Here is a 55,431-nt window from a genome sequence, read left to right on the forward strand (position 1 = left end):
GTCTACCTGATGGGCAGCCGCTATTGCGAGACGGACCGTCTCAGTCAAATTGCATGGGATATGTTCGGCACCGTGTCACCCGGCTGGGGCCGCGTTCAGGCGATCTGCGACTTCGTTCACGGCCATATCCAATTCGACTATATGCAGGCGCGATCGACGCGGACAGCCTTCGAGGCGTTTCACGAACGTGTCGGCGTCTGTCGCGACTTTGCGCATCTCGCGGTGGCGTTGTGCCGGTGCCTCAACATTCCTGCCCGATATATCAATGGTCATCTCGGCGACATCGGTATTCCCGTCGTCGATCCGATGGACTTCAGCGCCTGGATCGAGGTCTTCCTCGACGGTGCATGGCATGCATTCGATCCGCGCAACAACACGCCGCGGATCGGTCGCATCATCGTCGCACGCGGGCGCGATGCCGCCGACATACCGCTCATCAATTCCTTCGGACCGCATGTGCTGAAGGCGTTTCGAGTCTGGACCTATGAGGTGACCAACCTGGAACAGATGCAAAGCGTCGCCGAAGGCGCCGTTTAGAACGAGACCTGGGCGGATGCGGCAATCTCCAGCCTCAGGCTTTGCCGCAGGCTGTAGCTGCCATAGGACCGCCTGTCCGTTCCCGGTTCATAGCAGCCGCCCACAGCAGCGCTGAGACGAACTGCGCCCTCCCCCAAAATCACGTGACAGCGTCGCTCGCCTTGTCTTAACTGAGACATTGCCGGTTCGGGGCCGACTCGCGCCGGAAGCCGGCGTCGATGTCTTCGAGTGGAGGGCCGCTTCAGATGAAAAACCCTGTCATAGGCGCGGCCGGGATGGTCGGCCGCGAGTTGGTGGCTGCGCCGGGCAATTTCGATGCGAGCCGGGCGCAGGCGCTCGGTTTCAGCGCTGAAACATCCTTCGACGAGATCATTCGCGTGCATATCGAGGACGGGCTCGAAGGCCGCCTGCCGGAGCTTTCCTGACATGCTGCTTGGGGCGATTGCCGATGATTTCACCGGCGCCAGCGATCTTGCCAACACGCTTGCGAGAGGCGGCATGTCGACCGTGCAGTTCATCGGCACCGGCCGCGGCAAGACGGATTGCGAGGCCGGCGTCGTCGCGCTGAAGACGCGCTCGGCGCCGGTCGACGATGCGGTGCGCCAGTCGCTGGAGGCGGCGCGCTGGCTGCTCGAGCAGGGATGCGAGCAGATCGTCTTCAAATATTGCTCGACCTTCGATTCGACGCCTTCAGGCAATATCGGGCCGGTGGCCGAAGCGCTGCTGCGCCTCACCGGCACCGGCGTCGCCGTCGTCTGCCCGGCCTTTCCGGCGACCGGCCGGCGGCTTTTCATGGGACATCTCTTCGTCGGCGATCGGCTGCTCAGCGAATCCGGCATGCAGAACCATCCGTTGACGCCGATGACCGATCCCGACATCCGCCGCTGGCTGCGGCAGCAGACGAAGGGCGAGATCGGCAGCATTACGCTCGACGTGGTGCGCTCTGGCGCTGCGGCCTTGCGCAACGGCCTGCGCGCCGAACTCACCGCCGGCCACCGTCTCGTCGTCGTCGACGCCATCGAGGACGCCGACCTGGCGACGATCGCGGCCGCGGTCGCCGACCACAAGCTGGTGACCGGCGGATCGGGCATTGCGCAGGGCCTGCCACAGAATTTCCGCGACCAGGGCAAGCTCTCAGGCGCTGCGACCGAGGTGCCCCTGGTCGACGGTCCCGGTGTCGTGATCTGCGGCTCCTGCTCGACGACCTCGCAGAACCAGGTCGCCTGCCACCTGCAGAACCATCCGGGGCTTGCGATCGATCCGGCGGTGCTGATGCGCGGCTCGATGTCGGTGGAGCGCGCGGCACGCTGGGTGGAGGCGAATGCCGCCGAAAATCCGATCGTCTATTCGACAGCCGCTCCTGAAGTGGTGAGCTTCGTGCAGCAGCGTTTCGGGCGCGAGAACGTGGCTGGAAAAATCGAGACCTTCTTCGGTGGACTGGCGCGGCGGCTCGCCGATGCCGGCATGCGGCAGATCGTCGTCGGCGGCGGAGAAACCTCCGGCGCGGTGGTGGAAGCGCTCGGTCTCAAAAACATGATGATCGGGCCGGAGATCGATCCCGGCGTGCCCGTTCTCGTGGCCGATCGCTCCGGACCGCTCGGGCTTGCGCTGAAGAGCGGCAATTTCGGAGCCCCCGATTTCTTCGCCAAGGCGCTGGACGGGATCGCCGGCCATGAATGAACGCGCAGGCCGCTGACGATGCGCCCGTTCGCTGACTTAGGACGGCGGTTGAAAGATGTTGTCATCGTGCCATCTTGGGGGTGAGAGAGCTCACACCGGGTGATGAGAGAGCTCACACCGAGGATGAGCAGAGAAGGAGTTCGCAGTCCATGTTCGATCATATCTCCATCGGCGTAAAAGACCTGGAAAGAGCCCGTCGTTTCTACGATGCGGCGCTGGCGCCGCTCGGATATGAGCGCCAGTCCAATTCCGACACCACGATCGGTTACGGCCCGGACACGGTCGGGCTCTGGGTGATGCAGGTCGAGCAGCCTGTTGTTGCCGACATGCGATCCGGGCTGCATTTCTGCTTCGTCGCGCCTGATGAGGCGGCGGTCGATGCCTTTCACGCGGCGGCCGTCGCCTCCGGCGGCACGGATAATGGTGAACCAGGTGTGCGGCCGGATTACGGGCGCTTCTATTATGCCGCCTTCATCATCGACCCGGACGGCTACCGCCTCGAAGCGTATTTTCACAAAGGCGAGCTATAACGGACCGTCAGGCAGCGGCTCTCGGAATGGATACGCAGCAGCCGGAAGCTTCGAGCGCTTTATTGGTTACATCGATGAACAGGCGACGGAACCAGCGCGCCCGGCCGTCCGTCTGGTCGACTCGGCGATAAAGCATCGTCACGGGATCGGCCGGCAGCGAAAGCGGCGGCTCGCAAAGCATCAGCCCATGCAACTGCGCCATGCAGCGACCGATCGATTCCGGCACGGTGGCAATGGCAGGCATCGCCTTCAGCACCATCGGCAGAGCGGAAAAGCGCGGGACGGTCGCCACCACCTGTCTCACATCGCCGGTGCGGTTCAGCGCCATGTCGATACCGGTCGAGGTGTTGCCTTCAAACGAGACGGTGACATGCGCGACTTTGGCGAAATCCTTGAGGCTCAACGGCGCCTTCAGCCCGAGCTGAGCTTCATCGTAGATGCAGATCGAGACTTGGTCGAACAGCGGCGCGCGAATGTGCCAGGAGGCGGGATCGTCGTGCATCGCGACGCTGAAATCGAAGACGCCTTCATCCAGCCGGCGTGCGGCATCGCGCTTTTCGGAAGCGATACCGATCAGCCGGGCACCGGGTGAAAGCTTTAGAAGACGGGCGGCAAGCGGGCCGAAGAAGGCCGATTCGAGATTGTCGCACATGCCGATGCGGAACTCGCCCTGCCAGCTGGCCGGATCGAATTCGGCCTGCGGGCGGATGGCACGCTCGATGCCCGAGAGCGCATCCTCGATCGCCGGGGCGATGGAAAGGGCGCGCGGTGTCGGCTGCAGGCCGCGGCCGACACGCACGAATAATTCGTCGTCCAGCGCCTCGCGCAGGCGCCGCAAGGCGGCGGACAGGCCCGGCTGGCCGAGCAGCAGCCGCTCGGCGGCTCGGCTGACATTGCGCTCCTGCATCAGCACCGAAAAGGCCAACAGGAGATTGAGATCGATCTTGCGAAGAGTGGTATCATTCATCATCGTCAGTAATACCTGGCATGGCTACTATCAATTTGCAATAGGAAAGGAAGCTGTACATTTTCTCGTTCCCTGCCGCCCGGCAACCTCCCCGATGAGGCGGCAGCAAAGAAGGAACGATTTCGATGACTCTTTCCAAATCGCGAAGCGGGGCGGGGCTGGCATTGCTGCTGCTCTGCACCGCCAATTTCCTCGACGCCATGGACGTCTCCACCATCGGCGTTGCGCTTCCCGCCATCCAGGCCGAACTCGGCATGGAGGCGACATCGCTGCAATGGGCCGTCAGCGCCTATGTGCTCGGCTATGGCGGCTTCCTGCTGCTCGGCGGCCGGGTCGCCGACGTCTTCGGCCATCGCCGCGTCTTCCTCTGGTCGCTGGCGATCTTTGCCGCCGCCAGCATCGCCGGCGGCTTCGTCGATAGCGGGCCGACGCTGATCGCCGCCCGCTTGATCAAGGGCATTGCCGCCGCCTTCACCGCGCCTGCCGCCCTTGCGCTGCTGCTCTCCGTCTTCGGCGAGGGAACCGCACGGGCAAAGGCGCTCGGGGTCTTCGCCTCGACCGGCGCCACCGGCTTCGTGCTCGGCATGGTGCTCGGCGGTGCCGCGACGATCTTCAGCTGGCGGGCGACGCTTGTCATGGGCGCGCCCGTCGCCATCCTGACGCTCCTTCTTGCGCCGCTGGCGCTGCCGGCCGACCCGAAAAGGACGGGACCGCGGCCGAGCTTCGACTGGGCCGGTGCGCTGACGATCACCCCCGGGCTGCTGCTCTTCGTCTTCGGCATCACCAATGCTGCGGCCGCCGGCTGGCAGGCTTTTGCGACCTGGGGTTCGCTCGTCGCGTCGCTGGTGCTGATCCTGCTCTTCCTCGTGGTCGAAGCGCGCCATGCCGATCCGATGGTGCCGCTCGGCATGTTCCGCCGGGCCAAGCTCCGGCATGCAAATGCGATCGCCGCCCTCTTCCAGGGCGCCTATGTCGGCTTCCAGTTCCTGGCGACGCTCTATTATCAGAACGTCATCGGCTGGTCGGCCTTCACCACCGGCTTCTGCTTTGCGCTTGGCGGCGTCTTCGTGATGTTCCTGGCGCCACGTTTTGCGACGCTCGCGCAAAATCGCGGCGCCACCGGGCTGATGGCAGCGGGTGTCGGCCTGCAGGCGTTCAGCTATATCTTCTGGGTGACCGCACTCGGACATGTCGACCCGATCCTGCTCGTGCTGTTCTCGCAGATCCCGCTCGGCCTCGGCTACGCCATGACCTACCCCTCGGTGCAGGTCGCGGCCCTTTCCGACGTGGAGGACGACAAGTCGGGGCTCGCCTCCGGGCTGCTCTTCGCCTCCTTCCAGATCGGCGGCGGCATCGTGCTTGCGGCGGCCTCGGCAGTCTTCGGCGCCGCACCGCATTTCGGCTGGAACCCCTATGTCGCCGGCATCGCTTTCGTGGCGCTGCTTGCGGTGGCGATTACCCTGCTTGCAGCCACCGGGCCGCGGACATCGGCCGCCCGGAGACCCAGCTACCAGGCGGCGGAATGACCTCCATCGGCCCGCACCCTGACCGGTGCGGGCTGCTCATGAACCGGAGCGACAGCTGCAAAGAATCCCGTTGCGTTGCCTGGGTGAAAGGCGCATGGTCGCAACTTCGGCAGCCAGTGTAAGGGCGCTGCCGACTGAGGGTTTTTATACCCTTGCCCCGATGAAAGGAGGACCGATGTCTTCCACTTTCGAAAAGTCGCATCTGACTTCGTCCGATCTCGACATGCTGCAAGGCGTGCTCGACGACGCCGGCTACGACGCCAAAATCCTGATCGGTAACGAACGTGTCTTTAACGTCGCCGCCATGCTGTTGATCAGGCTGTTCGAAGAGGGCGTCACCTCGCCGGCCATGCTCTCACAAGCGCTCGAACACCATTTCGGCAAGCTGAAAACGCCGCCGAAACCGGTAACCCCCGTCTTTAACCGATATGCGATACAGGGATTGCCCCGCGAAAGACGCGCCGCCGTCTAGAGCATGATGCCGAAAAGTGTGAGCGGTTTTCGGACGACATCATGCTCTCACTGATTTCTAGCGGCAAGCGAGCCGCCCGGCTCCGAAGGAATATTGTGCGAAAAGCCCTCTTGCTTTGTATCTGCGTCGCAGCGGCCGGTTATTTCGGATGGGTACAATTCGGGGCTTACCAACAACGCGAGCAGGCTAGAGATCTTGCCGACATCGACAGGGAGCGCCGGGTGGCGCTCCTGGAAATCGATGGCTGCCGGGCGAAAGTGGATCTGCTTCTGTCGATGACAGACCGTCTGCTCAAGGCCGGCGGCATGCTGGTACCGCTCGATATCGGACGGGACATAGAACTCTGTTTGGCCCGCGGCATCATGTCTGCATCAGGCCGTGCGGAGATGGAAAGAACGAAGCTGATCCGCCTGTTTCCCGTGAATGACTAAGCGCGTCGGAAGATTTATCCCTCGCGCTTTAGCCCTATTGTTTCGCATGCTGTTATCGCAAAACCGCTGCCCAGTTTTGCGCGGCACGTTTTATCCCCTGTGGAAATATGGCTTTCCTGCGGCGGTGGCCTTAATGGCACCTCAATTTTACTCTATAAGGAGGGCTCGCTGATTTGGCCGATGCGGCATTTGCGGTGACCGGATTTCCGGCCCCGCCATTTTCCCGATCGCGAAAGCATGGTGACGTCCCGTCTCAACGTCGGGTTTGGCTTTCGGTGACCTCTCCGGTCATCCGCCTCCAGACTGCGATGCGGTTTCAGCAGGCATCATTTTCATTCCATCCCTGCGGCCCGGTGTTGTCGGGTTGCCCCTCATGACGATCCCGCGATCTCCGATCGCGACCGACAAGCGGGGCGAATACCACGCAGGCTGCGGCTTTCAATTTCGATCTAAAGGGAGATTTTATCGATGGCAAAAGGACAAGTAAGAAGCAATCGCGAGGTCCGGAAGCCGAAGAAGGACAAGCAGGCAGCGAAGGTGGAAAGCACATTCGCCAATCAGATGAAGACGGCGACCAAAACCGCCCCGCAGGGCAGTGCTCCAAAGAAATAGAACCTCTTATCGAGCCCCCGCTCCGCCCCGTGCGCATAACAGCGCAAGTGATAGCGCGTCTTGTCGAACGCGCCGCGCTCCGGCGTGACACCATCACCCATTGACATGTTTTCAGAAAAACAGGAATTGCTGTAACCATGACCACTCTTCATACGATGTACCACTTCGACTATCCGCTCTTCCTCATTCGTTCGGCCGTGGTGATTGCACTCGGCTTTTCGGCGATCGCCGCCTTTCACGGCGTCACTCTGTGATCGAATCTACGCGCCGCAGCGAGTGCGAGGAAATCCAAGTGGCCCCTATGGGTGAGCCCGACGACAACCCGGAGCGATCCGAAAACCCGGAGCGATCCGCGGAGCAAGCGGCGCTTTTCGCTGAAAAGCGCTGGCTGAAGATCCTTGCCGGATATCGCCAGCCGCGGGCCGGACGCAGCGCCTTCGAGCTTGCCGTCACCGTCGTCCCCTTCGCGCTGTTCTGGGCTGCAGCATGGGCAGCGGTTCATTACAGCTTCTGGCCCGGCCTGATCCTCGTCCTTCCCGCCGCCGCTTTCCTGCTCCGGCTGTTCATGATCCAGCATGATTGCGGCCACGGCTCGTTTTTCGCTCGTCGCCGCGTCGACGACTGGGTTGGACGCACGATCGGCATCCTGACGCTGACGCCTTACGACTATTGGCGCCGGGCGCATGCGGAACACCACGCCTCGGCCGGGAACCTGGACGAACGCGGCGTTGGCGACATCGAAACGCTGACGATCGCCGAATATAACGCGCTGTCGCACTGGGGCCGGCTCGGCTACCGGCTCTACCGGCACCCGATCGTGATGTTCGGGATCGGACCGGCATGGCTGTTCCTCTTCAAGCAGCGCCTGCCTTTCGGCATGATGCGCTCCGGCGCCCTGCCCTGGATCTCGACCATGGCGACCAACCTTGCCATCGCAGTGGTCGCCGCGCTGCTGATCTGGGCGGTCGGGATCGTCCCCTTTTTACTGGTGCATCTGCCGACCGTACTTCTCGCAGGTGCTGCCGGCGTCTGGTTGTTCTACGTCCAGCATCAATTCGAGGAAACACATTGGTCGAAGGAGCCGGACTGGCAGTTCCAGCATGCGGCCCTGCACGGCGCCTCGCATTACGACCTGCCGCCGGTGCTGCGTTGGATCACCGGCAATATCGGCATCCACCACGTACATCATCTGTCGAGCCGGGTGCCGTATTACCGGCTGCCGGAGGTGCTACGAGATCATCCTGAGCTTGCCGATCTGGGCCGCATCACGCTCATGGAAAGCCTGCGTTGCGTCAAGCTGGTGCTGTGGGACGAACAGACGAAACGACTGGTCTCGTTTCGCGAGGCGGCGCGGCTTGCCGCAGCATGATGACGGGGCGTTAGAGCGGTTTAGCTTTCACGGAAGCGCAGAGCCGCTCTGACCTTTTGCCTGCATCCAATTCCAGGGAAAGCCCCTCTTTCCCTGGAATTGTTTAGCGATAACCCGTCACGTCAGCCGGCCTGCCCGGATCCTGCACTTCCACCATGTAGCGCCAGCAATCCGGCCGCGAACCGTCGATATCGTCGAAGCCATAGGTCTTGGCCACTCCGCCGCTCGACAGCGACTGGCCGTTCCAGCGGGCGCGGTCGGCATCGGCAGCGATCGCCGCAACGGCCCGGCCGACGAAGCGCGGGGTTTCGGAAATGGCGAAATGCGGCTGCGCCTTCGTCGCCTCGCGCCAGTTCTCCTCGCCAACACCATAAGCATCCAGCATCATTTCGGAGCGCAGCCAGCCGGGCGTGATGGAAACGGCGGTGGCGCCGTGTTTTTCCAAATCTTGCGCATGCGCCCAGGCCATGCGGGTGACACCCGTTTTGACGAGGTCGTAAAAGGGCGACAGCCGGTAATGGGTGGCATTGTATTCGGCCGTGCCGTCGGTCATCTCCACCAGCAGCCCGCCGGGCCGCTCGATCATCAGCGGCAGAGCGTAATGGGCGGTGATCAGATGCGTCTCGATGCCGAGTTGCAGCATGCGCAGGCCCTTGTCCAGCGAATGCTCCCAGACGGCCTTGTCCCATTCGAACAGCTTCTCGCAGCCCCAGATGTCGTTGACGAGAATATCGAGCCGGCCGGCTTCGCCGCGGATGCGGGCGACCAGCGCCTCGACCTGTTGCTGGACGAGATGGTCCACCTGCACGGCGATACCCTTGCCGCCGGCTGACGTCACCAACTCGGCCGTCTCCTCGATCGTCTCCGGTCGGGCATACTCGGATTGCTGGGCGCGCGTCGTGCGCCCGGTCACATAGACGGTGGCGCCGGCGGCACCAAGTTCCACCGCGATGCCTCGGCCGGCGCCGCGCGTAGCACCCGCCACCAAGGCCACTTTCTCCCGCAAGTTCGCTGTCACTTCTCCATCCTCCACGCTACTGCAAAGTGTTACAGCGTCCTTTGCGCCTCTAAAGAGGCGCGGCGCTGTAGAACGCCTCATGCCGTCATGGAAGCGCCAGGAATTGGCTCTTTGTTTTTACGCAATCCCGGACGGAAAACCGCTTCACACTTTTCCTGGAATTGCTCCAGCTGGCGCTCCTTGTTTATAAACGAATGATCGTTTATATATAACGTGAATGCAAGAGGAATTTCATGCCGCGCCGCCGTACACTGTCCGACGAACAGCTTCTCGCCATGGTGCTGGCGCTGATTCATGCCGAGGGGCCGGATGCAGCGACCTTTGCGGCGGTGGCGAAAGCCAGCGGGCTTTCCGGCTCGACGCTGGTGCAGCGTTTCGCCACGAAAGCGGCGATGCTGCGCGCCGCGCTGCTTTATGCCTGGGACCGGCTGGATGCGGAAACGGCGCGGCTTGCCGAGACCGTCCCGAAAACGCCGGAAGGCGCCGTCGCGCTGCTCGTCGGCCTGTCGCAGGATTACGGCGACAATGCCGCCGCCTATGGCGAGGGACTGCTGGTGCTTCGCGAGGATTTTCGCGATCCGGTGCTGCGCGCCCGAGGGGCGGCCTGGGGAACGGCACTGACGGCGGCGATCGCTCGATGTTTCGGATCGGCGAAGGCGCCGGAAACGATCGCCCGGCTGATGCTGTCGCAATGGCAGGGTTCGCTCATCTGGTGGGGTTTTGGCGCCGAGGGGCCGGTGGCCGCCTATGTGGAGACGGAGCTTCGGCGCTTCCTCGCCGCGGTACCTGTCCACTCAGCCTAGGAGACTGTGAAGATCATCGCCTTGATAAAATAAAGCAAAGCGGCGGTCGCGACGATGGTCGCCAATGTGAGCAGCAGTCCGATCAGGGTGACGAGACCATCCCGCTCCATCAGGGCGACGGCGAGCACCACCAGCGAGAACACCGGCAGAATATTGCCGAAAGGGATCGGCAGCGCGATCACCACGGCGAGCAGGAAGACAGGAATGCCGAGAAGCGCCTGCACCGTCGGGCCGGTGAGGGCCTCCAGCCGACCGGCGCGCACGACCTTCTCCACCCGGGCGATCACCGGGACCGCGTGCCCCACGACGAGATCGAGCGCCGCGGACGAAACCCGGCGATCCCTGACGATGGCGGGCAGCCAGACCTTCCGGCCGCCCGCAACGATCTGGAGGGAAACCAGCGCGAGCGCGGTACCGAAAACCATTCCGAACGGCCCGGGAATCGGGGTCAGCGCCGGGATTGCCAGGAACAGGATGGTGAAGGCGATGCTCGTCGAGCCCATCGCCTCCAGAGCCTCACCGATGGAGAGGCCGCCCTTCACCCGGGCGAGTTCCAGCATCTCCCGGAGCCGCGCGGTGGCCACACCGCGCGGCCGCCGTCTATTTCCGTCTTGATAAGACATCACGCAGTCCATTTTTCAGCTGGCAGCCGTCACGCACCCTCGTCGGCTCCCTTCAGGGCGCCGACGAGGGCTGCGCATTGTGGGTCGCTGCCGTTGAGAAGTTCGGCCGGCGCGGTATGGCCGATCGCTATGCTGACGACTGTGGCCGCCGCCCAGCCGTAGTCGCCGGCGGCGCGCTCTATGAGCTTCGGCCCCTGGGATGTCAGGCAGGCCTGGGACTGGCGGACGATCTCCACGGGAAGCCGGGCGCGCTCAGCCTGTTGCTGTATCTCAGCCTGCAACGGATCGACGACGAGCAGGGCAAAAATCCAGCCGATGAAATTCGAAATCATATCTGTTTCCTTCGTTTGTTAACGTGTTCTGTGTGCAGAGCCCGCTCAGGCGGGCTGCTGCGGATCCCGCGTCTTGAGGAGGCTCCAGACCACGCCGGCAGCGATGATCGCGAAGGTGATGCTGAGCGAGAGCGCGGCGGGGAATTTCTCAAGGCCCAGCAGATCGGCGAGGAAGATCTTCGAGCCGATGAAGATCAGCACGATGGCAAGCGCCGGCTTCAGGTAACGGAAGCGATGAATCATCGCCGCAAGCGCGAAGTAAAGGGCGCGAAGGCCGAGGATCGCGAAGATGTTCGAGGTGTAGACGATGAACGGATCGGTGGTGATCGCGAAGATCGCGGGGACCGAATCCACGGCGAAGATGACGTCGGCCACTTCGACCATCACCAGCGCCATGAAGAGCGGCGTGATGAACCAGGTCACCCTCCCCGTCCTGGGATTTGCCTTTCTGACGAAAAACCGTTCGCCGTGGTGGTCCTCGGTGACGTTGAAGCGGCTGCGCATGAAGCGCACGAGGATGTTCTTCGAGACATCAGGCTCGGCCTCCTTGATGACCAGCATCTTGATGCCTGTGACGACCAGGAAGGCGGCGAAGATATAGAGAAGCCAGGCGAATTCGGCGACCAGCGTCGCGCCAACGCCGATCATGATGGCGCGCAGCAGGATGACGCCGAGAATGCCCCAGAAGAGCACCCGGTGCTGGTAAATGCGCGGCACGGCAAAGAAGGAGAAGATCAGGGCGATGACGAAGACGTTGTCGAGGGCCAGCGTCTTTTCGACGACGAATCCCGTCATATAGGCAAGGCCGGCCTCGGAGCCGAGGTACCACCATACCCAACCACCGAAGGTAAGGCCGAGCGCGATATAGAGAGCGGAAAGCCTGACGCTTTCGCCGACACCGATTTCCTTGTTCTGCTTATGAAGAATACCGAGGTCGAACGATAGAATGGCGATGACGAGGGCGAAAAAGCTCGACCACATCCAGAGCGGCGTTCCCAGCCACTCGACGAACAAAAAAGAGAGATTCAAGGATAGTCCCCTGCGGCACTGGTTGTCGGAGAAGGGTCCGACATCGCAAGAGTGCCGAAGCTCTCGCCAGAGGGGCCCGGACCAGCGGGTCGCACCGCAAGTAGGGTCTCACTTTTCAATAATCAAGCAGCGGCCAGTGCCAATTTTATATGTCGCGCCGGAGATAAGGCGTGCGCTGTGCGAATGCGTCATTCGCACCGCAAGAGAAAGCCTTCGCCAGCCGTCTCACGCGTCCTCATCGTCCTTCTCCTCGCCCACGGTCAGCGGCCAGTCGACGACGTAATCTTCGAGATCGTCGAGATCGATCTCATTTTCGTTGATCGCGCGGCCTCGCGCGGAAATGCCGGCGGCATGGACGGTCTCCGGATCGCCGGAGACGAGCGGGTGCCACCAGTAGAGGTCGCGGCCTTCATTGACCAGCCGGTAGCCGCAGGTGGGCGGCAGCCAGGCGATATCGGGCACATTCTCCTTGGTCAGCTGCACGCAGTCCGGCACGAAATCCCAGCGGTTCTCATAGCTGGAGCAGCGACAGCTTTCGCCATCGAGCAGCTTGCAGCTGACCGAGGTGAAATAGATATCGCCGCTATCCCATTCCTCGATCTTGTTGAGACAACAGAGGCCGCAGCCGTCGCAGAGGCTTTCCCACTCGGCGACGGTCATTTCGGCAAGCGTCTTGCTCTTCCAGAAGGGCAGATCGTTCATCGTTCGTTTCTTGCAACAGCGACCCGCAAATTCGCGTGACCCTGATGCATCTCTCTTGTTATCAGCCGCAAAATCAATCAATCCTTCAGTATACTCCTGGTACTCGGAGAATTCTCTCCCGGTATCGGAGAGCTTTGCGGCCATATGCGGGCCTCGCGCTTTCGTCGGATATGACCGAAGCGCAATCAGGCGGGAATACAGGACGTGCAGGATCCGGACAACCCAGGAAATGGGCCAGGAAATGGGCCAGAAAACGGGCCAGAAAAAAGGCCCGGAAAAGCGGCGAACGAGGCGGCGGAAAAGCGGCCGGCGAAGAGCCGTCACATTCTGCTGCGCATCGATTCCTGGATCGATTCGACCGTCTGGAACGCCGGCTTCCGCGCCGCCGAGATCTGGGAAGACATCACTATTTTCTTCCGCCGCTTCCGCGTGCGCGGCTGGAAGCGCATGGTCTTCGAACTTGCCGGCGAAGGACTGACGCTCGGAGCGGCCGGCTCGGTCTTGATGCTGCTGCTTGCCCAGCCCGCCTTCGAGGCGACCAAGGAAGACTGGCGCAACCGCGGCGATTTCGCCGTCACCTTCACCGACCGCTACGGCAATGTCATCGGCCATCGCGGCGTCATCCACCAGAATTCCGTACCGATCGACGAATTGCCGGATTCGCTGATCAAATCGGTAATCGCCACCGAGGATCGGCGCTTCTTCGACCATTTCGGTATCGATTTCATCGGCCTCTTCCGCGCCATGAGCGAGAATGCGCGCGCCGGCGAAGTCGTCCAGGGCGGCTCGACGCTGACGCAGCAGCTCGCCAAGAACCTGTTCCTGTCGAACGAACGCTCGATCGACCGCAAGGTCACCGAGGCGTTCCTGGCGCTTTGGCTCGAGGCGAACCTTTCCAAGAAGGAAATCCTCTCCACCTATCTCGACCGCGCCTATATGGGCGGCGGCACTTTTGGCGCAGCGGCGGCGGCGCAGTTCTATTTCGGCAAGAACATCACCGATGTGAACCTCGCCGAATCCGCCATGCTTGCCGGCCTGTTCAAGGCGCCGGCGAAATACGCGCCGCATGTCAACCTGCCGGCGGCGCGTGCCCGCGCCAACGAAGTGCTGACCAATCTGGTGCAGAGCGGGCTGATGACCGAGGGCCAGGTGATCGCCGCCAGGCGCAATCCGGCCACCGTCGTCGACCGCAACGAGGTGGAATCGCCCGATTTCTTCCTCGACTGGGCTTTCGACGAGGTGCAGCGGCTGTCGTCGCGCTTCCACCAGCATTCGCTGATCGTGCGCACGACGATCGACATGGGCATTCAGCAGGCGGCGGAGGATTCGGTCGAGACGTCGCTGCGCGAATATGGCGAGGCCTATCACGCCAAGCAGGGCGCGATGGTGATGATCGAAAATGGCGGCGCCGTGCGCGCCATGGTCGGCGGCCGGGATTACGGCGAGAGCCAGTTCAACCGCGCCAGCAGGGCGCTGCGCCAGCCAGGCTCGTCCTTCAAGGTCTACACCTATGCGGTGGCGATGGAGAGCGGCATGACGCCGCAGACGACGATCGTCGATGCGCCGATCTACTGGGGCAACTGGAGCCCGCACAATTACGCAAACCGCTATGCCGGCCGCATCACGCTTGAGACCGCGATCGCCCAGTCGATCAACACCGTGCCGGTGCGGCTCGCCAAGGAAAAACTCGGTATTCAGCCGATCCGGGCGATGGCGAAGAACCTCGGCGTCGAAACGCCGATCCGTGACGACGTCACCATCCCGATCGGTACCTCCGAGGTGACGGTGCTCGACCAGGCGACGGCCTATGCCACCTTCCCGGCCGGCGGCTATCAGTCGCGCCGCCACGGCATCACCCAGATCCTCGATTACGACGGCGACGTGCTCTACGATTTCGACCGTGACGAACCGGCGCCGAAACGCGTGCTGTCCGAACAGGCCGACGCCTATATGAACCAGATGCTGTCGCGCGTTCCCTATGTCGGCACGGCGCGTAAGGCGGCCCTCGACAATGGCATTCTGACGGCCGGCAAGACCGGCACGACCCAGGCCTATCGCGACGCCTGGTTCGTCGGCTTCACCGGCAACTACACCTGCGCCGTCTGGTTCGGCAATGACGACTACACCTCGACCAACGAGATGACCGGCGGTTCGCTGCCGGCGATGACCTTCAAGCGCGCCATGGACTACGCCCATCAGGGTGTGACGCTGCGCGCCATCCCCGGCGTCGAAAACCCCCTGCCCTCGGAAAAGGACCTCGCCAAGACCGCCGCCGCCAAGCCGCAGGACGGATTGCCGCAGCTCATCCGGCCGCGCATGCTCTCGGTTCAATCGACTGGCATCCTCAAGAAGCTCGGCGAAAAGCTGAAGGATGCCGCCCCGCTCGCGCCGGCGAAGGTGGCGAGCGCGGAGTAGTTGGCCCAGGAGATTGCCGGACTGCCCCTCATCCGGCTGCCGCCACCAGCCGGGGTCGAGCCACAGGTCTCGACCCGTCCTTCGGACCCCCGTAAACGGGGCGAAGGGACCATGTCGCCACCTCTCCGTTCCCCGCACACCTCTCGTAGGGCACGTCCCCTCGCCCCGTTTACGGGGAGAGGGTTAGGGTGAGGGGCAGCCATTCGCGCAAACCGGACAGCCCTGTTGCCGCACTTTGCATAACGTGGATCAATCGGTCTCTATGTCACGGCTCGGCATTCCACCCTGCCAGAATCAGTGGTAACCCTTTCATCCGATATGGTTTCCAAGGTCATAACGTGTTTCGATTCCCCCTCTTTATCGCGATCACGCTGATCGTCGCCTTCGGCGGCGGGATCATGATTTCGCTTTATGCGCTGGATGCGACACAGGGTTTCGGGGCGATCAAGCTCGGCGCCTGGGAGGCGTTTCCGGCGTTGCAGACAGTCGAGGCCGATCCTTACGCCAAGTCGCATCGGGCGCGCGCCGGCAAGCTGCTCTATGGCAGCGCCGAGGGCCTGACCTTCACGGCGAGCGTCGACGACGAGGGCGCGCGGCTGAATGCCGGCTGCCGCTACCGCATCAGCGGGCAGACGCCGCCTGCCCGGCTCTGGACCCTCTTTACCGCCGACAATGGCGGCAATCCGGCAGCGGTGAAGACCGGGCATCCCTCAGCGCTCAATTCCTGGACGGTGCTGCGCAATCAAGACAGCAGTTTCTCGGTTGAGATCTCCGCCGTCGCGCAACCGGGCAACTGGCTGGCCTTGCCGGAGGCCGGCACCTTCCGGCTGGTGCTGACGCTGTTCGACACACCGACAGCCGGCAGTTCCGGCGTGATCGACCTCGCCATGCCGAAGCTCACCAAGACCGGATGCGGCAATGCTTAGGATATTCTTCGCCGTCCTGACCGGTCTTTTCGGCGCAGCCCTGCTGCATCTCGTCATCATCCTGTCGCTGCCGCATTTCACCGGAAGGGATGCGGCGACCCGCGTGGAGGCGGAGGGCGACCTCAATAATTTCTACCTGCTCGGCGACCAGTATGACGAGGCCGGCCTTGCCAATGGCGACCCCTTCCTGCGCACCGCCGTCTGCTCCTTCGACGTCGAGGATGCGCCGGTACATTTCACCGCCAAGGGCAATGTGCCCTTCTGGTCGATCGCGATCTACGACAGCGCCTCCAACGAGGTCTTCAGCATGAACGACAGAACATCGGTCGGCGGCGCGCTCGATGTGCTGGCCGGCAGTCCGATCCAGCTGACCGACCTGCGCAAGAACTTGCCGCAGGAACTGCAGCAGGCGATCCTGGTGGAAATGGCACGGCCGGACGGCTATGCCGTGCTGCGGACGCTGGCGCCGCAGGCGAGCTTCGATGAGGCTGCGCGCAACTTCCTGACGGAATCCGGCTGCGAGCAATTCTCCGCTCGCTGAGGTTGAAGAGCGGTTACTTCTTGTTGACGCGCGGCGCGGGCGCCGGACGATGTTTCGGGCTCTCGGCCAGCCGCTCGTAGCGGACGCCGGTGAACCAAAGGATCTTGGCTTCGCGGGGCTCTTTGTCCGGGCGACGCGGCGCCCGCGGGCGCCGATCCGCCAATGCGACTACTATTGCCATTCTCGTCTCCATGCACTGCCCGAGACGGATGAAGTTGCGATGGATTTCACCCTGCCCGCCAATGTGCGGGCCGGCGCGTCCTGCAGTACCGGGATGACCGGACCGAGGGCATTCGCGCCTTTCCCACGGCACCTGATTGAAATACCGTGATGCGGAGTTTCAACGATCCAAATACTCAAATCGCGTCGTTCCTATCCGAATTGAGACAGATGACAGTTAACAGTTTACTAATATTCGGCCGATGCCAAACGCAGTTCACGTTACTTCCCCTTTAACGCTCGAAGAGTTGATTTGGTTTCACCCCGCCTGCGCAAATGGCCGGCTGGAGATCAACGGATAAAATTAGAAACAATTCATATAGTTGGCAACGGCGCTGGAATCGATCGGCCGAGAAAAGGGCGATGTTGCAAAAATACATCATGAAAATATTTAATTGCGAGGCGCTCAGATGCGCGTATGTTCGCTCATGTCGATCACACGTTTCCGGGCTCCGATCGATCGGGGATTTTCCACGTTCTTGCCGGAATGCGGAGGGCAAGCGATGTCTTTGCTGGTGAATTCATCTTTCTCGCCTGAAGATCTCGACGTGCTGCGCGGTGCGCTTGATGCCTGGTGCACAGAGCGGCGCATCGACATCAAAAGCGTCGACGCGCAATTCGCGGCATCCGCAGCACTCGACCTTTATCAGGCCGGTTACGACAGCCGCGAAAAACTGCTGCACGCACTGCGCGATCACAGGGCCGCCTGAGTTTTTCCACCATCACGGCAGCGATGCGCAATCGTCGCAGCACGCCTTCCAAACCACGCATTTTATATTGCCGGCTAACCATGTCGCAACACGTTTCGCGTGTATATTTCTGTTGCATTTTAATAAAATCTTCAGCATGCATTAACCGTACCGATGTAGGATTTGTTCATAACCGTATGGCCTGACATGCGTTCCGCCAGCGCATATCGGCCTTGGTCCCCTTATTCTGCGTTTTCGGGGTGTTTTTGTGCGTGACCGGTTTCGAGACCTAGAAAGCCCCTTGGCCGTCAGGAAAAAGGACGTGGTGTTAATGGCGACTGTCAGCAGTTTCGAGAACCTGTCTCATCCGACACGGTCCGAACTGCGCCAATTCGCCGAACTTTTCATGCCGCTGTTCCAGGCCTCCTCCGACGAGGCCAAGCGCCAGGCGGTCGCCGCGCTGTCCCAATGCGAGAACATGCCGGCCGCCGTGGCGCTGTTCATCGGCAACCAGCCGATCGAGATCGCAGCCCCTTTTCTTGCCGCCTCAAAGGCAATCGCCGACGATACGCTGATCACCATCGCGCGCATGCAGGGTGCAACGCATGTCAAGGCGATCGTCAGCCGCGATTCACTCTCGCCGAAGGTCATCGATGCTTTGGTAGCGCTGCGCCAGAGCCAGCCGCGGTCGGCGGCCTCATCGGCGCCGGTCATGGAATCGCCGGCGGTGCCGCTTTCGCCGGCGCCTACCGAGACCAACGAGGCAGATGCGCTGGAGGAACAGCGGGTTGCCAATGAAGAAGCGCTGCGCGAGCGTATCCTCGGGCTTGCCGGCCATCTCGGCCGGGCCGACGAGGACAGGCTCGGTCTGCGCACGCTCACCGACATTCAGGAGGCGCTGCTGGTGCGCTTTGCCCGCTCGCGCGAGGCGACGCATTTCGCAACCGCCCTTGCCGATGCACTTTCCGCCAGCCGCTGGCTTGCCGAGCGCATCATGCTCGATCTTTCCGGCCAGCAGCTCGCCACGACGCTGACGAGCCTCGGCATGGGTTTTCTCGACGCCGTCTTCGTACTCGAAAGGCTCTATCCTCACCTTGCCGAACAGCAGCACAACGTCACGCGCGGCTGGATGGTGCTCGATGCTCTCGACCCGGAAGAATGCCACGAACGCGTCGAAGCCTGGCGGCGCGCCGATCGCTACACCTATAAGCCGGAAGCGACCGATACGCCCGCGCCGGCGCCAACGCCCGACTATCGCTTCATCCGTCAGGCGCCGCCGCAGCGCGACATGCGCGTCATGGGGCGGCGGTCTCGCTGAACCGCGGTTGATGACCTTGCCACCTACAGAGGTTCAAAATGACGCTGAGCTGACGAGCGCCTTGGGTCAGCCGCCCTTCGCAAGCGGGATCATGTCCCCCAGTTCATCCGCCTCCAGCTCGACGATCCAGAGATCGGGATCGAATTTGCGTTCGCGCTCCAGCATCGCGCGCACCGCTTCCGGTTCGCTGCGCAACAGGCGGATCTCGAACAGGCGGTCGCCGGCCTGGCCTTCGTCGAAAGCGGTCTGCGGCGCCGGCGCATAGAGCGTTTCCAGGCCGTTGCGGAAGTGCTGACGGATGAAGATCGCACCCGCTTCCTCCGCACCCTTCTTCTCGACGGCGGCGAAATCGCCGCTGGCGAAGACGCGGCGCAGGAGGGCGGAAACGAAGATGTCGGCGCGTAATCTCATCGATGCGGTATAGACCGGCGCGCCGGTGGCGGCAATGCGGGGCCAGAGTTTGACCTCAGGGGTCAGACCTTGACCGCCAGCCGCAATCCGCCCCAATGCCGTCCGCGGACGGTGATCGGAGCGGAGATATCCTTCATCATCACGAAATTGCCGCCCCCCATGTCGCGCCGATAGGTCTGAACGAGGAAGGGCGCGGTGCTGCGGCCGGCGGCAAGGCCGACGCGATCGGCAAAGATGCGGCGATTGCGGCAATTGGCGGTGTTCCAGACGGTGTCGCCAGGCCGCTGGGCTTGCGAGAATTTCCGGTTGTGGGTCGGCAGATAGCCGTTCTCGTCGATCGCCGCGCAGAAGGCAATGCGCTCGTCCAAGGCTGTGACGGGTTCCTGGATCGGCGGCAGCAAGCGGTCGGCGAGTTCGGTGAAGACTGCCATCACCTGTGCCGGATCGGTGCCCGGTATCGGCCGATACCGTCGGTCGAAGAGAGCATCGAGCCCGATCTGCCCTTCAGCGACGGCGCGCTCGAAGGCGCCGGAAATCTGTCTTGCCACCGACTGCGCTTCCTCGATCCAACGGCTGTCGGCGGTCTTGACGCCGGCGCTCGCCGTCAGCTGGATCAGGGTTTCCGAGAGGCCGACGACGCTGTCGACGCGTTTTGCCGCCTGCTGCAGCCTGATGTTCGAGCCGGCGACCTCGGCCGACATCTCGCCGAGTTTCTCGACGAAGCCGGCGCATTGCTGGTCGACCGCCTCGGTGGTGTTGGCCATGACAGTCGAACTGTCGAGGATGCGGGTGATGACATGTTCCATGTTTTCGAAGGCGCCGCGCATAGCTTCCGACTTGTCACGCACGCCGGCGGCGCTGTCGCGCGCATCGCTGCCGACGGCCGACAGCCGGTCGATCTTCATGCGCAGTTCGTCCAGCGTCTGCTGGATGGAGCCGGTCGCCTTCGAGGTCTGCAGCGAAAGCGCCCGGACCTCGGCGGCGACGACCGCAAAACCCTTGCCCGCATCGCCGGCGCGTGCCGCCTCGATCGCGGCGTTCAGCGCCAGCAGGTTGGTCTGGCGGGCGATGGTGCTGATCTCCTCGGCGATATTGTCGACATCGGCAAGCGACTTGGAGAAGCCGGCGATCTCAGCGCCAATCTCGTTGGAGGACTGAACCATGTGGCCGATCTCGGCGACGGAGCCCGTCAGGCGGTCGGCCGATTCCTTCAGCATGTGACGGGCCTCGGCCGCCGTTCGGTCGGTCTCGCGCAGCGACACGGCGACCGAGCGGTTGGTCTCGGCGATCGAAAGCGCGGTGCGGGTGACATGATCGAAGGCGGATGCATGCCGGGCCGACATTCCCGCCATGTCCTGGATGGCGCCGGCGATATCGACGAGATCGATGCCAAGGGTGGAGGCTTCGTCGGCAAGACGCAGCAGGATGTGGCGCAGCGCCTCGGGATCGGGGCCTCCCGCTTCGACCGCCGGTTCTCCGGCCAGATCGTCTATCGCCTTCAGCGCATGCATGACCGACGCTCCCCCGCCCCAATCAGAAAAGCTTCAGGCAACATGGTTAATAAGTTGCAAACAGCCGCAGCACCTTAGACTTAGGTTGTAGGGAAATCGAACTCCGTAACTGTGGGGCGGCCGTGTGGCGCCCGATCAGCTGGCGATGAAGCCCGTCAGCCGCTCGCTCAGCTGCCAGAGGCGTTCGGCAAATTCCGGATCGGTTGCCCAAGGACGGACACCCAGCATCTCGGTCGAATCGCCGGGGACGGCGGCGGCGATATCGCAGTTCTCGCAATAGACGCCGCCGAGACCCTCGAGCTTCTCGCTGACGGCGCACCAGATGGCGGTCGAAGCCCCCTGCTCTATCGTCTTCTTGTTGTTTTCCGGATCGATAACCGGCTTGCCGTCCTCGTCGACATAGCCGCTCGCCTTGAGGAAGTCGCTCGACTGATGGCGGACCAGATTGGTGGTGACGATACCGCCGGGATGCAGCGAGAAGGCTCTGACACCGTGCTTCGCACCCAAAGCGTCCAGTGAGATTGCAAAGAGAGCATTTGCCGTCTTCGACTGGCCGTAGGCGAGATAAGGCGCGTATTCGCGGTTCTCGAAATTCGGATCGTCGAAATCGACGCCGGAGAAGACGTGGCCGCGCGAGGAGACGGCGACGACGCGTGCACCCTCGGCTTTCACCAGCGCCGGCCAAAGGCGGGCAGTGAGCTGGAAATGGCCGAGATGATTGGTGGAGAACTGCGATTCGTAACCGCGGGCATCACGCGTCAGCGGATTTGCCATGACGGCAGCATTGTTGATGAGAAGATGCAGGGGCTCGCCGCTGTCGAGGAAGCGATCGGCGAAGTCGTCGATCGAGCCGGGGTCCATCAGGTCGAGCATCTCCAGCGCAAGGCCAGGAATGCTTTCCACGGCCGCCTTGGCTTTCCCGAGATTGCGGGCGGGGACGACAACCCTGGCGCCGGCTTCGGCGAGCACACGAGCCGTCTCGAGGCCAAGACCGGAATAACCGCCGGTGAGGATCGCGACCTTGCCTGAAAGATCGTGCCCGGCAATGACGTCGGCGGCGGTTGAGGCCGCACCGAAGCCAGAACCGATGGGAGCTTGTGGGGTGGACATGGCGTGCCCTCCGTTGTTGCGTGATGGCCTTATGTACGCCTGGGAAACGGGATTCTGAATGCTTGCAAATCCGAATTTCCTGCTTCATCGTTCAAAAATGATCAGTGACCCACTCTCCGAAATGCTCAACCTGCTCGATGCGCGCTGCCTTGTGTCGGGTGGGCTGATCGCCGGCGGCGCCTGGGCGCTGCGTTTCCCCCAGCCGAACCGAATCAAGATCAGCGCGGTCGCCAAAGGGCGCTGCTGGCTTGGTCTCGACAATGGCAGTGAACCCATTCTGCTCGAGGCAGGCGACGTTGCGCTTCTGAACGGCCGGCATTCGTTCGTCCTGGCGAGCGACCTTGCCGTTACGCCCACTGACGCGGTCGGCGCCTTCAAGGAGAAGGTCGACGGCATGGCACGCCACGGCGTTGGCGAGGAATTCCATTATCTCGGCGGCCACATCGCGCTCGGACCGCAGGGCATGGAGCTGCTGTCCGACGTACTGCCGCCGATCATTCATGTGCGCGCCGCCCTTGCCGAAGCCGGCGTGCTGCGATGGCTACTCGACCAACTGGTCCGGGAGATGGCGGCAAAGCGGCCAGGCGCCCTGCTCGCCTCGACCCAGCTTGCGCAGTTGATGTTCGTGCAGGTGCTGAGGGCGCACATCATGAGCTCGGGGCCATTGACGGTCGGGTGGCTTCGCGCCTTCGGCGACGATCGCATTGCGCCGGCGCTGCGGCTGATGCATGTCGATCCCGGCCGGTCCTGGCAGCTTGGCGAACTGGCAAAGGCGGCCGGCATGTCGCGCACGAGCTTTGCCCTGCGATTCAAGACCGTGGCGGGGGTGGCGCCGCTCACCTATCTGATCGGCTGGCGCATGCGCCTTGCCGAACGCGAGCTGCGGGAGGGCAGCATGTCGGTTTCGGCGCTGGCGCTTTCGCTCGGCTACACATCCGAAAGCGCCTTCAGCAACGCCTTCAAACGGATGACGGGTATGGCGCCCAAACGCTATCGCGTGGCGATGGCCCGCGAGGCCGGGCCGATCGAAGAGGTAGTGGATGTCGAGGGGCAGGCGATGACGACGCATTACAGGCTGAAGGCGGCATCCTGATGGTTGGAGCATTTCCGTTTTTCTCCAAGCCGCGGAAATGCCCTACCTTTTTGTTTGCGCAATTCCGGACGCAAAAGCGCTACGCACTTTGCTGGAATAGCTCTATATCGCGCCGATTTCCTTGAGTTTCTTCAGCACCGCCTGGTTCGGCTCGCCGTCTTCGGGCAGGTTGTAGTGCTTCTGAAAATGGCGGATGGCCGCGCGGGTCTGCTCGCCGGCGACGCCGTCGACGCCGACATTGGCATAGGCCATGTTGGAAAGACCCTTCTGGATCTTCAACACCAGGTCGACATTGGTGATTTGGCTTGATGGAACCTGCTTTGCCGCCGATGGAACCGTTTTGACGGTCTTCTCGGCGCTGCGGATCGCCGCTGCCACCGGGTCTTCCGCCGCCGCCTTCGAGCTCACGTCCTCGGGCGGCTTTTCGGCGGGTACGGTCGAGGGGCCGGCGGCATCGGTCTTCAGCGCCACGAGCACCTCCGGCGTCGGATCGCCGGTCTGAGTCATGCCGACGGTTTCCTCGAAGAAGAGAATGGCCGCACTGGTGCGAGGGCCGATGATGCCGTCCGGAATGCCATTATAGAGACCGCGGCGCACCAATTGCTGCTGGATGTCCATGACGAGCTGGCTCGGCTGCTGGCCGGGCGCGGCAGGCGCCGGTGTCGCGTTGGTAGTGGCGGTATCCTGCGGCCGTTCGATCCGGAAGGTGGTGACGTCACCCTGTTGCTCCTCGGTCGGACGGCGGGCGCCGATCACGGTCGGAGACTGCGGATCGCGGGTGCGGAAGATCGGATGTGGATGCAGGCCCGGCTGATACCAGAGCGCATTGGCGGCGACGAAGGAGAAGATGACGGCGAAGGTGATCGCGCCGCCGGCGACCGACGGATTGCGGCCGATGACGCCGCCGAGCACGGATGCGCCCTGCAGGCCGAGCCCGCCGAGGGCGGCAGCGCCCTGCAGGCCGAGACCGCCGAGGGCGGCAGCGCCTGACATCAGAAGGCCCGGCTGCTGCCGTCCTCTTTTTCCCTTAGGCGATTTTCGCTTGCGCGCGGCCATCGAAACGCCCCTCTTCCAATCCTGCACCACTATTGACCGCGCCCTTCAGCCGCGGCGGAAACTCGACAGTCGCGCCATGACCGGCGTCTTCGGCGTGCTGTGCACCCGAGCCGTCCGTCGCAATCTCGATGGTGATAATCGTGCCTTCGCCCGGCTGGCTGGCGATGGCGAAATAGCCGCCATGCAGCGCCACCAGCCCCTTGACCAGGGAGAGACCGAGGCCGGAGCCTTCGAACCGGCGGGTGTAATCGTTCTGGATCTGGACGAAGGGCTGGCCGAGCAATGCCAGCTTGTCGGCCGGGATGCCGATGCCGGTGTCGCTGACCGTCAGCTTGAGGATGCCGTCGCGCGCTGCCGCATCGACCGAGACGACGCCGCCGGCCTCGGTGAACTTGATGGCATTGCCGACGAGATTGATGAGGATCTGCTGGATGGCGCGCTGATCGGCGACGACCTCGCCGAGGCCGCGCTGGATACGGCTGGTCAGGGTGAGGCCCTTGGTCTTGGCCTGCAATGCCAGCATCGATTCGCAGGATTTGACGGAGCTCGATATGTCGAAGGCTTCGAGGATCAGCTCGTAGCGGCCTGCTTCGATCTTGCTCATGTCGAGCATGGTGTTGACGACGGACAGCAGATGCGCGCCGGATTCGCGGACCAGGCCGACATATTCGCGCTGACGGTCGTTTTCGAACTTGCCGAAATATTCACCGATCAGGATATCGGAAAAACCGAGAATGGCGTTCAGCGGCGTGCGCAGCTCATGGCTGACGGCGGCGAGGAAGCGTGATTTGGCGTCATTTGCGGATTCGGCATCGGCCGCGCGGTTCTGGGCTTCGTCACGCAGCTGCTGCTCGACCGAGACATCGCGCAGCTGGGCAATGATGGCGGCAAGTTCGCCGTCCCCATCGCGCCGGGCCGTCATGTCCATTCTGAGATGGGCGAACTGACGCTGATCGCGCGAGACCGAGGGCCGGTCGAGGCGCAGGTCGACGCTCTGAGCATCCTCGCCCCGGCGCAGGCCATCGAGCGCCTGCAGGAAAAGGATGCGGTCGGAGACATGCACCTGCTCGAGGAAGCCCCTGCCCTTGGGATCGCGCATCCAGGCGAGGAAATCGCGCCGGTCGCGACCGCCGACGGTCGCCACACTGCCTTGCGGGTCGAGGAAGAAGACGAGGCCCGGGGTGGCGGCAAGGAAGAAATCCTCGGCCGACTGCGTGGCGATACCGGCGGACGAACCCTGACGGGCGAGCGCGATGCTGCCGACGGCGGAAAAGAGAAAGGCGGCGCAGACCATGGCGACACCTGCCGGCAGCGCCACGGCCGGACTGGTGACCGCCGAGAGGCCGATAGGAGCGGCAACGAGAGCGGCCGACGAGAGCAGCACGAGGCGGCGCAGGATCGCAAGCTCGCGTTGGCGCACGGCTTCACCGCCGCCCGTCCGGGAGAGCCAGCTTGTCGCTGCCCGGTCTACCAGGGCCGTCATCCAGCCGCCAATGTTACTCAATACACGCACGCAATACCCGCCCGAAAGGCTGTCTATCGATCCGGACAATAGGCCTTGGCGACTTAAAGAAAGGATAAGGCAAAAGCGCTGTTCACAGGCTGAAACGGCCGAAATTCTCGTTTTGAAGCATCTGGAAGGCTCTTTGCCTTTTGTGGTTAATAGGGGGTAAGCGACGGATTTTCCTCATATTTCAGCATTGCGTTAACTCCTGTGGCAAGGCGAGCCGGCAAAAGTCCTGCAATTGCAAGCAGGTGCTGCCCTGATGCTTAACAGCGATCGCTCGCATTCGACTAAAATGCGGCTCAAATGCCGTTCGCTAAAATTTGAACTAAATTTGCCGCAAATGCGCGTGAGTTTCGAAAAGCGGCATTCGCAACTTGGCGGTAGGGTGAAAACACACCGGACAACCGGCCTGATTCGGCGACAAGAACCGGACGGGGAAAACAGGATGGGCAACGACAATGTGGTTTCTGATCAAAGGATCCTTCTGGTTTGGCCTCGTGCTCGTGCTTCTTTCCGTCTTCAGCACGGAGAGTTCCGACAAGCTCGCCAACGGCCCGCAATTGCAACTTTCCGACGCGTTCACGGCGGCAAGCGGCGCCTATGACTATTTGACCGGCATGTGCTCGGAGAAGCCCGAAGTCTGCGCCAAGGGCACCGAGACCCTCACCGCACTCGGCTATAGGGCCCGCGAAGGCGCCCGCGTTGCCTATGAACTTCTCGACAGCCAGTTCAAGGACGAGGCGCCGGCGACCGCAAAGCTTGCCGAACCGCAGATGCCGGTGGCGCTCAACATGCCTTCCCTCACCACGCCTGCCATCCAGGAAAGGGTGCGCGAGGCAAAAGCCGCGCTCAACCAGCCGATGCCTTACCGTCCGCCGGTCGAGGACGATGCCTCCTCTGAGACGGTGGTAACAGGCGCGATCCCGCTGCCGACGCCGAAGCCGGCGACCTGACCCTTAACCAGCTTGCATCGGTGGTCCGCATGACGCGGAGATGCCCCATGCCTGACGTGCCTGCCCTGTTTAATTCAGCATGTTGCTGCGCCGTGAGGATGCCCATCCCTCACGGCGTTTCTTTTTAGCGGTTCAAATCTGCCGGTCTTTCACCTATATGCAGTCTTAGAGCATTTCCTGACGCATTCTGGACGCAAAACCGCTGCGCACTTTTGCTGGAACTGCTTTAATAGTGAAAGGCTTCTCCATGGCATCCCTCGACCAGATCATCGATGACTTTGCTTTCCTGGACGATTGGGAAGACCGCTACCGCTATGTCATCGAACTCGGCAAGGCGCTGCCGGACCTGGCCGAGGAGAAGCGCACCTCGGAGAATAAGGTGATGGGCTGCGCCAGCCAGGTGTGGCTGGTGAGCCATACGACAGGCGATCCCGACAATCCCGTCATGAGCTTCGAGGGTGATTCCGACGCCCATATCGTGCGCGGCCTCGTCGCCATCGTGCTTGCCACCTATTCCGGCAAGATGGCATCGGAGATCGCCGGGCTCGATGCTTTCGAGATATTCTCGAAGATCGGCCTGGTGGAAAACCTGTCATCGCAGCGTTCGAACGGACTGCGGTCGATGGTGAACAGGATCCGCGAAGAGGCAAGAGTCCGCACTGCGGCTTGACCGTGGCTGGCCTGCTTTGAGAGCCACAGGACGGGCGAGCGGGTCGGTGCCAGCTCTGCAATCGAGTATATTAACACTTGCTGATAGTATAGGAATACATTCTAAACCTGTCGGCAAAGCATAAGACGGGATCGCTTACGCTGTCGTGGCGTCCGGCCGAAACGGGCCGGCCGGTCGACCATCCGACTCCGTTTGAGCCAACAGAATGCTTCAATCCAACCCGGAAAGGCTCTAAATACCGGAAACAGTATTTCTTCGTCTTGAAAAGGCACACAAAAAAGCCGGGCACAAGACCCGGCTTTTGTCGTCGGTGCTTTCGAAAAAGCTCAGCCGCGGCCGCGCTTGCGGCGCTGCCCGAGGCCCATTTCCTTTGCCAGGCGCGAACGCGCTTCGGCATAAGCGGGCGCTACCATCGGGTAATCGGTCGGCAGGTCCCACTTCTCGCGGTATTCTTCCGGCGAGAGGCTGTGATGCGTCATCAGGTGACGCTTGAGGGACTTGAAGTTGCCACCGCATTCCAAACACGTGATCTGCTCGTCCTGTACGGACTTGCGGACAGAAACTGCAGGCTTCTGCTTTTCGACGATCGCCGCAGCAGGCTGCGGTACGGACGTGTTGCTCAGTGCCGAATGCACGTCGGAAATCAGATTGGCCAGGTCGCTGACCGGTACAACATGGTTGCTGACATAGGCCGCGACGATGTCGGCTGTCAGTTCCACAAGCAGCTCCGGCGCACTGCCGGTCGCTATATCCGTCATATTCTTTCTCCTGTTAGCATGCTCAAACGGTCTTTGACTGACACGCCAAAGACCCGCCTCGTAGAAGCGAACAGCAAAAGCACAGGAAGCGACCTTCTGTTTCGAAAAACGCGAAATCCACCCCTAGATTCCGAAGAGCGTGACCTGTTCTTATACTGCCTGACTGGAAACCACTACGTCATGCCCCAGGCGATGGCCTCAGTTTAGACATTAAAAATCAAAACTGAGGGACTTGGAAGCAGTACGATTGCAATTCACAATCAGAACTCTACTTGCATTTTCAAATACCATCGTTTGGTCGAAAGGCCAATTATTATTTGTCGTTTTTCTTGAGAAAAAATGACAGATGAAGAATTGAGGGTCTCTTCGGCAAGCTTTACTCACAGCTTCCTGTGCATAAGTTTTGCATAAATCTGGTAAAGTCGCCGAACAGCACAGGCTCAACGATCCCTGATATCGTCACGGACCGAGAGTGCACCGAGATCGTATCCCGAACGATGGGCAGCTCTGGCAAGCAGGTGGGCAGACACCGGCGCCGTCAGCAGGAAGAAGACGAAACCGGCAAGGGCGCGGGCGAGAATCGCCGGGTCCTCTGAATAGAGGCCGGCGGCAAGGAGCAACAGGCCAGAGCCGACAGTTCCCGCCTTCGAGGCCGAATGCATGCGCGTATAGAGATCGGGCAGCCGGACCAGGCCGATCGCCGCCGCAAGCGCAAAAAGCGCACCGACGATCAAAAGCAGGGCGGCGACGGCAGCCACGATATAATCGATCATCGCTTCTTTTCCCCTGCCCGGCGCTTTTGCGTGTTGCCATTTGCCGCAGCGGCGGGCGGCTTCGATTTGATGTTGCCGCGCGACAGCACGAATCGGGCGAAAGCGACAGTCGCCAGGAAGCCGACGAGGCCGAGCGAAATGGCGATATCGATATAGAGCGAAAACCTGGTCTTGACCGCGATGACGGCAATGAAACCGATGGCGATGCCGGTCAGCATGTCGAGGGCGAGGATCCGGTCCGGCAATGTCGGGCCGGCGACGACGCGCCACACAGTCAGAATCAGCGCCAGGCCGAGGATGACGAGTGCGGCCGAGGATGCGACCGCGACGATGGCGGCAGGTGTGATCACCGGAAGGCCTCCATGATCTTGCGTTCGAAACCGTTGGCGATATCACGCTTGGTCGTCTCGGGATCGGAACAATCGAGCGCGTGCACATAGAGCGTGCGGCGATCTGTGGAGACGTCGACCGAAAGCGTGCCGGGTGTCAGCGTGATGAGGTTTGCGAGCAAAGTGATTTCGAAATCGCTCGTCACCGTCAGCGGGAAGGCGAAGATGCCGGGCTTCAGCTTCATATCGGGCGAGAGGACGGTGACCGTGACCTTCCAGGCCGACAGCGACAATTCCTTCAGGAACAGAGCGACGAGCGAGAGCACCGGGAGGACGCGGGGAATATGTCCCTTGCCGCCGAAGGATTCGCGGATGATGGCCAGCGCCAGGGCCCCGAGCAGCAAGCCGAGGACGAGATTGTGCAGCGAGGCGCTGCCGGTAACAGCGACCCAGGCAATGGCAAGCAACAGGTTGAAGAGGAAGAAGATCACGGCGCACGCCCTTCCGGGAAGACCGAATGAAGATAGGCCTGGGGATCGGCCAGGCCGGCCGCGGCCGATTGCGACAGCGCCAGCAGCTGTTCCGGCAGGATGCCAAAGCCGACGACCAGCGCTGCCAGCGTGGCAAGCGGCAGGCCCGTGCGCCACCTGGCACCGGGCGGCCTCAGGGCTAGCGGCGTCAGGGTCATCGGCGCCGGGCGCCAATAGGCGAGCAGGAAGAGACGGCCGAAGGCGATCGTCGTCAGAAAACCGCCGAGGAGGATCGAGGCCGCCAGCCACCAGGCGCCGAGATCGAGCGAGGCCTTGACGAGAATGACTTTCGGCCAGAAGCCGGAAAAGGGCGGCAGGCCGCAGGCGGCAAGGAAGAGCACGAGGGAGAGCGCGGTGAAGCCGCCGCTTTGCCTGTAGAGCCCGCCGAGGGCCGACAGCGAAAAGCCGCCGCCGCGCCGGGCGATCTCGCCGGCGGCAAGATAAAGCGCCGTCATCAGCACCATCGAATGGAGCGCATAGAAGACCGCGCCGCTGATGCCGCCAAGGCCGCCGAGCGCGACGCCCGCCAGCATGTTGCCGATGCCCGATATGACGACATAGCCGAACAGCCGGCGGATATCGTTTTCGGCAAGCGCGCCGAGAGCGCCAACGAGAATGGTCGCCGCGGCGGCAAGTGCGATCACAAGGCTCAATTCCTGGCGCTCCATCGGCAACAGCATGACCATCACCCGGATCAGCGCGTAGATACCGACCTTGGTCAGCAGGCCGGCAAACAGCGCGGAGACCACGATACGCGGCGTATGGTAGGAGGCAGGCAGCCAGAAATTGACCGGGAAGGCGGCCGCCTTCATGCCGAAGGCGAGCAGGAAGAGGCTTGCCAGCGTCATCAGCGGCGCCGTGCCGCGCAAATCCCCAGCTTTTGCAGCGATATCGGCCATATTGAGCGTGCCGAAGGCGGCATAGAGAATGCCGACGCCGACCAGGAACAGGGTCGTGGCGATCAGATTGAGCACCGCATATTTCAGCGCGCCGTCGATCTGCTCACGTTCGGAACCGAGGATGATCAGCCCGAACGAGGAGATCAGCAGCACCTCGAACCAGACATAGAGATTGAAGATATCGCCGGTGAGAAAGGCGCCGGTGACGCCGGCCATCAGCAGCATCAGCAGTGGGAAGAAACCATATCGCCGGCCGCTTTCGCCGATATCGGCCAGCGCATAGATGCCGCCGGCGAGCGCGGCAAGGGCTGCGGTGAAGGCCATCAGCGCACCGAAGAGATCGACGGTGAAGGCGATGCCGAAGGGCGGCAGCCAGCGGCCCATGACCATGGTCAGCGGCCCGTCGGCCGCGACCTTGGCGAGCAGCGCCGCATCGATCAGCGCCAGCGCCGCAAGGCCCGGAATGGCAAGCCAGGCCTGCAGACGGGGATAGGCACGCAGCATCAGCAGCACGGCACCGAGCGTGATGCAATGGGCGACCGGCAGGATGACAAGCCAGTGACCGATCGGCACCGGGGCGGTGATCAGGGCGGCAGAGAGATCGACGGTGGCGGTGGGGGCGGCCATCAGATGGTGCCTGCGCTATCGCGAGAGAGGGCTTGCCTTGGGGTGAGCATCCGCACAATCATCCGCCTCAATACCCCAATGGCGGCAGCGGCCGGTCGTCGGGCTCGGCGGCGCGCATGTCGCTGGTGTCGTCGGTACCGAGGTCCTGATAGGCGCGGTAGGTGAGCACCAGCAGGAAGGCGAGGAAGGAAAAGGAGATGACGATGGCCGTCAGGATGAGGGCCTGCGGCAGCGGGTTGGCCGTGCCCGCGGGCAAGCTGTCGAGACCCTCCGGGATGATCGGCGGCACCTCGCGCGTCAGCCGGCCGCCGGTAAAGAGCAGCAGGTTGACGGCGTTGCCGAGGATGGCAATGCCGAGCATGATCCGGATCGAGAATTTCGACAGCATCAGATAGATGGCGGCGGCAAAGAACAGGCCGACGAGGATCGCGAGAAGCGGCTCCGTCATTCCACCTCCTTTTCCTCGAGCGCCAGTGCGATCGAGGTGATGGCGCCGAGCACGACGAGATAGACGCCGACATCGAAGAGCATGACGCTGGACAGCGGCACCTCGGCGCCGAAAAGCGTCGGATAGATCCAGAGGCCGGTCATAAAGGGAACGGCAAACAGGATGGAGAGAAGACCGGCCACGGTCGACAGAAACAAGCCGAAGCCGGCAATCGACAGCGGATGGAAAAACAGCGCCCGGCGAACGGCGCCAACGCCGCGGGCAATGCCGTAGATCGCCAGTCCCGAGGCAGCGATCAGCCCGCCGATGAAGCCGCCGCCCGGCTCGTTATGGCCGCGCAGCAGCACGAAGACGGAAAAAAGCAGCATCAGCGCGGTGAGAAACGGGGCGGCGGTGCGGAAGATGAGGGTGTTCACGCGCTCAACCCTCCGCCGCGGGATCGTTGGTGGCAAGCTTGCGCTCGCTGCCGGCGCGGATGCGGATCAGCGCCAGGATGGCAAGGCCGGTGACCGCGACGACGGCGATTTCGCCAAGCGTGTCGGTGCCGCGGAAATCGACGATGATGACATTGACGACATTGGCGCCGTGGGCGATCGATTTGGAATAGGTGTTGAAGAAAGCCGTCAGCGCGTCGTTGAACGGTGCCTCGGTTGCCCGCATCAGCAGAAGCGTGAAGCCCAGGCCGCAGGCAAGCGCCAGCGCGCCGTCGAAGAGCTTGCGGCCGAGCGGCCGCTGATCGTCGGGCGAGAGACGAAGCCTGGTCATGACCAGGGCGAGAATCACCACCGAAAGGGTTTCGACCATGAACTGGGTGAAGGACAGATCCGGCGCGCCGAACAGCAGGAAGATGATGGCGACGGCGAAACCCTGGATGCCGAGCGAAACGATTGCCGTCAGCCGGTCGCGGGCGATGAGCACGGCGGCCAGGCCGAAGGCGGCGATCAGGAAGACCGCCCATTCATGCAGCCTGACATCGGTCGGCCAGGCCGGCAGACGCGGCAGCTCGCCATAGACGACGAGCGGGACGATGAGGATCGCGGCAACGCAGAGGAAGGTGCAGGTGACGTAGATCTCCAGCCGCCCCGGCTGGAGCACACGCATGACCCGGCCGGAAAAGCGGACAAGGCCCGATATAGCGACATCAAAGCCATGGTCCGGCCCGGGGCCCGCCGCCCGCAGGAAGACGGCTGTCAGGAAACGGGCGCGCGCGAGCTGCCAGTAGACGCCGACGCCGAGCAGCACGGTCAGGGCGGAGAGCGCCAAGGGCAGGCCGATATGCGGCGTCAGCGAAATGTCGATTTCGACGGGTGTCTGGCGAATGGCGGATGCGATCGGCGAGGACAGGACGGCATGGGTGAAGGTCGAGAAGATCGCGGCGAGCAGGCCAAGGACGGCGAGAACGGCCGGGCCGAGCCAAAGCAGGATGGGCGCTTCGTGCGGCGGTTTCGGCGTCTCCACCGGTTGGCCGAGGAAGGGTTTCAGCGCCACGGCGAAGGCGACGGCAAACATCAGCGCATTGCCGATGACGGTTATGGCGGTGAAAGTGAGTGCGCGGACATCGCCACTGGCGAGCGCGGTATAGATTTCCTCCTTGGCGAGGAAGCCGAAGAAGGGCGGCAGGCCGGCCATCGAGAAGGCCGCCGCAAGCGCGATCATCCAGGTGAGCGGCATCGCCCGCATCAGGCCACTGAGCCTGGTGATATCGCGCGTGCCGGTCTCATGATCGATGATGCCGGCGACCATGAAGAGCGCGCCCTTGAAGAGGGAATGCGCCACCAGATAGAGTGCTGCCGCCTCCACTGCATGGTCAGAGCCGAAGCCGATCAGCATGACGAGCAGGCCGAGCGAGGAGACGGTGGTATAGGCGAGCTTGAGCTTCAGGTCGGTCTGGCGGATGGCAAGCGCGGTGCCGACCACCAGCGTCAGCCCGCCGAAGAAGGGCAGTAGGATTTCCCAGGCAGGGGTCGCCCCCATGACGGGGTTGAGCCGCATCAGCAGATAGACGCCTGCCTTCACCATGGTGGCCGAATGCAGATAGGCGGAAACCGGCGTCGGCGCCTCCATGGCGTTCGGCAGCCAGAAATGGAAGGGAAATTGCGCCGACTTGGTGAAGGCGCCGCCCAGGACCAGGATGAGGGCAGCCAGATAGAACGGGCTTTCGCGCACGATATCGCCCGCGCCGATGAGCTGTGACATCTCCGTGACGCCTGAAATGTTCCAGAGCAGCAGCAGGCCGGCCAACAGGCAGAGCCCTCCCCCGCCGGTCACAACAAGCGCCTGCAGGGCGGCGCGGCGAGCTGCCTCACGCTCGTGATCGAAGCCGATCAGCAGGAAGGAGGTGATCGACGTCAGTTCCCAGAAGACGAAGAGCATCAGGAAACTGTCGGAAACGACGACGCCGAGCATCGCGCCCATGAAGAGGAAGATGAAGGAGAAGAAGCGGCCCTGATCCTTGTGTCCTTTGAGATAGCCGCCGGCATAAAGCACGATCAAGGTGCCGATGCCGGTGATCAGCAGCGCGAAAGCCAGAGACAGGCCATCGAGGAACCAGGAGAAAGAGAGATGATAGCTCGGCACCCAGGAATAGCCGCCGGTGACGACCTCGCCGCGCGCGATCTTGGGAATGAAACGCAGGAAATGCAGGAAGGCGAGGAAGGGAGCGATCGCCAGGAGCCAGGCACCGTTTGCGCCGAAGATGCGGATGACGAAGGGAGCAGCAAGAGCGCCGGCAAGCGGCAGACACAGGGCCAGAAATGTCAGAGCCGTGACATCGGCCATGTCTTCTCCTCTACTGGATAACGCCTTAAACCGGAATCGATTCAAGGAATGAAATTATGCAGCAATTCAAAGCGGTACAGCATCCCTTGCGCCTGAAAAGACGCGCGACACCGCAAGGGCAACAGACGAAAAGCCGGCGAAAACCGGCCTGTCTTCTGACTTAGGCGAAACGGGGGAGTGTCTCAAGCGATTTCGGCCGGTCCGGCGAAGCAGGCGGTACTCGAAGCCGGTCAGGCTGTCGATCGGGAAAGGCGCGTCAGCAGCCGGGCGATGCAACCGTGCAGGATGAAGACCAGAAGCGTCAGCGGCCAGAGCAGGCAAGCCAGGAGCCCGGCGAGACGATGGAGCGTCAAGCCGTCATGGTTGGCCCAGCCTTCCAACAGCGTGACCGCCATGGCAGCCACGGCCACAAGGCCGTAGAGCAGGAAGATTGTGGCTTCAAACAACAGTGTTTCCCCAATGCATGCACTATTAACCCTAACAGAAAATTCCTAACGGATATATTCCCCCAATTGCGGTACGCCGCGAATTGGGCAGGATAGTGCCCAAGACTTGATGAATCGCAGACGGCGCACCACATTTTGCGCAAACGGAACCGCCCCTCGGCGAAAGGAGCACCCCATGTCCGAAACTGCGACCACCGCCAAGATCCACAAGACCGACGCCGAATGGAAAGAGCAGCTCACCCCCGAGCAGTACCGCATCACGCGCCAGCACGGCACCGAACGCGCCTTCACCGGCCCCTACTGGGATTCCTTCGAGACGGGGCTTTACCGCTGCGTCGGCTGCAACGCGCCGCTTTTCCGCTCCGACACGAAATTCGATGCCGGCTGCGGCTGGCCGAGCTATTTCGAAGCGGTGTCGCCCGAAGCGGTGATCGAGCATCGCGACACGAGCCACGGCATGGTGCGCACCGAAATCCGCTGCGGCAGCTGCGACGCCCATCTCGGCCACGTCTTTCCGGACGGCCCACCGCCGACCGGCCTGCGCTACTGCATCAACGGCCACTCCATGGTGTTCGAGCCCAGGAAATAAGCGACCGGCCCGTAATCGAAGCGGCTCATCCGATGCAATGGGTCGAGACGAGCCCCTCATCCGCCTGCCGGCACCTTCTCCCCGTAAACGGGGCGAAGGAGGATAGTCGCAACCTCTCCGCTCCTCACTCACCTCTCGTAGGGCACGTCCCCTCGCCCCGTTTACGGGGAGAGGGTTAGGGTGAGGGGCATTCATCAACACTAAAAGACGCCTGCGCAGCTCGACCATAAGGCCGGCGAGCCGATCACTCGTGCTCGGCGGGACAGGGCCAGGTTGTCGGTGCCGAGAGGCCGGCCGGCAGCTTGGTCGAGGCATCGCCGCAGGCAAGGTCGATCTGCGCCTGTTCGAGCCCGGTTGCGGCCGAGAGGTCGAGGCCTTCGATGCGGGTCAGGAACATGAAGGCGCGGTCGAACATCGGCGTTGTTTCGAAGGTGGCCTTGGAGAGATCGGCACGGGAGAGATTGGCGAAAGAGAATTTCGCCGCCGTCAGCACCGCCTTGTCGAAATCGGCGCGGCCGAGCTCGGCCTTTTCGAAGCTTGCGCCGGCAAGCCGGGCACCGGCAAAATTGGCGCGCTGCAGCTCGGCGCCGGCAAAGGACGCGCCTTCGGCGATGACGTTGGCGAAGCTGGAGCGATAGGCCTCGATCTTGGCGAAGTTGGCGCCTTCAGCGTGGGCGCCCTCGAGCGAGGCGCGCACCAGCGTCGCCTTCTCGAGATTGGCGGATTTGAAATTGGCGCCAGCGAGATCGGTCAGCGAGAAATCGGTGCCGACGAGATTGGCACCTTCGAGATCACTGCCCTGCAACATCAGGTTCTTCTTGGTGCAATCCTGCCAGTCGAGCTTCGGCGAGGCCATGCTGCCGCAATCGGCGGCCCGGGTGACAACCGGCGGAAATGCCAGAAGGACGAGGGCAAGGAGACCGAGCGACGATCCGTGCATTGCCATTGAACAGTTCACCCCCATGACGCTTATGTGACGCTTTCAGGCCGCCTTTCGCGAAGCAGCCTTCCATTTTCTTACACAGCTCACACTACAATAAAAAGATGGCGCGCGCCGTTCACAATGGATTGCTGTCCGGCTTTTCCATGCAGGTGGCATACAACGTGCCGGGCAGGTGGATCAATCCGCCGTGCCTGGCAGGCGAAGCTCCATGCAGGTGAGGTCCAGCCAGCGGCCGAACTTGGTGCCGACCTCGGAGAATCTGCCGGCGATGCGGAAGCCGAGCTTTTCGTGCAGCCTGATCGAGGCGGTGTTCTCCGCCTCGATGCCGGCAATCATCACATGGATATTGCCGGCCGCAGCACGCGCGATCAGTTCCCGCATCAGGCGCTCGCCGATGCCTGCACCCCGGCAATCCTTGTCGACATAGACGGAATGCTCGACCGTGTGGCGGTAGCCGTCGAAAGGCCGCCAGTCGCCATAGGAGGCATAGCCTGCGACCTTGCCCGATATTTCGGCGGCGATGACGGGAAAGCCGCGCGCCTTGCGTGCCCTGAACCATTCCAGCCGGTTTTCAAGATCGACCAGCGTATCGTTCCAGATCGCCGTCGTGTGCTCGACGGCGTGATTATAGATATCGCGAATGGCGGAAAGATCAGCTTCGGTGGCGTCGCGGAGGAGGACAGCGTCTGTCATGGTGCTCGGGTTCATATTGTTGCGAAGGCGGGCATACGCCCCGCCTGCAAAGATGTAAACGGCGCATGCGCACTAGGAACGGCTTCGGGCACATCAGTCGTTCAGAGGCCCGTCGCCGACAGGCTGAAACAGGTGAAGACGGCCGAATAATGCACGGCCGCGGCGGTGACGACGAAGCCGTGCCAGATGGCGTTCTGGAAGCGCAGCTTCTCCCAGACATGGAAGATGACGCCGAGCGAATAGATGATGCCGCCGATGACGATCAGCAGCATCGAGGCGGCGGGAATGCGCGAGGCGACGGGCTCGGCCACGAGCACGCCGCTCCAGCCCATGGCGAGATAAAGCAGGATGGCAAGACGGTCGAAACGCCCGGGGAAGGCGCATTTCAGGACAATGCCGACGGCGGCAAACAGCCAGATCGCGACCAGCATGAACAAGAGCAGCGGATCGTCGGCGCCACGTTCGAGGAAGGGCGTATAGGTGGCAGCGATCAAGAGGAAGATCGCCGAATGATCGAAGCGGCGCAGATACCACTTCGTGCGCGAGACCGGCCAGGCGTTGTAGGAAAAGGAAATGGCAAGCGTCAGCACCAGCCCGACGCCATAGATCCAGGCGGCGGCGAGCGCGCCATAGGAACTCCAGACCGTGGCGTAGAAGATCAGCACGGTGGCCCCGATCAGCGCCAGCACGAGACCGACGCCATGGACGATACCGTCGGCGATCAATTCGTATCTATCATAAGCCCAGCGAATGCCGTTGAACTCGCCCATGCACGCCAATCCGTTTCATACCCGATTGCAATCGTCGCATCGAACGGACGGGCGCGCAACTGCGGCAAAGCGCACGGGCAGTAAATCTTCGTGACAGGCAGCAGGGTGAAAAGTCAAACCTTCTGACGGTCAACCAGCACCGAGCATTTGGCATGGCGCACGACCCTATCGGCGGTGGCGCCGATGAAGTAGTTGGAAAAGTCGGGAACGTGCGAGGCGACGATAATCAGGTCGGCGCGGTGGCTTTCGGCGGCGGAGATGATCGCTTTGGCAGGCGGGCCGTTGCCGATCTCGATAGTTGCCGCAACACCGGCTGCCGCGAGCAGTGCTTGCAGCTGCTCGCGGCTGTCCTTCATGACGTCCTCGACCATATTGGCCGGCAACTCGATCGCGACATAACTCGGTACATCTTCGATGACGTTGAGCGCGATGATCTCACCGCCGTCATCGAGCAAGGACGCGGCCTTGCGGAGGATCTTTTCTCCCTTTTCGATGCCGCCGAGGGCGATCGCTACGATGATCTTCCTGTACATGGCTTCCCTCCATGACTGCGATGCATAAGCTTCCTCTAAAGAAGATATGAACGCATTGATCGCAATCAAGTGGGCGCAAGTCATCGTCAACATCTGCTCAACGCTTCATCCTCAAAAACGGGTCTTCTGTAAACAATCGGAATGCGCCATATAGGGCTCAAGTACGGCAACCGAGGGGAGATCAGAGGCGAATGAACCGGCGAAACTTCCTCGGGCTTGCCACGGGCGGCATGTTTGCCGCCACCGCCGGTACGCCTTCTATCCTACGGGCCAATTCAGAGGCAGGAGAACAAGCCATGACGACCGAAACTTCCTATGCGCTGACGCGGCCCGCCTATATCGACCAGTCGCATCTGGTCGTGACCGACCTCGGTCCGGTTTCCGGCTTCTACCAATCGATGCTCGGCCTGAAGGTAATCGAGAAGACGACGAGCGGCGAAGTGCTGGGTGTCGGCGACCTGCCTTTGCTGACGCTGACGACCGCAAAAGATGCGACCATCGCGCCGCGCAATGCCGCCGGCCTTTTCCACACCGCCTTCCTGATGCCGGACCGGACGGAGCTCGCACGCTGGCTGCGCCATGCGGCACAGAACAACGTCGCGCTCGACGGCGCCTCGGATCATCTCGTCAGCGAAGCGATCTATCTTTCCGACCCCGAAGGCAACGGCATCGAGATCTATGCCGACCGGCCGTACGAACAATGGAAATTCCATGAGGACGGCATGGTGGAGATGGCGACGCTGCGTCTCGACCTGCAGGCGCTCTACAACAGCGCGCCTGATGAGCGCTGGGACGGCATGGCTGTGGGAACGGCGATCGGCCACCTGCATCTGCAGGTCGGCGACATCCCGCAGGCCGACGCCTTCTACCGCGACGTCCTCGGCCTCAAGCTGATGGCGCGCTATCCGGGCGCGAGCTTCTTTGCGAGCGGCGGCTACCACCACCATCTCGGCGCCAATATCTGGAACAGCCGAGGCGCCACGGCACGCGCCGGCAACATGACCGGGCTTTCGGACTACAAGGTCCGTTTCAACGACAAGGCGACGCTGGATGCGGCGGTCTCCAAGCTCGACGCACTGGAGATCAAGAGCGAGAAGCGCGACGGCGGCGTGTTCCTCAGGGATCCCTGGGGTATTGGCCTGACGCTTTCGGCGTAACTCCTGCAACAACGGATCAGCCCTATCGGTTGAAGGAATAAGGGCGGAAGTCGGCCTGGTTCGGTTGCACGCCGGACGGCAATGGGCGCCAATGCCGTGCGCCTTCACGTGCACCGCGCCACATTGTCACACCCTTGAGGAACCGGAACCGCATCGGCGCGTTTCCGTGAGGAAGCAATGGGGCTTCGGGGACCTCACCGCATGGGCATCGCCAATGGCATCCGCAAACAAGCAAAGAAGATCGCCATCGGCGAACGCCAAACCAGCGCCTGGGCACAGTCGCTGAAGGAGGCTGCGGAAGAACTGCCGCCGCCGCCGCTGCACCGTCTGGAAAAGGACGGGCTCGACGTCAGCATGGCCTGGGCGATCATCGGCATCTTCGGCATTCTCTTCCTTGCCGCAGTCTATTTCATGTCGCTGATCCTCATCCCGATCACGCTTGCCGTCGTCGTCGGCATGATCCTCGGCATGGCGGCGGAAAAGCTCAGCAGGATGGGGGTGCCGCGGCTTGCCAATGCCTTCATCCTGTCAAGCAGCGTGGCGCTGGTGATCTTCCTGTTGATCAACTCGCTCGCCGACCCGCTGATGACGCTTGCCAATGAGGGCCCGGCCTTCGCCGAGCGAACCATAAACCGCGTCATGCCCTATCTGGAGCGCATCAAATGGCTGCACATCACGCCGGCGACATTCGAAAGCGGGTCGATGTCAATCGGTGCGCTGCTCGAGAACACCGGCAACGTGCTGCATGTGGTGACCACCAGCCTGACGCCGGCGCTGGTGCAGGGATTGATCTTCTTTGCGGCGCTGCTGTTCTTCCTCGCCGGTCGGGTCAACCTGCGCAAGACGATCATCATGACCTTCCGAACCCGCACGCAGCGTCTGGCGGCAATTCGTGTCATCAATGCCGTCGAGCAGGTTCTCGGCTTTTATTTCGCCACGGCCTCGCTGATCTATGTCGGGCTCGGCGTCGTCATGACCGTCATCGCCTATGCCGGCGGGCTGTCGGCCCCGGTGCTCTGGGGCTTCTTCGCGTTCGTGTCGAGCTTCATCCCCTATCTCGGCATCACGTTGATGACGCTTGCCGTCGCGGTCGCCGGCATCCTGACCCATGATGGCCTCCTTATCGGCCTGATGCCGGCCGCAGCCTTCTTCACCGTGCATCTGCTCATGGAGAACTTGATCTTCCCCGCAGTGATGGGACGGCGGCTGGAAATCAATCCCTTCGTCGTTTTCCTCGCCATCCTGTTCTGGACATGGATGTGGGGCGCCGTCGGCGCCATGCTGGCGCTGCCGCTCTCGCTGATCGTCATGACTGTCATCGACGAACTGCTGATCGAGGAAAAGCCGCAGCCGCAGTTGCCGAAATGATCAACCGGGGGGACGTCAGTGGCATCTGATCTCGATCTTGCCGAATCCGATCACGACCAGATGGTGAGCGGCCGTTCTCTCTGGGGGAAGAGCGGCATACGACCGGAATGGCGGCCGACCGAGCAGAGCTTTTCCACCGACGTCGCCGTGATCGGCGGCGGCATCACCGGTGCCTTGGTTGCCGAACATTTGACGGCACGCGGTTTTTCGGTGGCGATCATCGACCGGGAGGAGCCCGGTTTCGGCAGCACCGCGGCGAGCACGGCGATGCTGCAATGGGAAATCGACAGCACGCTGACCGAACTCGAGGATTATTATGGTTTCGAGCGTGCGGCCGGCATCTACCGCCGCAGTGGTGCCGCAGTCGCCGGCCTTTCCAAGCTGATCGCCGCAAACGAGATCGCCTGCGGCTTCCGGTCGCGCAATACGCTCTATCTGGCCGACGGCCGCGAAGGCGCGCGCGACCTCCTGGAGGAGCGCCAGCTTCGCCGCCGGGCCGGCCTGCCCGGCGTCTATCTCGAACATCCCGATCTCTTCACACAATTCGAGCTCGACCGGGATGGCGCCATCTATTCGCCGGGTTCGGCGGAGTGCGATCCGCTGCTTCTGACCTGGGCCCTGATCGAGATGGCGGTGCGGCGCGACGCTCGATTGGTCAACGCTTCCGTGACCGCGCTTCACAGCGAAGGCGATCACGTCACGGCAGAGACCGATGGAGGCCACGTCATCGAGGCGCGGCGTGTCGTGCTGGCGACCGGCTATTCGATGCCGGGTCTCGACATGCCGAAGCTGCACCGCTCGAGTTCGAGCTGGGCGCTCGCCACCGTGCCGCAGGATCCGGCAAATTTCTGGCGCGACAGGGCGCTGATCTGGGAGGACAGCCACCCCTATCTCTACATGCGCACGACGGCGGACAATCGCCTCGTCGCCGGCGGTGAGGATGACGATACCACGGACGCGGAGCTGCGAGATCGGAAGCTGCCGGCCAAGACCATGGCAATCCAGCAGAAAATGAAGCGGCTGTGGCCGAAAGCGGATACGCGGGTGGAACACGCCTGGTGCGGCACTTTCGGCGAAACGGTCGACGGTCTGCCGCTGATCGGCCCGGTGCCGGAGACGCCGCATGTGTTCGCAGCCTATGGCTACGGCGGCAACGGCATTACCTTTTCCTACCTCGCCGCGCAGATGATCGGCGCCATGCTCGCCGGCATGCAACGGGATTGGTTCGAGGATTTCGCGCTCGACAGGGATGGGCCGGGTTTGGCGCGTCACTCAGGAATCTATCGACGCGAGATGGCAAGCCAAAGCCACTGAAACTTCAGACGTCTAGCTGGCCTGCTCTTTTGCACTCATTCGCAACTCTTTAACGTGCTTGGCCACTTCACGAACATTCGGGATGCCGATGAAGGCAAATTTTTTGACACTATCCCCCTCTTCCTCCCGGCGAAAAGTCAGGGTTCCCGAGTAGTCCCATTTTTCTTTGACCTCCAAAACGTTGATGGCTGTCGGCGCTATCGTCGTCGCTCGTCGCCTGATCAGATTTCGAACGATGAGAAGCCTGCGATCGGTGGCGGCGTAAGCAGTTCGACGCGTGGCGATCATATCGAAAAACACGCTTGCAACGAATGCGACACCGACGAGCGGGAAGGCTCCCAGCAAAATGATGCCCCAAATTCCGTCCGGCTTTTCGATAGCAGGTCCGTTAGCAATCCTCGATAATAACTCGCAACTGAAGATCACCCAAATCACGCCGAAAATAAAATCAGGGCGCCTAAAAATGAAAGTTTCCCAAGCACTTGGCTGCCCTGTCCAGACAACAATTTCGGAGGGATGAAGCTCATTTTGAATTTCGCCTTCGACATTCCAAATCGCACGAGGCATGCGCTCCCCTGGGTTCCCGCAACCGAACAAACAAAAACAGCATTATTCGTTTTCCGGGGGTAAACAAGCAAGAGATTCGGACGCTCTATTCGGTCGTCTTGTCGTCACCGGTGTCCTCGACATCCTCGAGGCGGACCAACTCCGTGCCCTTGGCCTTGAGATCGACCAGCGCCTTGGCCACGCCCTCGCCGGCCGCATGGGTCGGCTGGTTGATGTGGGAGATGACGACGTCGCCGTCCCTGGCCGAGGCGATGCGTTTTTCGGTGATCACAGCCCCGAGCAGCGAACCGCCGTCGCCGTTCACCGAATAACCGGCGATGCGATAGCCCATGGCGCGGATCTCGCCGATGGCGGAAAGATCATATTTGGCGGTCGAACCGCGGAACCAGTGCGGCGCCGGGATGCCGGCCGCGACCATGGCGGCAGCGCCGCCTTCGACCTCCTGCCGCACCGCCTGCGGCGAGCCGGCGGACGCGATGCCATAGATCAGCGTCGGCGCATCGACGGCCGGAATATGGTTCTGGCCATGATTTTCGAGTTCGAAGAGGTCGGGGTTTTGCAGGAACACGGCAAGTGCTGCGGGATTGCGCTTCAGCCAGCGGGCGGTGACGAAGATCGTTGCCGGGATGCGTTCACGCACCAAGGTCGAAAGGATGCGCTCGTCCGCCTGCCCCATGCAGGCATCGAAGGTCAGCGCAATGCGGGCATGGCCGGCGATATTGGAGCGGGCGATATGCAGATGCGGCTCGACGAGCTTTGGCGCCGGCGCCTTCGGGGCCGGACTGACCACGGCCGGAGCGGGCAGCACTGACGGGATTTCGTCTGCGAATGCAGCGGAGATGCTGACGAGAAGGAACGCCGAAGCGAGCAGGATGCGGTTCATATAATGGGTTTCTATGATTCGAGCTGCGGATTCTAGCGGCGGCTCTCCCCCGGCGCCACGCGGCCGGATGTCACCGCAGCCGCTTGGACGGACAGGGCAGCATCAATCATAGAGATAATACTTGTTCCACTTCTCGCGCGGCACCTTCTCGCCGATCTCGTAATTGAGCTCGCGCACGTTGATATGCTGCGGGCCGGTGATGCAATTGTAGGAGAGATGGTACCAGTCGCCTTTGCTGCGGAAGACGGCACCCGGCGCGTCCAGCGAATTGTCGCCGGGGATCGGGTCCTTGAAGGTATAGGCGATCACCTTGTCGGGCTTGAAGCCGGTGCTGTCCTTGTTGATGCGGCTCATCGCCTCGGTGTCGCAGCTCTGTTCCAGGCGGGTCGAGGGATCGAGTTTTTCCAGCTGCTTCTTGATGGCGGGGTCGACGGCAAAGGCGGGAGCTGCAAGGCTTGCGAGGGATAGAAACAGGATCAGACGTTTCGGCATTGCGGAGAGAATCCCTTACTGTTCTGCAATTTTCACCCTACCGCCGACAGCTTGCCGGGAGCTTGGCACGTGCAAATTCACTGAGATAGCGGACTTTCTTAAATATTGTGGTGACATCAAGGCAAGGTGGGCCGGGCGTCCTCCTTGTCTGTGGAAGGGCACCTGTACCCTTGCCGCACCCTTACCGCTTGATCCGGCGGCGGCGCGCCTCTATCTCTTGCCAACCCGACATTCCGACCCGGAGCCATTCCTTGTCCGTTTTCAAGAGCCTGCCGACACCGCCTGCCGCACCGAAGAAGCCGATATCCGATACGCGCCACGGCATCACCCGCACGGACGACTATGCCTGGCTGCGCGCCGACAACTGGCAGGCGATGTTCAAGGATCCGACGATTCTCGACCCTGAGATCCGCCGCCATCTCGAAGCCGAAAACACCTATATGAACGCGGCGATGGAGGACACCAAGCCCCTGCAGAAGGTGCTGTTTGCCGAAATGCGCGGCCGCATCAAGGAAGACGACAGTTCGGTGCCGATGAAGGACGGCGCCTATGCCTACGGCACCTTCTATGTGACAGGCGGCGAACAGCCGCGTTATTTCCGCATCGCCCGCGATGGCAATGTCGCCGACGAAACGATCCGCACCGTGCTGCTCGACGGCGACAAGGAGGCGGCTGGCAAAGCCTATTTCCGCCTCGCCGGCCTCGACCATACCAGCGACCATAGCCGCGGCATCTGGGGCTATGACGACAAGGGCTCGGAATTCTTCACGCTGCAGGTGCGCGACCTCCAGACCGGGCAAGACCTTGCCGACCGGATCGAAAATACCGGCGGCGGCGGCGTCTGGGCGCCTGACGGCAAAAGCTTCTTCTATTCGGCGCTCGACGAGAACCACCGGCCGTCGAAGGTGTTCCACCATATTCTCGGCCAGCCGCAGTCGGAAGACCGGCTGGTCTATGAGGAAGCGGATGCCGGCTTCTTCATGGGCGTCGGCGGCTCGCTGCTCGACGATTTCATCTATATCGACATTCACGACCACGAGACCAGCGAATACCGGCTGCTGTCGACCAAGGACCTGACGGCCGAGCCGAAGCTGGTGGCGGCGCGCGAGGAAGGCATCGAATATTCGCTGACCGAGGGTGGCGACGTCTTCTACATCCTCACCAATGACGGCGGCGCCAAGGATTTCAAGATCATGGAAGCGCCGGTCGACAATCCGGTGAAGGAAAACTGGCGCGAAGTGGTCGCCCACAAGCCCGGTACGCTTGTTATCAGCCACATGGCCTATGCCCGCCATCTTCTTTGGCTGGAACGCAAGGACGGGCTGCCGCAGATCATGATCCGCGATCGGGCGACCGGCGAGGAACATGCGATCGCCTTTGCCGAGGAAGCCTATTCGCTGGGACTGCAGGGTGCGGCGGAATACGACACGGATATCATCCGCTTCTCCTATTCCTCGATGACGACGCCGTCGCAGCTCTATGACTACAACATGGTGACGCGCGAGCGCACGCTGTTGAAGACGCAGGAAGTGCCGTCCGGCCACAATCCCGACGACTACATCACGCGCCGCGTCTTTGCCCCGGCATGGGATGGCGAGAAGGTGCCGGTCACCCTGCTCTATCGCAAGGATACCCCACTCGACGGCAGCGCGCCCTGCCTGCTCTACGGCTATGGCGCCTACGGCATCACCATTCCGGCCGGCTTCAACACCAATTGCCTGTCGCTCGCCGACCGCGGCTTCGTCTATGCGATTGCCCATATCCGCGGCGGCAAGGACAAGGGTTTTTCCTGGTACGAAGACGGCAAGATGGACAAGAAGACGAACACCTTCAAGGACTTCGTCGCAGCGGCCGACTATCTGAATCAACAGAAGTTCACGTCTTACGCGAAGATCATCGCCGAGGGCGGATCGGCCGGCGGCATGCTGATGGGTGCGGTTGCCAACATGGCGCCGGAGAAGTTCGCCGGCCTCATCGCCGCCGTTCCCTTCGTCGACGTGCTCAACACCATGCTCGACGACACTTTGCCGCTCACCCCGCCGGAATGGCCGGAATGGGGCAACCCGATCGACAGCAAGGAAGAATACGAGCAGATCGCCTCCTACTCGCCCTACGACAATGTCGACGCAAAAGCCTACCCGCCCATCCTGGCGCTCGGCGGCCTGACCGACCCGCGCGTCACCTATTGGGAGCCGGCCAAATGGGTAGCGAAGCTGCGCGACAAGACGACGGGCAACGCGCCGATCCTGCTCAAGACCAACATGGACGCCGGGCACGGCGGCGCCTCCGGCCGTTTCCAGCGGCTGGAAGAGATCGCCTTTGAATATGCGTTTGCGATCAAGGTTGCTGGCAAGATGTAAAGCTCGGAGGAGCCGATGACGGTCTTTGTTGCATTGCTTCGCGCCGTCAATGTCGGCGGCGCCGGCTCTTTGCCGATGGCCGACCTGAAAGCAATCTGCGAAGGCCTGGGCTTTTCCGACGTGAAGACCTACATCCAGAGCGGCAACGTGCTTTTCCGCGCGGATGAAGCGGAAAAGGCGGTGGAGGAGCGGCTCGATGAGGCAATCGGCAAGAAGCTGGGCAAGAGGCCGGGCGTGATGGTGCGCAGCCGCAAGGAACTCGACGGCATCGTCGACGACGCACCCTTTCCCGACGCCAAGCCGAACTTCCTGCTCGTCTATTTCCTGCCCGAAAAGCCGCCCGGCGATTCGCTGGAAAAGATGGTGGCGCCCGACGGCGAGGAGGCGAAGCTCGCCGGCCGGGAAATCTATGTGCATTATCCCAATGGTTCCGGCCGCTCGAAGTTGAAGCTGCAGGCGCTGAAGCCAGGGACGTCGCGCAATCTCAACACCGTGCGCAAGCTCGCGGAAATGGCGGCGGCGCTGGAGGACGGGGACTGAGCGCCGGCTAAGCCCTCGGCATCTCCGCCACCGGCAGGAAGAGCATCTTCACGAAGGTGCGGAGCATCAGCACCTGTTCGGCCAGCGTGTTCGGCTCCTTCAGCGTCTTCGACAGAACAATGCCGCCTTCCAGGACGGAGGACACCATGTCGGCGAGTTGGTCGACGTCGACGGGTTCGCGCGGCGGATAGACCTCCATGATCTCGCGCAGCATGCGGCCGAAACGGCGGCGCCAGGCAAGCACCGCATTCCGGTTGGTCTCCTGTATCTCCCGGTCGAACAGCCGCTCGTAATAGCAGACGGTTGCGACGAGGCAGCCGGGATGGCCGTTCGGCAGGTCGGAGAGCAATTCGGAAAGCAATTTCAGGCCGAGCAGGAAGGATTGCAGCGGATCGCCGGTCAGCTCGCGCGCGCGGCTGAAGATCTCATCGTAGATGCGCTCGTCATTTTCGATGTAGCGGTTGAGCAGCGCCTTGGCGAGCTCGTTCTTGTCCCTGAAATGATAGAAGAAGCCGCTCTTGGTGATGCCGGTCTCGGCGATCAGCTCCTCGATGGAGGTGCCCCCGAAGCCCTTCTGCAAGACGGCCGCTTCGGCCACATCGAGGATGCGGGTCCGCGTTTCCTCGCCCTTTCGCATGTCCCCTCCTGTACCGCCGGTACAGTTTTCAGTGTTGCACGATCAGACCTGCCTCCGCCCCGGGCAGGATCGGTTGAAGCAAGCGATTGATATCAATCGACAAAAGCCAAAACCGCCTGGAGTATACCTGAAGTCGCCTAGTTTGACAGCCGATTAAGCGCCAGAACATCATTCATCGACGGCAGCCAATCGGGTGTCGCGAGGGAGAGGCTTCAACAATGGCTAAGTACAGAAACGGTTTGCCGCAGATCAAAGGCGGCACCTTCATTACCGACGGCGGCATGGAAACGACGATGATCTTCCAGGAAGGGATCGAGCTTCCGCATTTCGCCGCCTTCATATTGCTGGCTTCCGAAGACGGGCGGCAGCGCATGCGGAATTACTATCGCCGTTATCTCGATGTCGCACGGCGGCACGGCACGGGCTTCGTGCTCGACACCGCCACATGGCGGGCCAATCCGGACTGGGGGCAGAAGCTCGGCTATACGAGCGAAGCCCTGAAGGCGGTCAACGAGGAAGCCGTCGACCTGCTCATCGGCTTGCGCAGCGCCTATGAGCGGCCGGAGCAGCCGATCGTCATCAGCGGCGCCATCGGCCCGCGCGGCGACGGCTACAAGGCAGGCGTCATGGATGCGGCCGAAGCGGAAGACTACCACGCCTTCCAGATCGGGGCTTTTGCCGGCACGGAGGCGGATATGGTCAGCGCCTTCACGCTCACCAATATCGACGAGGCGATCGGCGTGGCGCGGGCGGCACAGGCGCTCGGCATGCCCTCGGCCATCTCCTTCACGCTGGAGACGGATGGCCGGCTGGTGACGGGCCGCAGCCTTCAGGACGCGATCGAGACGACCGATGCGGCGACCGGCGGGGCACCGGCCTATTACATGATCAACTGCGCCCACCCGACGCATTTCGAAACAGCGCTCGATCACGGAAGCGCCTGGGTGAAGCGCATTTCCGGCATCCGCGCCAATGCCTCGACCATGAGCCATGAGCAGCTCGACAATAGCGAGACGCTGGATGCGGGCGATCCGGAAGATCTCGGCCGCCGCTACCGCAAGCTCATCGACCGCATGCCTGCGCTCAGCGTGCTTGGCGGCTGCTGCGGCACCGACCACCGCCATGTCGCAGCGATCTGCGAGGCATGCCTGCCGCAAGCGGCGTGACGACCTGTGAGGGAGGAGAGAATGACGATTGGGGGCACGATGATGCGTCAGCGCCGCTGGCACGACCTGTGGCTTGTGATCACGGGACGGCAGAGGCGCGGCGAGCCCGAGGCGGCCGTGGAGGTGGCGCTGCGGGATAGTGATCTCGCCTTCGGGGGCTTGCCCGGCCCGATGACCTACGGGCTCGAGGCGGACCGGCGCGAGGGCCGGCCCTTGCGACGCAGGCAGCCGCGGGAGCCGGTCGGCTTCTGACGAAAGGAAAGGCGGCGTCAGCCTTTGGCGACGGCGCCTTTCCTCTGTTTGGCCTTATAGCCGGTGATCTCCTCGCCGGCGGTCGGCGAGAAGCGCAGGTTCCAGAAGGTGGCGGTGATCGAGATGATGGTAACGACGATGAAGGCCGCCGAGAAATCGCCAAGGGCCGGCGTCTCAGTGCCTGACAAGGCCATGGAGCCGTGCAGCGCGAGCGCCCCGATGCAGATGCCGAGCGACAGCATCAGCTGCTGGAAGGTGGTGTAGAAGCTGGTGGCCGAGCTCATCCGCTCCTTGCTGATCTCGTCATAGGCAATGGTGTTATAGGCCGTGAACTGGAACGACAGGAAGAAGGCGCTGAGCACCAGGACGATAAAGACCAGCGGCATCGGCCAGTCCGGCCGGAAGGCGGCACAGAGGCCATAGCCGATCGTACCGAGGATGCCGTTGAGGATGAGGCTTCGCCGGAAGCCCAGCCGGCGGAAGACAAACTTCGCCATCGGCTTCATGGCGAGAGCGCCAAGAGCGGTGGCGATGATGATCTGGCCGGCCGCAGCCGCAGACAGGCCGAAGCCGATCTGGAAGAGCAGCGGCAGCAGAAAGGGCTGCGCCCCTTGCGTGATGCGGGTCAGCGAACCGGCAATGACCGACGTGCCGAAGCTCGGCACCTTCATCAGCGAAAAGTCCATGATCGGCGACGGGTGCTTGCGGGCATGTCTGAGATAGGCGATGCCGAAGAGCAGGCCGATGGCGATCAGGAAAATCGAAAACGCGCCCTCGCCCTCATGGCTCGACATTTCGAAGCCGAAGAGCAGCGAGCCGAGCGAGATGCCCGAGAGGATGAAGCCGATCGTATCGAAGGGACCGCTTGCCTTGCCCTTTACCTCGTCGATGTAGATCGAGACGAAGATCATGCCGATGATGCCGATCGGCACATTGATATAAAAGATCCAGCGCCAGTCGAGATAGGTGACGATGAAGCCGCCGAGCGGCGGGCCGACGATCGGGCCGATCAGCGCCGGCACGAGCAGCCAGGACATGGCACTGACCATGTCCTTGCGGTCAACGCTGCGCATCAGCACCAGGCGCCCGACCGGCATCATCATCGCGCCGCCGATGCCCTGCAGCAGCCGCGCCAGAACCAGGAAGGACAGCGTCGGCGCCAGCGCGCAGAGGATGGAGCCGACGACGAAGACGGCGATTGCAGAGCGGAAAACGGTGCGGGAGCCGAAACTGTCGGCCATCCTGCCGCTTGCCGGAATGAAGATCGCAAGGCTCAGGAGATAGGAGGTCAGGGCGATCGACATGGCCGGGGCGCCGACGCCGAAATCGCGCGCCATGGTGGGCAGCGCGGTCGCAAGCACGGTCGCGTCGATGTTTTCCATCAGCATCGCACTCGCGACAATCATCGCGATCACCCGGAAATTGGGCGCGGCGCGCCGAACCATCGGCGCCTGGTAAATCTGATCCGACATCGTCCGGGATCACTCGCGGTGGCGCGGCGGAGCACACAAGGCAGCAAGGCCGCGGGGGATGACATGGCGCAAAGCCAAGGGGAGACGATTTGCTATACGCCCGCGATCATGGCGGCGCTATGTCGTTTATGGCAAAGCTGCTTTGACGAGAGGTAAAGGCAGATCACGATTCCTTGCATGGGTCTGATCTTCGTGAAGGTCTTCATCGCCCGGCTTGCGCGGCATGCATCCTAGCCCTACCTATGAACCATGACCTCCGCCCTGCAGAAAAACCGGCCCGGTGCGGCCTTTCCGTTCGACAACAGCTATGTCGGCTTGCCGCCGCACTTCTTTGCGGCGCAAGCGCCGACTGCGGTGGCGGAGCCTTGGCTGATCAAGCTCAACGAGGCGCTCGCCGCCGAACTCGGGCTCGACGTCGCGGCCTTGCGCCGCGATGGCGCTGCGATCTTTTCCGGCAATCTCGTTCCAGAAGGAGCTGAACCGCTGGCGATGGCCTATGCGGGACATCAGTTCGGCGGCTTCTCGCCGCAGCTCGGCGACGGGCGGGCAATCCTGCTCGGCGAGGTCGTCGACCGCAGCGGCAAGCGCTACGACATCCAGCTGAAGGGCGCCGGGCCGACACCGTTTTCGCGTCGTGGCGACGGGCGGGCGGCAGTCGGACCGGTCTTACGCGAATACATCATCAGCGAGGCGATGTTTGCGCTCGGCATTCCGGCCACACGGGCGCTGGCGGCGGTGACGACAGGCGAGCCGGTCTATCGCGAAGAGGTGCTGCCGGGCGCGGTCTTCACCCGCGTCGCGGCAAGTCATGTCAGGGTGGGCACGTTCCAGTATTTCGCAGCCCGGGGCGACACCGACGGCGTGCGGGCTCTGGCCGATTATGTGATCGACCGGCACTATCCGGCATTGAAAGAGGTCGAGAACCCCTATCTCGCGTTTTTCGATGCGGTCTGCGAGCGCCAGGCAGCGCTGATTGCCCGCTGGCTTCATGTCGGTTTCATTCATGGCGTGATGAACACGGATAATATGACCGTCTCCGGCGAGACGATCGATTTCGGCCCCTGCGCCTTCATGGATGCCTATGATCCGGCAACCGTCTTTTCATCGATCGATCAGCATGGCCGTTACGCCTATGCCAACCAGCCCGGCATCGGCCAATGGAACCTCGCAAGGCTCGGCGAAACGCTGCTGCCGCTGATCGACGCCGAGCCCGACAGCGCCGTCGACAAGGCGAATGTGGTGATCAAGAGTTACGGCGAACGGTTCCAGGCGCATTGGCTGGCCGGCATGCGCGAAAAGATCGGCGTTGCCGGCGAAGAGGACGGCGATCTCGACCTGGTGCAGGCGCTGCTGTCGCTGATGCAGGCGCAGGGCGCCGATTTCACCCTGGCCTTCCGGCAGCTGTCGGATCTTGCCGGCGATGACGCCGCAGGGCCTGAATTTGCGGCGAGCTTCCGCGAGCCGGAAGCCTGCGGCGCATGGCTCACGCAGTGGCGCGAGCGGCTGTCACGCGATCCACAGACGGCCAGTGAGCGCGCCATTGCCATGCGCAACGTCAATCCGGCCTTCATTCCGCGCAATCACCGCGTCGAACAGGCGATCGAGGCCGCGGTGGAGAATGGCGATTTCTCGCTGTTCGAAGCGCTGCTGAGCGTGCTTTCGAAACCCTATGAGGACCAGCCGGGCTTTGTCGCCTATAGGGAACCGCCGAAGCCCGACGAACGGGTGCTTGCGACCTTCTGCGGAACGTGACAGGCGATCTTGCCCGTTTCGGTGGAGCACTTGTGCCACTGCGATCCGCTTCCAACCTGCCCGACGCCCGGTTCGGTGCATCCGCACCCTGCGGCAATTGTGGCCGTTGAAAGGCATCTCCTTCGCGCTATCTGCCTGATCGGCGGGACTTTTCCGCCGATCCTTCAGCCCGGCTAACCTCAGCGGGAGACAGCCTTATGGCGATCATCGTCACCTCCATATTCTTCATCATCATCGGGCTCACACTCGGCGGTGGCGGGCTCTGGCTCGTCACGCTCGGCGGCAGCGTCTTCTATCTGTTCGCCGGGCTGATGTTCCTGATTACCGCCGGGCTGCTGCTGATGCGCAAGGCGGTGGCGCTCTGGGTCTATGCGGTGCTCGTCGTCGCAGCACTCGCCTGGGCGATCTGGGAGGTCGGCTTCGACTGGTGGCAGCTCGGCCCGCGCGGCGGCATGATCATCCTGCTCGGGCTCTGGCTGCTGACGCCATGGATCCGCCGGCCGCTCGGCCTGCGCAGTCCGACGGGCATCACCTACGCCGCAAACCCCTGGCCGCTCGCCGTGCCTGTCATTCTTGCCATCCTCGTCGCCCTTTATTCGATGACGACTGACCCGCATGATCTCGCCGGCGAACTGCCTAAGGATACGGTCGCCGCCAATCCCGCCTTCGGCGGCAGCGTACCGGATGGCGAATGGCATCAATACGGCCGCACGCCCTTCGGCCAGCGATATTCGCCACTTGACCAGATCACCGCCGAAAACGTCTCCACCCTCAAGGAAGCGTGGCGATACCAGACCGGTGACGTCAAGCGGCCGGACGATGTCGGCGAGACGACCTATCAGGTGACGCCGCTCAAGGTGAAGGACACGCTCTATCTCTGCACGCCGCATAACTGGGCGGTCGCGCTCGACGCCAAGACCGGCAAGGAGAAATGGAAATACGACGCCAACTCCGGCATGAACCCCGACCGGCAGCATCAGACCTGCCGGGGCGTCACCTATTATGCCGATCCTGCCGTTGCCGCCGGCCAACCCTGCGCCGAGCGCGTCTACCTGCCAACCTCCGACGCCCGGCTGATTGCGCTCGATGCCGCGGACGGGAAAGTCTGCACCAGCTTTGCCGACCAGGGCGTGCTGCATTTGGAAACCGGCATGCGGTTCAACCCGGCCGGCTATTATTATTCCACTTCGCCGCCGGTCGCGGTGGCGGGCAAGATCATCGTCGGCGGGGCGGTGAACGACAATTATTCGACTGAGGAACAATCCGGCGTCATCCGCGCCTTCGACATCAATACCGGTGCGCTGGTTTGGAACTGGGATTCCGGCAATCCCGACGTGACGACGCCGATCACCGAGGGCCAGACCTATACGACCAACTCGCCGAACAGCTGGTCGGTCTTCAGCGTCGACGAGGCGCTCGGCATGGTCTATATCCCGCTCGGCAACCAGGTGCCCGACCAGCTCGGCATTAACCGCAGCGACAATGTCGAGAAATTCTCGTCTTCAATCGTCGCGCTCGATATCGCCACCGGCCAGTTGCGCTGGGTACGCCAGACGGTGCATCACGATCTCTGGGACATGGACGTGCCGGCCCAACCGGCGCTGATCGATCTGACGAAGCAGGACGGCACCGTTGTTCCGGCCTTGGTCGGTCCGACCAAGCAGGGCGATATCTATGTGCTCGACCGGCGCAGCGGCGAGCCGATCATCCCGCTCAAGGAAATACCAGCGCCAGGCGGCGCGGTCTCGGGCGATCATACCTCGCCGACACAGCCGATCTCGGACCTCACCTTCTCGCCCGAGCCTCTCCAGGAAAAGGACATGTGGGGCGTGTCGCTGTTCGATCAGATGGCCTGCCGCATCGACTTCCACCGCTACCACTATGAGGGCCGCTATACCCCGCCTTCGCTTAAAGGGACGATCGTCTATCCCGGCAATTTCGGCACCTTCAACTGGGGCTCGGTGGCGGTGGATCCGGAGCGGCAGATCATGTTCGGCATGCCGACCTATCTCGCCTTCACCTCGCGCCTGGTGCCGGCGGCCGATATTCCGCCGAGAGGCCAGGACGAGAAGGGCAGCGAACAGGGGCTGAACCGCAATGACGGCGCGCCCTATGGCGTCTTCATGGGTCCCTTCCTCGGGCTGCTCCAAATCCCCTGCCAGGCGCCGCCATGGGGTTATGTCGCCGGCGTCGACCTGCGCACCGGCAAGATCGCCTATATGCACAAGAACGGCACCGTCCGCGACATGACGCCATTGCCCCTGCCCTTCAAGGTGGGCGTGCCCGGCATCGGCGGGCCGATGCTGACAAAGGGCGGCGTCGCCTTCCTGGGGGCCGCGGTCGACAATTACCTGCGCGCCTATGACGTGACAAATGGCCGGGAGCTCTGGCAGGCGCGGCTTCCCGCCGGCGGCCAAGCGACGCCGATGACCTATACAGCCGATGATAACAAGCAATATGTCGTCATGGTCGCCGGCGGCCACGGCTCGGTCGGCACCAAGCCCGGCGATTATGTGATCGCCTATACGTTGCCGTGACGCGAAGCTTCCCGCAAGCTCTGCGCAGGTTTACCGCTTCATTCTCTCCCCTGTTTTCGGGGAGAGTTTTTATGGAAATCTCTAGCAATATTCGCAACTATTACGGCATCAGTGGCCTTTTCGATCAGTCGGCCAAATCCAGGAATCAGCAGACGGCGGATTTCACCAAAACGGCTTCCAATGCCGCGCCCGGTCTCGAACCCAGCAGTACGCCGCCTTCGATCGCCAATACGATCTGGGCTCTTCAAAGCAGCGAAGGCCCTTATATCAACCCGCCTTCCGACGAAGAAGCGGCGGCCAGTGCTGCGCATGACGCCCTGGTCGACGAATTCTCCAAATGGGGCAACATGACGCCGGCGGAATATATCCGCGCCCGCTATCTCGATCAGCACGATCTGACCGAGGCCGATCTGGCCGCCATGCCGGCCGACCAGCGCGCCGCAATCGAGAAGGAAATCGACGACCAGATCAAGCGCGAGATGGCCGGCATCGAGGATGACGGCACCGAGACGACAGACGATATCACCGCCGCCTGAGCCACAGGCAGATCTAATCCAACATGCGGCGGGAACCCTCTCCGCCGCATCTTCGTGATTCACACCATCTCGACGATCATGCGGCCGACTTCGGCAAAGACCGGGTTGAGCTCCTTCGCCGGCACGGTCGCCTCGCTGATATAAACTGCTGCGACGATCGGACCGCGATCCGGTGGCCAGATCACTGCGATATCGCCGAGAGAGCCATTCGGCCCGGTGCCGGTCTTGTCGC

At 62.4% G+C, this 55,431-nt stretch carries 59 protein-coding genes and 1 pseudogene (2 of these 60 only partly in view); 29 read left to right on the plus strand and 31 right to left on the minus strand.

The genetic code is table 11. The features are described 5' to 3' along the window. From OLZ32_RS19565 to OLZ32_RS19580, 4 genes and pseudogenes are all read left to right on the plus strand, one after another. Nucleotides 1-537: the 3' portion of a transglutaminase-like domain-containing protein gene (locus OLZ32_RS19565; protein ID WP_264422149.1), read on the plus strand. The gene continues 306 nt to the left of window position 1, outside the view; 537 of the gene's 843 nt are visible here — the last part of the coding sequence; the start codon falls outside the window, past its left edge; it ends in the stop codon at nt 535-537. A 299-nt stretch (nt 538-836) separates the two neighbouring features. Next, nucleotides 837-962 (plus strand): annotated as a pseudogene (locus tag OLZ32_RS19570) (D-erythronate dehydrogenase); the annotation flags it as partial. A 1-nt stretch (nt 963) separates the two neighbouring features. Further along, complete coding sequence (gene otnK, locus OLZ32_RS19575) at nt 964-2,217, plus strand: 3-oxo-tetronate kinase (RefSeq protein WP_264422151.1); 1,254 nt, start codon at nt 964-966, stop codon at nt 2,215-2,217. 149 nt (nt 2,218-2,366) lie between these two features. Next, nucleotides 2,367-2,747, plus strand: a complete 381-nt coding sequence (locus OLZ32_RS19580; protein ID WP_264422153.1) for a VOC family protein — start codon at nt 2,367-2,369, stop codon at nt 2,745-2,747. Nucleotides 2,748-2,754: 7 nt separating this feature from the next. Here OLZ32_RS19580 and OLZ32_RS19585 read toward each other — a convergent pair whose 3' ends face one another. After that, nucleotides 2,755-3,717, minus strand: a complete 963-nt coding sequence (locus tag OLZ32_RS19585; RefSeq protein WP_264422155.1) for a LysR family transcriptional regulator — start codon at nt 3,715-3,717, stop codon at nt 2,755-2,757. Nucleotides 3,718-3,839: 122 nt separating this feature from the next. Here OLZ32_RS19585 and OLZ32_RS19590 point away from each other — a divergent pair, with 122 nt between their 5' ends. The 5 genes from OLZ32_RS19590 to OLZ32_RS19610 all read left to right on the plus strand — a co-directional run bounded on the left by OLZ32_RS19590 (nt 3,840) and on the right by OLZ32_RS19610 (nt 8,124). Continuing rightward, nucleotides 3,840-5,240: an MFS transporter gene (locus OLZ32_RS19590; RefSeq protein WP_264422157.1), complete on the plus strand. Its 1,401-nt coding sequence runs from the start codon at nt 3,840-3,842 to the stop codon at nt 5,238-5,240. 94 nt (nt 5,241-5,334) lie between these two features. Next, on the plus strand, nt 5,335-5,712 hold the full coding sequence (locus OLZ32_RS19595) for a hypothetical protein (RefSeq protein WP_011651107.1): 378 nt from the start codon (nt 5,335-5,337) through the stop codon (nt 5,710-5,712). A 95-nt stretch (nt 5,713-5,807) separates the two neighbouring features. Next, nucleotides 5,808-6,143 carry a hypothetical protein gene (locus tag OLZ32_RS19600; protein WP_003546678.1) on the plus strand — a complete coding sequence of 112 codons (336 nt, stop codon included), beginning with the start codon at nt 5,808-5,810 and terminating at the stop codon, nt 6,141-6,143. 468 nt (nt 6,144-6,611) lie between these two features. Continuing rightward, nucleotides 6,612-6,755, plus strand: a complete 144-nt coding sequence (locus OLZ32_RS19605) for a hypothetical protein (RefSeq protein WP_003546677.1) — start codon at nt 6,612-6,614, stop codon at nt 6,753-6,755. 301 nt (nt 6,756-7,056) lie between these two features. After that, entirely contained in the window at nt 7,057-8,124 is a 1,068-nt protein-coding gene (locus OLZ32_RS19610) for a fatty acid desaturase (protein WP_264422367.1), read from the plus strand. Nucleotides 8,125-8,227: 103 nt separating this feature from the next. On the opposite strand, the gene OLZ32_RS19615 is transcribed toward OLZ32_RS19610, so the two are convergent. Then, a complete protein-coding gene (locus tag OLZ32_RS19615) occupies nt 8,228-9,142 on the minus strand; it encodes an SDR family oxidoreductase (protein ID WP_164054437.1) in 915 nt (304 codons plus the stop codon). A 233-nt stretch (nt 9,143-9,375) separates the two neighbouring features. On the opposite strand from OLZ32_RS19615, the gene OLZ32_RS19620 reads away from it, so the two are divergent. After that, a complete protein-coding gene (locus tag OLZ32_RS19620) occupies nt 9,376-9,945 on the plus strand; it encodes a TetR family transcriptional regulator (protein ID WP_264422162.1) in 570 nt (189 codons plus the stop codon). On the opposite strand, the gene OLZ32_RS19625 is transcribed toward OLZ32_RS19620, so the two are convergent. The 4 genes from OLZ32_RS19625 to OLZ32_RS19640 all read right to left on the minus strand — a co-directional run bounded on the left by OLZ32_RS19625 (nt 9,942) and on the right by OLZ32_RS19640 (nt 12,631). Continuing rightward, the gene (locus OLZ32_RS19625) at nt 9,942-10,568 is read right to left on the minus strand and encodes an exopolysaccharide biosynthesis protein (RefSeq protein WP_264422164.1); all 627 of its coding nucleotides are present in this window, start codon (nt 10,566-10,568) and stop codon (nt 9,942-9,944) included. The two genes, OLZ32_RS19620 and OLZ32_RS19625, sit on opposite strands and share 4 nt — an antisense overlap. Nucleotides 10,569-10,597: 29 nt before the next feature. Then, nucleotides 10,598-10,900, minus strand: a complete 303-nt coding sequence (locus tag OLZ32_RS19630; RefSeq protein WP_264422166.1) for a hypothetical protein — start codon at nt 10,898-10,900, stop codon at nt 10,598-10,600. A gap of 45 nt (nt 10,901-10,945) precedes the next feature. Next, on the minus strand, nt 10,946-11,929 hold the full coding sequence (locus tag OLZ32_RS19635; RefSeq protein ID WP_264422168.1) for a TerC family protein: 984 nt from the start codon (nt 11,927-11,929) through the stop codon (nt 10,946-10,948). A 225-nt stretch (nt 11,930-12,154) separates the two neighbouring features. Then, on the minus strand, nt 12,155-12,631 hold the full coding sequence (locus OLZ32_RS19640) for a YcgN family cysteine cluster protein (RefSeq protein ID WP_012756671.1): 477 nt from the start codon (nt 12,629-12,631) through the stop codon (nt 12,155-12,157). Nucleotides 12,632-12,835: 204 nt separating this feature from the next. On the opposite strand from OLZ32_RS19640, the gene OLZ32_RS19645 reads away from it, so the two are divergent. From OLZ32_RS19645 to OLZ32_RS19655, 3 genes are all read left to right on the plus strand, one after another. Next, entirely contained in the window at nt 12,836-15,046 is a 2,211-nt protein-coding gene (locus OLZ32_RS19645; RefSeq protein WP_164046097.1) for a transglycosylase domain-containing protein, read from the plus strand. Nucleotides 15,047-15,384: 338 nt separating this feature from the next. Next, the gene (locus OLZ32_RS19650) at nt 15,385-15,972 is read left to right on the plus strand and encodes a DUF1214 domain-containing protein (RefSeq protein WP_029875289.1); all 588 of its coding nucleotides are present in this window, start codon (nt 15,385-15,387) and stop codon (nt 15,970-15,972) included. Then, nucleotides 15,965-16,513 (plus strand): DUF1254 domain-containing protein, encoded by a 549-nt coding sequence (locus tag OLZ32_RS19655; protein WP_003546658.1) that lies wholly within the window; start codon nt 15,965-15,967, stop codon nt 16,511-16,513. Before OLZ32_RS19650 ends, OLZ32_RS19655 begins: the two co-directional genes overlap by 8 nt. Nucleotides 16,514-16,526: 13 nt before the next feature. On the opposite strand, the gene OLZ32_RS19660 is transcribed toward OLZ32_RS19655, so the two are convergent. Next, nucleotides 16,527-16,694: a hypothetical protein gene (locus OLZ32_RS19660; RefSeq protein WP_003546657.1), complete on the minus strand. Its 168-nt coding sequence runs from the start codon at nt 16,692-16,694 to the stop codon at nt 16,527-16,529. 541 nt (nt 16,695-17,235) lie between these two features. Here OLZ32_RS19660 and OLZ32_RS19665 point away from each other — a divergent pair. Then, entirely contained in the window at nt 17,236-17,442 is a 207-nt protein-coding gene (locus OLZ32_RS19665) for a hypothetical protein (RefSeq protein ID WP_003546655.1), read from the plus strand. A gap of 247 nt (nt 17,443-17,689) precedes the next feature. Further along, nucleotides 17,690-18,739: a DUF2336 domain-containing protein gene (locus OLZ32_RS19670; RefSeq protein WP_264397441.1), complete on the plus strand. Its 1,050-nt coding sequence runs from the start codon at nt 17,690-17,692 to the stop codon at nt 18,737-18,739. A 66-nt stretch (nt 18,740-18,805) separates the two neighbouring features. On the opposite strand, the gene OLZ32_RS19675 is transcribed toward OLZ32_RS19670, so the two are convergent. The 3 genes from OLZ32_RS19675 to OLZ32_RS19685 form a co-directional block, all read right to left on the minus strand. After that, complete coding sequence (locus OLZ32_RS19675; protein ID WP_264397459.1) at nt 18,806-19,150, minus strand: DUF1491 family protein; 345 nt, start codon at nt 19,148-19,150, stop codon at nt 18,806-18,808. Between the two features lie 62 nt (nt 19,151-19,212). Continuing rightward, entirely contained in the window at nt 19,213-20,661 is a 1,449-nt protein-coding gene (locus tag OLZ32_RS19680; RefSeq protein WP_264422173.1) for a methyl-accepting chemotaxis protein, read from the minus strand. 135 nt (nt 20,662-20,796) lie between these two features. Next, nucleotides 20,797-21,771: an oxidoreductase gene (locus OLZ32_RS19685; RefSeq protein WP_264422175.1), complete on the minus strand. Its 975-nt coding sequence runs from the start codon at nt 21,769-21,771 to the stop codon at nt 20,797-20,799. A 58-nt stretch (nt 21,772-21,829) separates the two neighbouring features. Here OLZ32_RS19685 and OLZ32_RS19690 point away from each other — a divergent pair, with 58 nt between their 5' ends. Further along, nucleotides 21,830-22,864, plus strand: coding sequence for an AraC family transcriptional regulator (locus tag OLZ32_RS19690; RefSeq protein WP_264397438.1), 1,035 nt, complete (start codon nt 21,830-21,832; stop codon nt 22,862-22,864). Nucleotides 22,865-22,966: 102 nt separating this feature from the next. On the opposite strand, the gene OLZ32_RS19695 is transcribed toward OLZ32_RS19690, so the two are convergent. Further along, nucleotides 22,967-23,920 carry a peptidoglycan-binding domain-containing protein gene (locus OLZ32_RS19695; protein WP_264422177.1) on the minus strand — a complete coding sequence of 318 codons (954 nt, stop codon included), beginning with the start codon at nt 23,918-23,920 and terminating at the stop codon, nt 22,967-22,969. Beyond that, a complete protein-coding gene (locus OLZ32_RS19700; RefSeq protein WP_264397436.1) occupies nt 23,892-25,472 on the minus strand; it encodes a sensor histidine kinase in 1,581 nt (526 codons plus the stop codon). Before OLZ32_RS19700 ends, OLZ32_RS19695 begins: the two co-directional genes overlap by 29 nt. Before the next feature lie 413 nt (nt 25,473-25,885). Between OLZ32_RS19700 and OLZ32_RS19705 the strand changes: the two genes are divergently transcribed. Together OLZ32_RS19705 and OLZ32_RS19710 are read left to right on the plus strand one after the other, a co-directional pair. Then, entirely contained in the window at nt 25,886-26,380 is a 495-nt protein-coding gene (locus OLZ32_RS19705; RefSeq protein WP_003546640.1) for a DUF5330 domain-containing protein, read from the plus strand. A gap of 247 nt (nt 26,381-26,627) precedes the next feature. Then, nucleotides 26,628-27,050: a SufE family protein gene (locus OLZ32_RS19710; protein ID WP_264397435.1), complete on the plus strand. Its 423-nt coding sequence runs from the start codon at nt 26,628-26,630 to the stop codon at nt 27,048-27,050. A gap of 326 nt (nt 27,051-27,376) precedes the next feature. Here OLZ32_RS19710 and OLZ32_RS19715 read toward each other — a convergent pair whose 3' ends face one another. The 9 genes from OLZ32_RS19715 to OLZ32_RS19755 form a co-directional block, all read right to left on the minus strand. Further along, on the minus strand, nt 27,377-27,808 hold the full coding sequence (locus tag OLZ32_RS19715) for a MucR family transcriptional regulator (RefSeq protein WP_003546634.1): 432 nt from the start codon (nt 27,806-27,808) through the stop codon (nt 27,377-27,379). Nucleotides 27,809-28,248: 440 nt separating this feature from the next. Then, nucleotides 28,249-28,581 carry a monovalent cation/H(+) antiporter subunit G gene (gene mnhG / locus OLZ32_RS19720; RefSeq protein ID WP_264397434.1) on the minus strand — a complete coding sequence of 111 codons (333 nt, stop codon included), beginning with the start codon at nt 28,579-28,581 and terminating at the stop codon, nt 28,249-28,251. Further along, nucleotides 28,578-28,931 carry a cation:proton antiporter gene (locus OLZ32_RS19725; protein ID WP_264397433.1) on the minus strand — a complete coding sequence of 118 codons (354 nt, stop codon included), beginning with the start codon at nt 28,929-28,931 and terminating at the stop codon, nt 28,578-28,580. The genes mnhG and OLZ32_RS19725 overlap by 4 nt, the downstream gene beginning before the upstream one ends. Then, a complete protein-coding gene (locus OLZ32_RS19730; RefSeq protein WP_003546627.1) occupies nt 28,928-29,401 on the minus strand; it encodes a Na+/H+ antiporter subunit E in 474 nt (157 codons plus the stop codon). Before OLZ32_RS19730 ends, OLZ32_RS19725 begins: the two co-directional genes overlap by 4 nt. Continuing rightward, a complete protein-coding gene (locus OLZ32_RS19735) occupies nt 29,398-30,966 on the minus strand; it encodes a Na+/H+ antiporter subunit D (protein ID WP_264397432.1) in 1,569 nt (522 codons plus the stop codon). The genes OLZ32_RS19730 and OLZ32_RS19735 overlap by 4 nt, the downstream gene beginning before the upstream one ends. Nucleotides 30,967-31,033: 67 nt before the next feature. Next, the gene (locus OLZ32_RS19740; RefSeq protein WP_264397431.1) at nt 31,034-31,414 is read right to left on the minus strand and encodes a Na+/H+ antiporter subunit C; all 381 of its coding nucleotides are present in this window, start codon (nt 31,412-31,414) and stop codon (nt 31,034-31,036) included. Beyond that, complete coding sequence (locus tag OLZ32_RS19745) at nt 31,411-31,830, minus strand: Na(+)/H(+) antiporter subunit B (RefSeq protein WP_003546620.1); 420 nt, start codon at nt 31,828-31,830, stop codon at nt 31,411-31,413. Before OLZ32_RS19745 ends, OLZ32_RS19740 begins: the two co-directional genes overlap by 4 nt. A gap of 4 nt (nt 31,831-31,834) precedes the next feature. After that, a complete protein-coding gene (locus OLZ32_RS19750) occupies nt 31,835-34,192 on the minus strand; it encodes a putative monovalent cation/H+ antiporter subunit A (RefSeq protein WP_264422179.1) in 2,358 nt (785 codons plus the stop codon). A 230-nt stretch (nt 34,193-34,422) separates the two neighbouring features. After that, on the minus strand, nt 34,423-34,638 hold the full coding sequence (locus OLZ32_RS19755) for a hypothetical protein (RefSeq protein ID WP_017990812.1): 216 nt from the start codon (nt 34,636-34,638) through the stop codon (nt 34,423-34,425). Nucleotides 34,639-34,813: 175 nt separating this feature from the next. Between OLZ32_RS19755 and msrB the strand changes: the two genes are divergently transcribed. Further along, nucleotides 34,814-35,227: a peptide-methionine (R)-S-oxide reductase MsrB gene (msrB, locus tag OLZ32_RS19760; protein WP_264422182.1), complete on the plus strand. Its 414-nt coding sequence runs from the start codon at nt 34,814-34,816 to the stop codon at nt 35,225-35,227. A 244-nt stretch (nt 35,228-35,471) separates the two neighbouring features. Here the strand turns inward: msrB and OLZ32_RS19765 are convergent, their stop codons facing one another. The 4 genes from OLZ32_RS19765 to OLZ32_RS19780 all read right to left on the minus strand — a co-directional run bounded on the left by OLZ32_RS19765 (nt 35,472) and on the right by OLZ32_RS19780 (nt 38,166). After that, entirely contained in the window at nt 35,472-36,173 is a 702-nt protein-coding gene (locus OLZ32_RS19765) for a pentapeptide repeat-containing protein (protein ID WP_264422184.1), read from the minus strand. A gap of 174 nt (nt 36,174-36,347) precedes the next feature. Next, nucleotides 36,348-36,863, minus strand: a complete 516-nt coding sequence (locus OLZ32_RS19770) for a GNAT family N-acetyltransferase (protein ID WP_264397430.1) — start codon at nt 36,861-36,863, stop codon at nt 36,348-36,350. Between the two features lie 101 nt (nt 36,864-36,964). Continuing rightward, complete coding sequence (gene trhA / locus OLZ32_RS19775; RefSeq protein ID WP_026160162.1) at nt 36,965-37,633, minus strand: PAQR family membrane homeostasis protein TrhA; 669 nt, start codon at nt 37,631-37,633, stop codon at nt 36,965-36,967. A gap of 113 nt (nt 37,634-37,746) precedes the next feature. After that, on the minus strand, nt 37,747-38,166 hold the full coding sequence (locus tag OLZ32_RS19780; protein WP_264422186.1) for a universal stress protein: 420 nt from the start codon (nt 38,164-38,166) through the stop codon (nt 37,747-37,749). 191 nt (nt 38,167-38,357) lie between these two features. Between OLZ32_RS19780 and OLZ32_RS19785 the strand changes: the two genes are divergently transcribed. The 3 genes from OLZ32_RS19785 to OLZ32_RS19795 all read left to right on the plus strand — a co-directional run bounded on the left by OLZ32_RS19785 (nt 38,358) and on the right by OLZ32_RS19795 (nt 42,005). Beyond that, nucleotides 38,358-39,323 carry a VOC family protein gene (locus tag OLZ32_RS19785; RefSeq protein WP_406648636.1) on the plus strand — a complete coding sequence of 322 codons (966 nt, stop codon included), beginning with the start codon at nt 38,358-38,360 and terminating at the stop codon, nt 39,321-39,323. Between the two features lie 201 nt (nt 39,324-39,524). Then, a complete protein-coding gene (locus tag OLZ32_RS19790) occupies nt 39,525-40,691 on the plus strand; it encodes an AI-2E family transporter (protein WP_032987459.1) in 1,167 nt (388 codons plus the stop codon). Nucleotides 40,692-40,709: 18 nt separating this feature from the next. Further along, nucleotides 40,710-42,005 carry an NAD(P)/FAD-dependent oxidoreductase gene (locus tag OLZ32_RS19795; protein WP_264422189.1) on the plus strand — a complete coding sequence of 432 codons (1,296 nt, stop codon included), beginning with the start codon at nt 40,710-40,712 and terminating at the stop codon, nt 42,003-42,005. Between the two features lie 12 nt (nt 42,006-42,017). On the opposite strand, the gene OLZ32_RS19800 is transcribed toward OLZ32_RS19795, so the two are convergent. The 3 genes from OLZ32_RS19800 to OLZ32_RS19810 all read right to left on the minus strand — a co-directional run bounded on the left by OLZ32_RS19800 (nt 42,018) and on the right by OLZ32_RS19810 (nt 43,947). Further along, nucleotides 42,018-42,572 carry a YdbT family protein gene (locus OLZ32_RS19800; RefSeq protein ID WP_003546594.1) on the minus strand — a complete coding sequence of 185 codons (555 nt, stop codon included), beginning with the start codon at nt 42,570-42,572 and terminating at the stop codon, nt 42,018-42,020. An 85-nt stretch (nt 42,573-42,657) separates the two neighbouring features. Next, entirely contained in the window at nt 42,658-43,455 is a 798-nt protein-coding gene (locus tag OLZ32_RS19805; RefSeq protein WP_264422192.1) for a polysaccharide deacetylase family protein, read from the minus strand. Between the two features lie 102 nt (nt 43,456-43,557). Further along, entirely contained in the window at nt 43,558-43,947 is a 390-nt protein-coding gene (locus OLZ32_RS19810) for a DUF930 domain-containing protein (protein WP_264397424.1), read from the minus strand. A 251-nt stretch (nt 43,948-44,198) separates the two neighbouring features. Between OLZ32_RS19810 and OLZ32_RS19815 the strand changes: the two genes are divergently transcribed. Both OLZ32_RS19815 and OLZ32_RS19820 read left to right on the plus strand, forming a co-directional pair. Further along, nucleotides 44,199-46,307 (plus strand): S9 family peptidase, encoded by a 2,109-nt coding sequence (locus OLZ32_RS19815; protein WP_264397423.1) that lies wholly within the window; start codon nt 44,199-44,201, stop codon nt 46,305-46,307. 15 nt (nt 46,308-46,322) lie between these two features. Continuing rightward, entirely contained in the window at nt 46,323-46,847 is a 525-nt protein-coding gene (locus OLZ32_RS19820; protein WP_264422194.1) for a DUF1697 domain-containing protein, read from the plus strand. Nucleotides 46,848-46,854: 7 nt separating this feature from the next. Here OLZ32_RS19820 and OLZ32_RS19825 read toward each other — a convergent pair whose 3' ends face one another. Further along, nucleotides 46,855-47,484, minus strand: a complete 630-nt coding sequence (locus OLZ32_RS19825) for a TetR/AcrR family transcriptional regulator (RefSeq protein WP_003546585.1) — start codon at nt 47,482-47,484, stop codon at nt 46,855-46,857. Nucleotides 47,485-47,702: 218 nt separating this feature from the next. Between OLZ32_RS19825 and OLZ32_RS19830 the strand changes: the two genes are divergently transcribed. Continuing rightward, on the plus strand, nt 47,703-48,650 hold the full coding sequence (locus OLZ32_RS19830; protein WP_264422196.1) for a homocysteine S-methyltransferase family protein: 948 nt from the start codon (nt 47,703-47,705) through the stop codon (nt 48,648-48,650). A 21-nt stretch (nt 48,651-48,671) separates the two neighbouring features. Continuing rightward, the gene (locus tag OLZ32_RS19835) at nt 48,672-48,902 is read left to right on the plus strand and encodes a hypothetical protein (protein WP_003546582.1); all 231 of its coding nucleotides are present in this window, start codon (nt 48,672-48,674) and stop codon (nt 48,900-48,902) included. Between the two features lie 17 nt (nt 48,903-48,919). On the opposite strand, the gene OLZ32_RS19840 is transcribed toward OLZ32_RS19835, so the two are convergent. After that, nucleotides 48,920-50,374, minus strand: coding sequence for an MFS transporter (locus tag OLZ32_RS19840; RefSeq protein WP_264422197.1), 1,455 nt, complete (start codon nt 50,372-50,374; stop codon nt 48,920-48,922). 249 nt (nt 50,375-50,623) lie between these two features. On the opposite strand from OLZ32_RS19840, the gene OLZ32_RS19845 reads away from it, so the two are divergent. From OLZ32_RS19845 to OLZ32_RS19855, 3 genes are all read left to right on the plus strand, one after another. Further along, nucleotides 50,624-52,126 carry a protein adenylyltransferase SelO gene (locus OLZ32_RS19845; RefSeq protein WP_264422199.1) on the plus strand — a complete coding sequence of 501 codons (1,503 nt, stop codon included), beginning with the start codon at nt 50,624-50,626 and terminating at the stop codon, nt 52,124-52,126. Nucleotides 52,127-52,323: 197 nt separating this feature from the next. Then, a complete protein-coding gene (locus tag OLZ32_RS19850; protein WP_264422201.1) occupies nt 52,324-54,663 on the plus strand; it encodes a glucose/quinate/shikimate family membrane-bound PQQ-dependent dehydrogenase in 2,340 nt (779 codons plus the stop codon). A gap of 71 nt (nt 54,664-54,734) precedes the next feature. Beyond that, the gene (locus tag OLZ32_RS19855; protein WP_264422203.1) at nt 54,735-55,199 is read left to right on the plus strand and encodes a hypothetical protein; all 465 of its coding nucleotides are present in this window, start codon (nt 54,735-54,737) and stop codon (nt 55,197-55,199) included. A gap of 59 nt (nt 55,200-55,258) precedes the next feature. On the opposite strand, the gene bla is transcribed toward OLZ32_RS19855, so the two are convergent. Continuing rightward, nucleotides 55,259-55,431: the end of a class A beta-lactamase gene (bla, locus tag OLZ32_RS19860; protein ID WP_264422205.1), read on the minus strand. It continues 730 nt past the right edge of the window; only the last 173 of its 903 coding nucleotides appear in the window; its start codon lies beyond the right edge, outside the window; its stop codon occupies nt 55,259-55,261.

Source organism: Rhizobium acaciae (assembly GCF_025941625.1).
Taxonomy (GTDB): domain Bacteria; phylum Pseudomonadota; class Alphaproteobacteria; order Rhizobiales; family Rhizobiaceae; genus Rhizobium; species Rhizobium acaciae.

Excerpts from the sequence above, each read along its gene's own strand:
- OLZ32_RS19590 (WP_264422157.1), top strand. The coding sequence starts at position 3,840 with ATGACTCTTTCCAAATCGCGAAGCGGGGCGGGGCTGGCATTGCTGCTG.
- otnK (WP_264422151.1), top strand. The coding sequence starts at position 964 with ATGCTGCTTGGGGCGATTGCCGATGATTTCACCGGCGCCAGCGATCTT.
- OLZ32_RS19695 (WP_264422177.1), bottom strand. The coding sequence starts at position 23,920 with ATGGCCGCGCGCAAGCGAAAATCGCCTAAGGGAAAAAGAGGACGGCAG.
- OLZ32_RS19845 (WP_264422199.1), top strand. The coding sequence starts at position 50,624 with ATGACCTCCGCCCTGCAGAAAAACCGGCCCGGTGCGGCCTTTCCGTTC.
- OLZ32_RS19780 (WP_264422186.1), bottom strand. The coding sequence starts at position 38,166 with ATGTACAGGAAGATCATCGTAGCGATCGCCCTCGGCGGCATCGAAAAG.
- OLZ32_RS19690 (WP_264397438.1), top strand. The coding sequence starts at position 21,830 with ATGCTTGCAAATCCGAATTTCCTGCTTCATCGTTCAAAAATGATCAGT.
- OLZ32_RS19785 (WP_406648636.1), top strand. The coding sequence starts at position 38,358 with ATGAACCGGCGAAACTTCCTCGGGCTTGCCACGGGCGGCATGTTTGCC.
- OLZ32_RS19820 (WP_264422194.1), top strand. The coding sequence starts at position 46,323 with ATGACGGTCTTTGTTGCATTGCTTCGCGCCGTCAATGTCGGCGGCGCC.
- OLZ32_RS19595 (WP_011651107.1), top strand. The coding sequence starts at position 5,335 with ATGGTCGCAACTTCGGCAGCCAGTGTAAGGGCGCTGCCGACTGAGGGT.
- OLZ32_RS19835 (WP_003546582.1), top strand. The coding sequence starts at position 48,672 with ATGACGATTGGGGGCACGATGATGCGTCAGCGCCGCTGGCACGACCTG.
- mnhG (WP_264397434.1), bottom strand. The coding sequence starts at position 28,581 with ATGATCGATTATATCGTGGCTGCCGTCGCCGCCCTGCTTTTGATCGTC.
- OLZ32_RS19625 (WP_264422164.1), bottom strand. The coding sequence starts at position 10,568 with ATGTCTTATCAAGACGGAAATAGACGGCGGCCGCGCGGTGTGGCCACC.
- OLZ32_RS19735 (WP_264397432.1), bottom strand. The coding sequence starts at position 30,966 with ATGGCCGCCCCCACCGCCACCGTCGATCTCTCTGCCGCCCTGATCACC.
- OLZ32_RS19655 (WP_003546658.1), top strand. The coding sequence starts at position 15,965 with ATGCTTAGGATATTCTTCGCCGTCCTGACCGGTCTTTTCGGCGCAGCC.
- OLZ32_RS19740 (WP_264397431.1), bottom strand. The coding sequence starts at position 31,414 with ATGACGGAGCCGCTTCTCGCGATCCTCGTCGGCCTGTTCTTTGCCGCC.
- OLZ32_RS19675 (WP_264397459.1), bottom strand. The coding sequence starts at position 19,150 with ATGAGATTACGCGCCGACATCTTCGTTTCCGCCCTCCTGCGCCGCGTC.
- trhA (WP_026160162.1), bottom strand. The coding sequence starts at position 37,633 with ATGGGCGAGTTCAACGGCATTCGCTGGGCTTATGATAGATACGAATTG.
- OLZ32_RS19765 (WP_264422184.1), bottom strand. The coding sequence starts at position 36,173 with ATGGCAATGCACGGATCGTCGCTCGGTCTCCTTGCCCTCGTCCTTCTG.
- OLZ32_RS19790 (WP_032987459.1), top strand. The coding sequence starts at position 39,525 with ATGGGCATCGCCAATGGCATCCGCAAACAAGCAAAGAAGATCGCCATC.
- OLZ32_RS19705 (WP_003546640.1), top strand. The coding sequence starts at position 25,886 with ATGTGGTTTCTGATCAAAGGATCCTTCTGGTTTGGCCTCGTGCTCGTG.
- OLZ32_RS19855 (WP_264422203.1), top strand. The coding sequence starts at position 54,735 with ATGGAAATCTCTAGCAATATTCGCAACTATTACGGCATCAGTGGCCTT.
- OLZ32_RS19585 (WP_264422155.1), bottom strand. The coding sequence starts at position 3,717 with ATGATGAATGATACCACTCTTCGCAAGATCGATCTCAATCTCCTGTTG.
- OLZ32_RS19630 (WP_264422166.1), bottom strand. The coding sequence starts at position 10,900 with ATGATTTCGAATTTCATCGGCTGGATTTTTGCCCTGCTCGTCGTCGAT.
- OLZ32_RS19840 (WP_264422197.1), bottom strand. The coding sequence starts at position 50,374 with ATGTCGGATCAGATTTACCAGGCGCCGATGGTTCGGCGCGCCGCGCCC.
- OLZ32_RS19805 (WP_264422192.1), bottom strand. The coding sequence starts at position 43,455 with ATGAACCGCATCCTGCTCGCTTCGGCGTTCCTTCTCGTCAGCATCTCC.
- OLZ32_RS19610 (WP_264422367.1), top strand. The coding sequence starts at position 7,057 with ATGGGTGAGCCCGACGACAACCCGGAGCGATCCGAAAACCCGGAGCGA.
- OLZ32_RS19680 (WP_264422173.1), bottom strand. The coding sequence starts at position 20,661 with ATGCATGCGCTGAAGGCGATAGACGATCTGGCCGGAGAACCGGCGGTC.
- OLZ32_RS19750 (WP_264422179.1), bottom strand. The coding sequence starts at position 34,192 with ATGGCCGATGTCACGGCTCTGACATTTCTGGCCCTGTGTCTGCCGCTT.
- OLZ32_RS19640 (WP_012756671.1), bottom strand. The coding sequence starts at position 12,631 with ATGAACGATCTGCCCTTCTGGAAGAGCAAGACGCTTGCCGAAATGACC.
- OLZ32_RS19770 (WP_264397430.1), bottom strand. The coding sequence starts at position 36,863 with ATGACAGACGCTGTCCTCCTCCGCGACGCCACCGAAGCTGATCTTTCC.
- msrB (WP_264422182.1), top strand. The coding sequence starts at position 34,814 with ATGTCCGAAACTGCGACCACCGCCAAGATCCACAAGACCGACGCCGAA.
- OLZ32_RS19715 (WP_003546634.1), bottom strand. The coding sequence starts at position 27,808 with ATGACGGATATAGCGACCGGCAGTGCGCCGGAGCTGCTTGTGGAACTG.
- OLZ32_RS19830 (WP_264422196.1), top strand. The coding sequence starts at position 47,703 with ATGGCTAAGTACAGAAACGGTTTGCCGCAGATCAAAGGCGGCACCTTC.
- OLZ32_RS19580 (WP_264422153.1), top strand. The coding sequence starts at position 2,367 with ATGTTCGATCATATCTCCATCGGCGTAAAAGACCTGGAAAGAGCCCGT.
- OLZ32_RS19850 (WP_264422201.1), top strand. The coding sequence starts at position 52,324 with ATGGCGATCATCGTCACCTCCATATTCTTCATCATCATCGGGCTCACA.
- OLZ32_RS19800 (WP_003546594.1), bottom strand. The coding sequence starts at position 42,572 with ATGCCTCGTGCGATTTGGAATGTCGAAGGCGAAATTCAAAATGAGCTT.
- OLZ32_RS19665 (WP_003546655.1), top strand. The coding sequence starts at position 17,236 with ATGTCTTTGCTGGTGAATTCATCTTTCTCGCCTGAAGATCTCGACGTG.
- OLZ32_RS19685 (WP_264422175.1), bottom strand. The coding sequence starts at position 21,771 with ATGTCCACCCCACAAGCTCCCATCGGTTCTGGCTTCGGTGCGGCCTCA.
- OLZ32_RS19660 (WP_003546657.1), bottom strand. The coding sequence starts at position 16,694 with ATGGCAATAGTAGTCGCATTGGCGGATCGGCGCCCGCGGGCGCCGCGT.
- OLZ32_RS19710 (WP_264397435.1), top strand. The coding sequence starts at position 26,628 with ATGGCATCCCTCGACCAGATCATCGATGACTTTGCTTTCCTGGACGAT.
- OLZ32_RS19605 (WP_003546677.1), top strand. The coding sequence starts at position 6,612 with ATGGCAAAAGGACAAGTAAGAAGCAATCGCGAGGTCCGGAAGCCGAAG.
- OLZ32_RS19825 (WP_003546585.1), bottom strand. The coding sequence starts at position 47,484 with ATGCGAAAGGGCGAGGAAACGCGGACCCGCATCCTCGATGTGGCCGAA.
- OLZ32_RS19810 (WP_264397424.1), bottom strand. The coding sequence starts at position 43,947 with ATGCCGAAACGTCTGATCCTGTTTCTATCCCTCGCAAGCCTTGCAGCT.
- OLZ32_RS19620 (WP_264422162.1), top strand. The coding sequence starts at position 9,376 with ATGCCGCGCCGCCGTACACTGTCCGACGAACAGCTTCTCGCCATGGTG.